General features: G+C 73.8%; 46 protein-coding genes and 2 tRNA genes (1 of these 48 running past the window's edge). 24 read left to right on the forward strand and 24 right to left on the reverse strand.

All coding sequences use genetic code 11. The features are described from left to right. Positions 1-423: 423 nt before the first annotated feature. The gene (locus tag D1350_RS23590; RefSeq protein ID WP_164545043.1) at positions 424-4,338 is read left to right on the forward strand and encodes a metallophosphoesterase; all 3,915 of its coding nucleotides are present in this window, start codon (positions 424-426) and stop codon (positions 4,336-4,338) included. Positions 4,339-4,473: 135 nt separating this feature from the next. Here the strand turns inward: D1350_RS23590 and D1350_RS05795 are convergent, their stop codons facing one another. Both D1350_RS05795 and D1350_RS05800 read right to left on the reverse strand, forming a co-directional pair. Continuing rightward, on the reverse strand, positions 4,474-5,337 hold the full coding sequence (locus D1350_RS05795) for an alpha/beta fold hydrolase (protein ID WP_125774876.1): 864 nt from the start codon (positions 5,335-5,337) through the stop codon (positions 4,474-4,476). An 88-nt stretch (positions 5,338-5,425) separates the two neighbouring features. Continuing rightward, positions 5,426-6,031, reverse strand: coding sequence for a PadR family transcriptional regulator (locus D1350_RS05800; RefSeq protein WP_206074438.1), 606 nt, complete (start codon positions 6,029-6,031; stop codon positions 5,426-5,428). A gap of 70 nt (positions 6,032-6,101) precedes the next feature. Between D1350_RS05800 and D1350_RS05805 the strand changes: the two genes are divergently transcribed. The 3 genes from D1350_RS05805 to trmB all read left to right on the forward strand — a co-directional run bounded on the left by D1350_RS05805 (position 6,102) and on the right by trmB (position 8,643). Beyond that, complete coding sequence (locus D1350_RS05805; RefSeq protein ID WP_125774878.1) at positions 6,102-7,292, forward strand: FAD-dependent oxidoreductase; 1,191 nt, start codon at positions 6,102-6,104, stop codon at positions 7,290-7,292. An 84-nt stretch (positions 7,293-7,376) separates the two neighbouring features. Then, complete coding sequence (locus D1350_RS05810) at positions 7,377-7,847, forward strand: hypothetical protein (protein WP_125774880.1); 471 nt, start codon at positions 7,377-7,379, stop codon at positions 7,845-7,847. Positions 7,848-7,887: 40 nt separating this feature from the next. Then, complete coding sequence (gene trmB, locus D1350_RS05815; protein ID WP_125774883.1) at positions 7,888-8,643, forward strand: tRNA (guanosine(46)-N7)-methyltransferase TrmB; 756 nt, start codon at positions 7,888-7,890, stop codon at positions 8,641-8,643. A gap of 81 nt (positions 8,644-8,724) precedes the next feature. Here the strand turns inward: trmB and D1350_RS05820 are convergent, their stop codons facing one another. From D1350_RS05820 to D1350_RS05835, 4 genes are read right to left on the reverse strand one after another with little or no spacing between them, the layout of a single operon-like run. Further along, complete coding sequence (locus D1350_RS05820) at positions 8,725-9,633, reverse strand: ABC transporter substrate-binding protein (protein ID WP_125774885.1); 909 nt, start codon at positions 9,631-9,633, stop codon at positions 8,725-8,727. 17 nt (positions 9,634-9,650) lie between these two features. Further along, positions 9,651-10,334 carry an ABC transporter permease gene (locus D1350_RS05825; protein WP_125774887.1) on the reverse strand — a complete coding sequence of 228 codons (684 nt, stop codon included), beginning with the start codon at positions 10,332-10,334 and terminating at the stop codon, positions 9,651-9,653. After that, positions 10,331-11,065, reverse strand: coding sequence for an ABC transporter permease (locus D1350_RS05830; RefSeq protein ID WP_125774889.1), 735 nt, complete (start codon positions 11,063-11,065; stop codon positions 10,331-10,333). Before D1350_RS05830 ends, D1350_RS05825 begins: the two co-directional genes overlap by 4 nt. Then, the gene (locus D1350_RS05835) at positions 11,062-11,877 is read right to left on the reverse strand and encodes an ABC transporter ATP-binding protein (protein ID WP_125774891.1); all 816 of its coding nucleotides are present in this window, start codon (positions 11,875-11,877) and stop codon (positions 11,062-11,064) included. Before D1350_RS05835 ends, D1350_RS05830 begins: the two co-directional genes overlap by 4 nt. Before the next feature lie 155 nt (positions 11,878-12,032). Between D1350_RS05835 and D1350_RS05840 the strand changes: the two genes are divergently transcribed. The 3 genes from D1350_RS05840 (at position 12,033) to D1350_RS05850 (ending at position 17,087) form a co-directional block, all read left to right on the forward strand. Then, entirely contained in the window at positions 12,033-14,435 is a 2,403-nt protein-coding gene (locus D1350_RS05840; RefSeq protein WP_125774893.1) for a Tex family protein, read from the forward strand. A 151-nt stretch (positions 14,436-14,586) separates the two neighbouring features. Next, the gene (locus D1350_RS05845) at positions 14,587-16,119 is read left to right on the forward strand and encodes a dihydrolipoyl dehydrogenase family protein (protein WP_125774895.1); all 1,533 of its coding nucleotides are present in this window, start codon (positions 14,587-14,589) and stop codon (positions 16,117-16,119) included. Between the two features lie 56 nt (positions 16,120-16,175). Continuing rightward, positions 16,176-17,087 carry an ATP-grasp domain-containing protein gene (locus D1350_RS05850; protein ID WP_125774897.1) on the forward strand — a complete coding sequence of 304 codons (912 nt, stop codon included), beginning with the start codon at positions 16,176-16,178 and terminating at the stop codon, positions 17,085-17,087. Between the two features lie 63 nt (positions 17,088-17,150). Here the strand turns inward: D1350_RS05850 and D1350_RS05855 are convergent. From D1350_RS05855 to D1350_RS23595, 3 genes are all read right to left on the reverse strand, one after another. Continuing rightward, positions 17,151-17,226 (reverse strand) — tRNA-His (locus tag D1350_RS05855). An 84-nt stretch (positions 17,227-17,310) separates the two neighbouring features. Continuing rightward, on the reverse strand, positions 17,311-17,946 hold the full coding sequence (orn, locus tag D1350_RS05860) for an oligoribonuclease (RefSeq protein ID WP_276313709.1): 636 nt from the start codon (positions 17,944-17,946) through the stop codon (positions 17,311-17,313). 157 nt (positions 17,947-18,103) lie between these two features. Beyond that, the gene (locus D1350_RS23595; RefSeq protein ID WP_164545044.1) at positions 18,104-18,250 is read right to left on the reverse strand and encodes a hypothetical protein; all 147 of its coding nucleotides are present in this window, start codon (positions 18,248-18,250) and stop codon (positions 18,104-18,106) included. Between the two features lie 366 nt (positions 18,251-18,616). On the opposite strand from D1350_RS23595, the gene D1350_RS05865 reads away from it, so the two are divergent. Together D1350_RS05865 and D1350_RS05870 are read left to right on the forward strand one after the other, a co-directional pair. Further along, positions 18,617-19,177 (forward strand): ArsR/SmtB family transcription factor, encoded by a 561-nt coding sequence (locus D1350_RS05865; protein ID WP_164545045.1) that lies wholly within the window; start codon positions 18,617-18,619, stop codon positions 19,175-19,177. Continuing rightward, entirely contained in the window at positions 19,174-20,412 is a 1,239-nt protein-coding gene (locus D1350_RS05870; protein ID WP_125774901.1) for an MFS transporter, read from the forward strand. The genes D1350_RS05865 and D1350_RS05870 overlap by 4 nt, the downstream gene beginning before the upstream one ends. 13 nt (positions 20,413-20,425) lie before the next feature. Here the strand turns inward: D1350_RS05870 and D1350_RS05875 are convergent, their stop codons facing one another. The 10 genes from D1350_RS05875 to D1350_RS05920 form a co-directional block, all read right to left on the reverse strand. Continuing rightward, on the reverse strand, positions 20,426-21,346 hold the full coding sequence (locus tag D1350_RS05875; protein WP_125774903.1) for an FHA domain-containing protein: 921 nt from the start codon (positions 21,344-21,346) through the stop codon (positions 20,426-20,428). After that, on the reverse strand, positions 21,343-22,632 hold the full coding sequence (locus D1350_RS05880) for a VWA domain-containing protein (RefSeq protein ID WP_125774905.1): 1,290 nt from the start codon (positions 22,630-22,632) through the stop codon (positions 21,343-21,345). The genes D1350_RS05875 and D1350_RS05880 overlap by 4 nt, the downstream gene beginning before the upstream one ends. A 50-nt stretch (positions 22,633-22,682) precedes the next feature. Next, on the reverse strand, positions 22,683-23,987 hold the full coding sequence (locus tag D1350_RS05885) for a protein phosphatase 2C domain-containing protein (protein ID WP_240643913.1): 1,305 nt from the start codon (positions 23,985-23,987) through the stop codon (positions 22,683-22,685). After that, entirely contained in the window at positions 23,984-26,293 is a 2,310-nt protein-coding gene (locus tag D1350_RS05890) for a serine/threonine-protein kinase (protein ID WP_125774909.1), read from the reverse strand. Before D1350_RS05890 ends, D1350_RS05885 begins: the two co-directional genes overlap by 4 nt. Then, entirely contained in the window at positions 26,290-27,453 is a 1,164-nt protein-coding gene (locus D1350_RS05895; RefSeq protein ID WP_240643914.1) for a hypothetical protein, read from the reverse strand. The genes D1350_RS05890 and D1350_RS05895 overlap by 4 nt, the downstream gene beginning before the upstream one ends. Continuing rightward, positions 27,450-28,484, reverse strand: coding sequence for a glutamate ABC transporter substrate-binding protein (locus D1350_RS05900; protein WP_125774911.1), 1,035 nt, complete (start codon positions 28,482-28,484; stop codon positions 27,450-27,452). Before D1350_RS05900 ends, D1350_RS05895 begins: the two co-directional genes overlap by 4 nt. Next, positions 28,481-29,908: a hypothetical protein gene (locus tag D1350_RS05905; protein WP_125774913.1), complete on the reverse strand. Its 1,428-nt coding sequence runs from the start codon at positions 29,906-29,908 to the stop codon at positions 28,481-28,483. The genes D1350_RS05900 and D1350_RS05905 overlap by 4 nt, the downstream gene beginning before the upstream one ends. Further along, on the reverse strand, positions 29,905-31,503 hold the full coding sequence (locus D1350_RS05910) for an AAA family ATPase (protein ID WP_125774915.1): 1,599 nt from the start codon (positions 31,501-31,503) through the stop codon (positions 29,905-29,907). The genes D1350_RS05905 and D1350_RS05910 overlap by 4 nt, the downstream gene beginning before the upstream one ends. Positions 31,504-31,627: 124 nt before the next feature. Continuing rightward, entirely contained in the window at positions 31,628-32,242 is a 615-nt protein-coding gene (locus tag D1350_RS05915) for a hypothetical protein (protein WP_206074439.1), read from the reverse strand. 16 nt (positions 32,243-32,258) lie between these two features. Further along, the gene (locus tag D1350_RS05920; RefSeq protein WP_125774917.1) at positions 32,259-33,476 is read right to left on the reverse strand and encodes a toxic anion resistance protein; all 1,218 of its coding nucleotides are present in this window, start codon (positions 33,474-33,476) and stop codon (positions 32,259-32,261) included. A 248-nt stretch (positions 33,477-33,724) separates the two neighbouring features. Between D1350_RS05920 and D1350_RS05925 the strand changes: the two genes are divergently transcribed. Beyond that, on the forward strand, positions 33,725-35,152 hold the full coding sequence (locus tag D1350_RS05925) for an ATP-binding protein (RefSeq protein WP_164545046.1): 1,428 nt from the start codon (positions 33,725-33,727) through the stop codon (positions 35,150-35,152). Here the strand turns inward: D1350_RS05925 and D1350_RS05930 are convergent, their stop codons facing one another. Then, positions 35,153-35,638: a GNAT family N-acetyltransferase gene (locus D1350_RS05930; protein WP_125774921.1), complete on the reverse strand. Its 486-nt coding sequence runs from the start codon at positions 35,636-35,638 to the stop codon at positions 35,153-35,155. Between the two features lie 78 nt (positions 35,639-35,716). Further along, positions 35,717-35,792, reverse strand: a tRNA-Arg gene (locus tag D1350_RS05935). A 177-nt stretch (positions 35,793-35,969) separates the two neighbouring features. Here D1350_RS05935 and D1350_RS05940 point away from each other — a divergent pair. The 10 genes from D1350_RS05940 (at position 35,970) to D1350_RS05985 (ending at position 52,539) form a co-directional block, all read left to right on the forward strand. Beyond that, positions 35,970-37,715: a GTPase gene (locus D1350_RS05940; protein ID WP_240643915.1), complete on the forward strand. Its 1,746-nt coding sequence runs from the start codon at positions 35,970-35,972 to the stop codon at positions 37,713-37,715. Next, positions 37,712-39,292, forward strand: a complete 1,581-nt coding sequence (locus D1350_RS05945) for a GTP-binding protein (RefSeq protein ID WP_125774923.1) — start codon at positions 37,712-37,714, stop codon at positions 39,290-39,292. The genes D1350_RS05940 and D1350_RS05945 overlap by 4 nt, the downstream gene beginning before the upstream one ends. Positions 39,293-39,346: 54 nt before the next feature. Next, the gene (locus D1350_RS05950; RefSeq protein ID WP_125774925.1) at positions 39,347-40,021 is read left to right on the forward strand and encodes a single-stranded DNA-binding protein; all 675 of its coding nucleotides are present in this window, start codon (positions 39,347-39,349) and stop codon (positions 40,019-40,021) included. A gap of 139 nt (positions 40,022-40,160) precedes the next feature. Continuing rightward, complete coding sequence (gene ettA, locus D1350_RS05955) at positions 40,161-41,843, forward strand: energy-dependent translational throttle protein EttA (RefSeq protein ID WP_125774927.1); 1,683 nt, start codon at positions 40,161-40,163, stop codon at positions 41,841-41,843. A gap of 177 nt (positions 41,844-42,020) precedes the next feature. Continuing rightward, on the forward strand, positions 42,021-43,025 hold the full coding sequence (locus D1350_RS05960) for a phosphotransferase family protein (protein WP_125774929.1): 1,005 nt from the start codon (positions 42,021-42,023) through the stop codon (positions 43,023-43,025). Between the two features lie 105 nt (positions 43,026-43,130). After that, on the forward strand, positions 43,131-45,626 hold the full coding sequence (treY, locus tag D1350_RS05965; protein WP_125774931.1) for a malto-oligosyltrehalose synthase: 2,496 nt from the start codon (positions 43,131-43,133) through the stop codon (positions 45,624-45,626). Further along, positions 45,619-47,463: a malto-oligosyltrehalose trehalohydrolase gene (treZ, locus tag D1350_RS05970; RefSeq protein WP_125774933.1), complete on the forward strand. Its 1,845-nt coding sequence runs from the start codon at positions 45,619-45,621 to the stop codon at positions 47,461-47,463. Before treY ends, treZ begins: the two co-directional genes overlap by 8 nt. Positions 47,464-47,532: 69 nt before the next feature. After that, the gene (locus D1350_RS05975) at positions 47,533-48,480 is read left to right on the forward strand and encodes a phosphotransferase (protein WP_125774935.1); all 948 of its coding nucleotides are present in this window, start codon (positions 47,533-47,535) and stop codon (positions 48,478-48,480) included. A 58-nt stretch (positions 48,481-48,538) separates the two neighbouring features. Continuing rightward, positions 48,539-50,671: a dynamin family protein gene (locus tag D1350_RS05980; protein WP_125774937.1), complete on the forward strand. Its 2,133-nt coding sequence runs from the start codon at positions 48,539-48,541 to the stop codon at positions 50,669-50,671. Next, positions 50,668-52,539, forward strand: a complete 1,872-nt coding sequence (locus D1350_RS05985) for a P-loop NTPase family protein (protein ID WP_125774939.1) — start codon at positions 50,668-50,670, stop codon at positions 52,537-52,539. Before D1350_RS05980 ends, D1350_RS05985 begins: the two co-directional genes overlap by 4 nt. A 92-nt stretch (positions 52,540-52,631) precedes the next feature. Here D1350_RS05985 and D1350_RS23600 read toward each other — a convergent pair whose 3' ends face one another. Beyond that, positions 52,632-53,117, reverse strand: coding sequence for a hypothetical protein (locus D1350_RS23600; protein WP_164545047.1), 486 nt, complete (start codon positions 53,115-53,117; stop codon positions 52,632-52,634). A gap of 121 nt (positions 53,118-53,238) precedes the next feature. Here D1350_RS23600 and D1350_RS05995 point away from each other — a divergent pair, with 121 nt between their 5' ends. Then, positions 53,239-53,727 (forward strand): acyl-CoA thioesterase, encoded by a 489-nt coding sequence (locus D1350_RS05995; protein WP_125774941.1) that lies wholly within the window; start codon positions 53,239-53,241, stop codon positions 53,725-53,727. Between the two features lie 16 nt (positions 53,728-53,743). Here the strand turns inward: D1350_RS05995 and D1350_RS06000 are convergent, their stop codons facing one another. Further along, positions 53,744-54,637 carry an acyl-CoA thioesterase gene (locus tag D1350_RS06000; protein ID WP_164545066.1) on the reverse strand — a complete coding sequence of 298 codons (894 nt, stop codon included), beginning with the start codon at positions 54,635-54,637 and terminating at the stop codon, positions 53,744-53,746. 197 nt (positions 54,638-54,834) lie between these two features. After that, on the reverse strand, positions 54,835-55,224 hold the full coding sequence (locus tag D1350_RS06005; protein ID WP_125774942.1) for a globin: 390 nt from the start codon (positions 55,222-55,224) through the stop codon (positions 54,835-54,837). Positions 55,225-55,349: 125 nt separating this feature from the next. On the opposite strand from D1350_RS06005, the gene D1350_RS06010 reads away from it, so the two are divergent. The 3 genes from D1350_RS06010 to malQ all read left to right on the forward strand — a co-directional run. Then, positions 55,350-55,586 (forward strand): PTS sugar transporter subunit IIB, encoded by a 237-nt coding sequence (locus tag D1350_RS06010; protein WP_125774944.1) that lies wholly within the window; start codon positions 55,350-55,352, stop codon positions 55,584-55,586. 89 nt (positions 55,587-55,675) lie between these two features. Then, positions 55,676-56,716, forward strand: a complete 1,041-nt coding sequence (locus D1350_RS06015) for a mechanosensitive ion channel family protein (RefSeq protein WP_240643916.1) — start codon at positions 55,676-55,678, stop codon at positions 56,714-56,716. A 123-nt stretch (positions 56,717-56,839) separates the two neighbouring features. Then, positions 56,840-57,671: the beginning of a 4-alpha-glucanotransferase gene (malQ, locus tag D1350_RS06020; protein ID WP_240643917.1), read on the forward strand. Its footprint extends 1,478 nt past the window's final position; 832 of the gene's 2,310 nt are visible here — the first part of the coding sequence; it begins with the start codon at positions 56,840-56,842; the stop codon falls past the right edge of the window.

Genomic DNA, 57,671 nt, shown 5'->3' on the forward strand with positions numbered 1-57,671 from the left:
AACCGCACCCGCAGCTGATCTGCGTCCGATGAAGACGACACGGTCCTCGCAACCCCCAAAAACTCTGGGTGTTGCGAGGACCGCTAGATAGCCCCAGTCACCGGGGGCCTTTCGCGTGCCCGGGGGTCTGACCGGCGCCCGCGACCCTCCGACGACCAGGTAACTGTTCCCCCTTTGACGCTGAGACGGGGAACAACGTCCTGGTCGTCGAAGGGTCGCGCTCGTTGCCCCGCCCCCCGGTCGGACGTGTCCGACAGTTCTCCTGATTGTCGCCTGGGGCACTCCCCATGTTCACCCGGTACGTGCACCGTGACCCGTCGGGTGCGCTTGCCGCGCCCTCCCTCGATGACGACAGGAAGGACGGGTGCGACCATGCGGTCGACCACAACCAGACGAGGCGGGCGTTCTCGCCGCCGAGAGCAGGTGGGGCTCGTCGCCGCGGTGACGCTCGCCGCGCTGCTCGGCGGCGGAGTCGCCGCCGCAGCCGCGTCCACGCCTGGACCGACGGCCTCGCCGGCCGCCACGGAGGCCGCCACGGAGGCCGCCGCCCAGGAGGCGAAGGCCAGGCCGACGCTCACGCCAGGCCCGACCACCCCGACGTCGGGCACCCCGGGTCTCGTGCCCGCGGACGGCGCCTTCCTGGAGGGCACCACCACCGTGGCGGCGACGCCGTTCACCGGCGGCGACGACGTGACGGCGCTGACCGTCGACGGTGCGCCCGTCGCGGGCGCGACCCCGACCGTGGGCTCCTCCCGGCTGACCTTCACGGTCGGCAGCAACTCGACCGAGGCCCGGTACGGCAGCTACGTGCTGGTCAACGGCGACTTCCGGGTCGACCTCGGCGACGCGGCCAGCCAGGTCGTCACGCTGGAGATCCCGAACGAGCACCTCGTCACCGGCGAGAACACCGTCGAGGTCGTCGTCGGAGCCATCACGACGAGCTGCGGCAGCAACCACGACGACTTCGTGCTGTCGGACTTCGGCCTGACGCTGCTCGGCGAGATCGCGGACGGTGAGGAGAACGAGTTCTCCTACGCGTTCGGCGACGGCAGCTGCGGCAGCAACACGTCCCTCCTGCTGCGGGCCGGGCTGAGCTTCTTCGTGCTCGGCGACCCGCAGGGCACCACGGGCCTCTCCGCCGACGTCGACACCACGACCCTCGCCAACGGCGAGCACGTGGTCGAGGCGCGGACGGCGTCGGGCGCGGCCACCACCCACACGGTGACCGTCAACAACGCCCCCGCCGGCGCACCCCGCGTCACGCCGGTGGACGGCGCGCTCGTGAACGGCACGCAGATCGTCACCGCCGCGGCTCCGGCCGACGGCGAGGGCGGCACCGCGTCCCTCACGATCGACGGCACCGAGCCGCCCACGCCCGCCACCCTGGGTGCCGCGGGCGCGACGTTCTCGTTCGACGTGGGCTCCAACTCGATCGACGACGCGTACCACAACTACCTCCTCGTCAACGGTGCGCGGGTCGAGCTCGGCGGCGACCACGTGAACGAGCGCGTGGACATCACGATCCCCGGCCGGCTCCTCGTCCCGGGCGACAACACGATCGCCGTCGTCACCGGTGACTACCAGAGCAGCTGCGGCGTCAACCGCGACGACTTCGCCATCTCGAACCTGGCTCTCGCCCTCGACGGCGCCACGGTGGCCGGCCACGGCGTGCAGCCGTCGTACTCCTTGGGCGACGGGAACTGCGGCAGCAGCAGCGCGCCGCGCGAGATCGAGCACACCTGGACGATCGACGCCCCGGCCGTGCACGTCCAGCCCGCCCTCGGCGCCGGGGACGCGACGCTCGCGTTCACCGTCGGCACCAACTCGATCGAGGCCCGGTACCACAGCTACCTCCTGGTCAACGGCGAGCAGATCTTCATCGACGACCGCAACTACGTCAGCGAGCGCGTCGAGATCACCGTCCCGAACGGGCTGCTCAGCCCGGGCTGGAACCGGGTCGACGTGGTGACGGGCACCTTCCCGGGCTCCTGCGGCCAGAACCGCGACGACTACTCGCTGTCGGCCGTGACGCTCACCCCCGCGCAGGGCACCGCCACGCAGGCGGCCGTGCTGAGCAGCTACGCCATGGGCGACGGCAACTGCGGCAGCAGCGTGAACCCGATGACCGAGGTGGATCTCGCCTTCTTCGTCGACGCCGAGGCCCGCGGCCTCCGCGCGGACGTGGACACGACGCGCCTTGCGGACGGCCGGCACGAGGTCGCGGCGACGTCGACCACGGGCGAGACCGCCACGCGCACCCTCTTCACCGACAACAGCGCCCCTGTGGTGGCGTCGTCGTCTCCCGCGGCGGGCGAGGTGCTCAGCTCGAGCGCGCCGCTCGCGGTCACCCTCGAGGACGCGTCCGGCGTGGTCTCCGGGCCGGACGTGACGCTCGACGGCGCCGCCGTGGCTCTCGGCGACCTGGTGGGTCCGGGCCTGACGGCCGGCGAGCACGTGCTCGCCGTGTCCGCCACGGACGGCCTGGGCAACGCGGCCACGCGGGAGGTCCGCTTCTCCAGCGCGGGCATCCCCGACGTGCCCGCCGACCTCGCCCCCGCGGTCGGCGCGACCGACCAGCAGGGCACCGTCACCCTCTCGGCCACCGTGGCCGAGCCCGACGGCGGGGACGTCACCGCGACGTTCTCGCAGGCTGAGATCCTCACCCCGAACCAGGCCTGGTCCGGCACCTCCGAGGACGTGCCGACCACGCTGGTCGTGCCGGGTGAGAAGAACCTGGGCCGCACCCAGGACCTGGCCCCCGGCGACGGGAAGTCGCTCGCGGCGCCCGCCGGACGGGACGTCACCTACCAGCGCTTCGACGTCCAGGTGAAGGGCGGCGTCGAGGCTCCGGTGCTGCGCTGGGAGGGGACGGTCGACCCCGAGCGTCTCGCCTCGCTGTACGCGTGGGACGTCGTGGCCGGCGCCTGGGACCTCGTAGGCCGGGCGCGCGGCGCCGTCGAGGGCGCCACGGTGCTCGAGGCGGCGGTGGACCCCGCGGCCCACGTGGACGGCCAGCAGGTGCACGTGCTGGTCACGGGCGAGGACCCCTTCGCCGACGACATCGAGCCCGGCGACCCGGACAGGTTCGCGGACCCCGAGGACTACGACTTCTCGATCGTCCACCTCACCGACACGCAGTACCTGTCGGAGGGCGCCGTGGAGCACGACACCGCCGAGGAGCGCGCCGTCTGGGCGTCCGCCTACTCCGGCATCGTGGACTGGGTCGCCCAGAACGCCGAGGACCGCAAGATCTCGTACGTGGCACACACCGGCGACATCACCGAGAACAACATCCGGCCGCCGGCCACGCCCGAGCTGGCGCAGCAGGCCGTGGGCGAGTTCGAGTTCTCGTCCGCGCAGCAGCGCGTGCTCGACGACGCGGGCGTGCCGAACGGCGTGGTCGCGGGCAACCACGACAACCAGTCAGGCCGGGACGGGACGCTGTACAACGAGTACTTCGGCCCCGACCGGTACGCGGCACTCTCGCAGGAGTGGGAGCACGCCGAGTACGGCGGCCCGTGGCGCGAGGGCGACAACGAGAACCACTACGACCTTTTCTCGGCCGGTGGCCTCGACTTCGTGGTGGTGGGCCTGTCCTACGGCGTGACGCGCGACGAGGCCGAGTGGGCCGACTCGATCCTCAAGCGGTTCTCGGACCGCAACGCCATCGTGCTCACGCACGACTACCTCGAGCCGTCCAGCGCGCCCGACGGTCGCGGCGCCGCGTACGGCGGGACGGACGGCCCGATGCTCTACAAGACGGTGGTGGAGGACAACCCGAACGTGTTCCTCATCCTCGCCGGGCACCGCCACGGCGTGGGTACCAACGTGAAGCCGCAGGTGGGCGATGTGGGCCACGGCGTGGTCGAGCTCCTCGCGGACTACCAGTTCTACACGGTGCCCGCGGGCCAGGTGGGCCTGGGCGAGCACTACGAGGACCCGGCGACCCGGCTGCGGCTCGGCGCGTCGTTCTTCCGGATGCTCCAGTTCGACGTGGACCGCGGCGAGATGATCGTGGACACCTACTCGCCCATGCTCGGTGAGTTCGGCGCCACCGAGTACGACGAGGACCAGAAGTACAACGGCCTCGAGGACAACATGGTGCTCCCCGTGGACCTCACGTCGCGCACCACGTCGTTCACCACGGACTCCGTGGTGGTCTACGACCCGGTGTCGGTGATCGGGTCCGCCACGGCGGCCTCCGGCTCGGCGGCCACCGTCCAGTGGGCCGGCCTCCAGCCCGGCACCACCTACGCGTGGATCGTCACCGCCCGCAGCACGGGCGGCGGGGTGACGACGGCGTCGCCGTCGTACTTCACGACGGCCCCGAAGAAGTAGCCACAGCCTCGGCGACCTGGTCGCCGAGGCGAGCGGCCGGCGTCGGGCCCCCTGTCCGACGCCGGCCCGCTCGTCGCCCCCGGGCTGAAGCCCCCGAGTTGTCAGAAGCTCTGGTGCGGGCCCGTCGCCCGCCGCTCAGAGCACCTCGCGCAGGCGGGCGGCGAAGGCGTCGGGCTTACCCGTCTGGCCGTACTCGCCGCCCAGGAAGCCGCCGTGGTCGCTGGGGAAGACGCTGGGCTCCGTGCCGAGCAGCGCGGCCACGGCGTCGGCCCCGCGGGCGGCCAGCTGGGCGCCGGACTCCTCGCCCCGCGCGACGACGACGCGCGTGGGGGCCGAGCGGAGGGCGTCGGCGTCCGGCACGTAGTCGGGGAGCGTCCTCAGGCTGACGCCGAGGAGCTGGTCGTCGCGCGACCCGTCGTCCTCGGTCGGCAGCCCGAACATGGCGGGGTCGGGCGTGTTCTGCTCCACCCAGCCCTCCGGGATCGGGCCCTCGTGGGTCACGATCGCGATGAACTGCGCCATCGCGGGGCCGAGGCCCTTGCTCAGGTAGGTCTGGTGGATGCCGAGCATCGCCGCGTGGGCCGCGTCGCCGTCGGGCAGCACGCGGGGGACGGGCGGCTCGTGGGCGACGAGGGTGCGCACGTCGCCCGGGTGGGCCTCGACCCACGCGAGGGCGTTCACGGCGCCGCCGCTCGACGCGAAGACGTCCACCGGGCCGGCGCCCAGCTCGGCGACGAGGCGGTGCAGGTCGTCGGCGTGGGTGTGGGGCGTGGCGGGGGCGGCGCCCGGCTCGAGGGTGCTCCGCTCGATCCCGCGCGGGTCGTACGTGACGACCGTGCGGTCGGTGAAGTGCCCGGCCATCGTGGCGAAGCCTTCCGCGCCCATCGGCGAGCCGATGAGCACCAGGGGAGTCTCGTCGCCCGCCGACTCCGCCGGCCGCACGTCGTAGGTCAGCACGGCGCCCGGAACGTCGAGCGTGGCGGTCTTCTTCTCGGACATCGTGAGCTCCTCGGGCTGTACCGGCCGGGCACTGCTGTGCCCCTGGGAGAAGAGACGACGGCCGCACGGGGAACTCATCGGTCGGCGGTCAGTCCGGCGGTCGCGACGCCAGAATCTCCTTGGTGTCCCAGGTCAGGGAGCCCGTGCGGAGGTCGGCGACCACCTGCCGGACCCATCCCAGCTCAGCCTGTGTGACGGTGACGAAGTGCTCGTGCTCGAGCATGAGCACCCGGGGCAGGCTCAGCTCCTGGGCGTACGCCGCCTCGTGCGCGGCCTGCTCCAGGGCAACCTCGAGCGCGGCGGCGCGCTCTTCGAGCCGGACCCGGACCAGGTCGGGCGCCGTGATGGCGAGCACCGCGAGTACTGCCCGGAACTCCGGGAACTCGCGCGCGGGCGTGGCGAGGGCGGCGTCCATCCAGCGCCGCAGCGCGTCGCGGCCGGTCGCCGTGAGGGCGTAGACGATCCGGGCCGGTGCCGTGTCGGCCGCCCGCTTCTCATGGACCTCGATGAGCCCGTCCCGGACCAGGCGCTCGATCGCCTGGTAGACGCTGTTGCTGCGCGCCACGTTGACGACGTCGTCCTTGCGCCGCGTCTTGATGAGCCGCTGCATCCGGTACGCGTGCATGGGCTCCTCGGCCAGCAGCGCCAGCAGGACCATGGCGAGGGGGGAACGCGGCCGGGAGTCGAGGGTCACGGCGTCCAGCCTATCGACGAGACCTCGCCGAGGCTTGCCAGATTATGGTTAGCCATTTTATGGTATTTACATGAGAGCGATCATCATCGGAGCGGGCATCACCGGGCCCGTGACCGCCATGGCCCTGCAGAAGGCGGGCATCGACGCGACGGTCTTCGAGGCGTACCACCGCACCGCGGACGGCGTCGGCGCCTACCTCAACCTCGCCCCCAACGGGCTCGCCGCCCTGAGGATCCTGGGGATCGACCCCCGGGAGCTCGGCGGCTTCGACACCCCCGCTCTGGAGCTCCGCGGGTCCTCCGGCAGGGTCCTCGCGCGGCTGCCGATGGGGCGCGACGGCGCCGTGAGCCAGACCGTGCGCCGCTCGGACCTCTACGTCCGACTCCGCGACGAGGCGGCGCGGCGGGGCGTCCCGCTCGAGTTCGGCAAGCGGCTCGTCGACGCGACCACGCGGCCCGACGGCGTCGTGGTCGCCTCGTTCGCGGACGGCACCACAGCGGAAGGAGACGTCCTCGTCGGCGCGGACGGCCTGCACTCCCGGACGCGGGCCATCCTCGACCCGGACTGCCCGCCGCCCCGCTACACGGGCCTCCTGAACACCGGGGGCTACGCGTCGGGCGTCGAGGTCGACACGCCCACGGGGATGTTCACCATGGTCTTCGGCCGGCGGGCCTTCTTCGCCTACGCCCACCGCGGCCCGGGCGACGTCTGGTGGTTCGCCAACGTGCCGCGATCCCGCGCGGCGAGCCCGGAGGAGCTCGCGGTCTGGACGCCTGAGCGCTGGCGGTCGGAGCTCGTGAGGCTGTTCGCCGACGACGACAGCCCGGCGCTCGACCTGATCGCTGCTTCGCCCGAGATCATCCCGCCGTGGAACACCCTCGACCTGCCGTCCGTGCCGGTCTGGCGGCGGGGGCCGGTCGGGCTGATCGGGGACGCGGCCCACGCCATCTCGCCCACCTCCGGGCAGGGGGCCTCCCTGGCGATCGAGGACGGCGTGCTGCTGGCGCGGTTCCTCCGCGACCACGACGACCCGGCTACCGGCTTCGCGGGCTTCGAGGCCGCGCGCCGACGCCGGGTGGAGAGACTCATCGCGCAGGCGAAGCGCACGTCCAACCAGAAGATCCCGAACCCGCTCACCCGGGCCCTGCGCGACCACGTGATCCTCCCGCTGGTCGGCAGGGCGGCGGCGCGGACCACGCACGACTGGGTGACCGACCACCGGATCGACTGGGACGAGCCGGCCTCCCGGCCGGCTACCTGAGGTGCGCGGTCACCCTTCGGCCCGCGCGGCATTTCACCCCATATGAGCGAGCGGGCGATCGCGGGCCCATGGGACGCTCGACCCATGAATCGCAGTGTTGCGCGCCCTGCGCGTCGGATCGTCGTCGTCCTCGCCGCAGCCGCGGTCGCCGCCGCCCTCGGCGCCTGCAGCCCCCAGGACCTGGTGGACGGGGCGGTCGAGAACGCCGTCGAGCAGCAGACCGGCGCGGACGTGGACGTCGAGACGGACGGCAGCCTCCCGGCGGACTTCCCTGCCGACGTGGTCCCGCTCGTCGACGGGAAGATCTCGCACGGCGTCGGCAACGACACGGACGGCGGCAAGGTGTGGATCGTCGCGATGGAGTACGACGGCACCGCCGACGAGGCCACCACCGCCGCGCGCGACGCGCTCACGGCGGCCGGATTCGCCGAGCCCGAGGGCATGACCGGGATGGGGCTGCTCGAGAAGGACGACTACCAGGTCCTCGTGGTCTCGGCGGGCCAGGGCGGTGTGACGGCGCTCAGCTACACCGTCACCCTGCGCCCGGCGGGGTAGGTCTCGCAGGGCACGGGTGCCGCGCCCGTACCCTTGAAGCGTGAGCCAGACCGCGCCCCCCGACCTGTCCCGCTTCCGCAAGCAGCCCGTCTCGTTCGTGCGTCGAAGCGGCAGGCTCACGGACAAGCAGCAGCGTGCCTGGGACGCCCGGGGGGACGCGTACGTGATCGACGTGCCGCGGGCCGTCGCCCGCACCTCGGTGGAGCTGACGTGGTCGCTCGACGTCCCGCAAGCCTTCGGCCGGACGGCGCCGCTCGTCCTGGAGATCGGTTCAGGGCTGGGGGAGTGCGTCGCGGCCGCCGCGTCGTCGGACCCCGCCCGTGACTTCCTCGCCGTCGAGGTCTACGAGCCGGGCCTGGCGCAGACCGTCGTCCGCGCGGAGCGCGCGGGCCTCGAGCTCGGTCAGGAAGGGCTCCCGAACCTGCGCCTGGTCCAGGCGAACGCCGCGGAGCTCCTGGACACCGCGCTGCCCGCAGGGTCGCTGGACGAGCTGTGGGTGTTCTTCCCGGACCCGTGGCACAAGTCGCGCCACCACAAGCGCCGCCTGGTCAACGGGTCGTTCGCCGAGCTGGCCGCCCGCGCGGTGCGGCCGGGCGGGACGTGGCGGCTGGCGACGGACTGGGCCGAGTACGCGGAGCAGATGATCGCGGTCGTGGAGGCGTCCGGCCACTTCCGCAACGCGCACGGCGCCGGCCGCACCGCCCCGCGGTTCCCGGGGCGGGTCCTGACGAGCTTCGAGCGCAAGGCGCACGCCGCCGGACGGGCCATCACGGACCTGGAGTACGTCCGGGTCTGACCCGACGGTCCGCCGCCCCTCCGCCGAGGTAGTGCCTTGGTCGGACGAAGGCACTACCTCGGCGGGCTGGAGAGCGGCCGGTCAGACCAGGCCGTTCTCCTCCAGCCAGTCGGTCGCGATGGTCGCGGCCGGGAGCTGCTCCTCGACGCTGCGCGAGTTGAGGCCGACGAGCTCCTCGGCCGTCATCGTGGTGCTGATCTCGTCGATGATCGCGGCGGCCTCCTCGTCCACGTCGTCGCTGGCGAGCGGCACCACGTGGGACGCCAGGAACAGGCCCTTGGTGTCCTCGAGCGCGACGAGCCCGTTCTTCTGGATCGACGGGTCGGCGGTGTAGATGATGGCCATCTGGATGTCACCGTCCTCGAGCGCCTTGACGGTGAGCGGGCCACCGCTGTCCTCGATGGGCGTGTAGCCCACCTCGATGCCGTAGGTGTCGGCCAGGCCGCGGGGACCGTTGGGCCGGGTCTCGCCCTCGGAGTTGCCGCCGAGGGTGAGCGGCTCGGTGACCTCGGCGAGGTCGTCGATCGTGGTCAGCCCCCACTGGTCGGCGAACTCGCTCGTCACCACGTAGGCGTCCTGGTCGGTCGCCGGTGACTGCTCGAGCACGCGCAGGCCCTCGGGGGTCGACTCGCCGAGCTCGGCGTAGACGTCGTCGGCCAGGCGCGCCGACGTGTCGGGGACCCAGTACTGCAGGAGGGGCCCCGTGTACTCGGGGAACAGGTCGATGCTCCCTGACTCGATCTCCGGGAGGTAGGCCTCGCGCTGTCCGATGCGGAACTCGCGCTCGACCGTGTAGCCGCCCGCCTCGAGGGCCTGTGCGTAGATCTCGGCGATGATCTCGTTGGAGTAGTAGTCCTGGGAGCCGATGACGATGGTCTCGCCGGCGTCGCCGGCCGGCTCCTCGGCCAGAGGGTCCTCGGACGAGCACCCCGCGAGGAGCGCGACTCCGAGCAGGGTGGTGACGCCCGTGCGGAGGGTGTGGCGGTTCATCCGTGTCCTTTCGTTCGTCACGCGGGTGCGCGACGTGCGTGCGTGGGCGCCGCGGCCCGTGCGGCGGCACGCTGGATCGAGGCCAGGACGGCCTCGAGCACGAGGGTCAGCGCGATGACGAGCAGCGCACCGGCCAGCATCTGGGGGTAGTCGCGGGTCTTGAGCCCGGCGAAGAGGTAGCGCCCGAGCCCGGTGTCCGACACGTAGGCGGCGAGGGTGGCCGTGGCGACGACCTGCAGCGTGGCGGCGCGGACGCCGCCGAGCAGCACCGGCATCGCCAGCGGCAGCTCGACCTGGCGGACCACCTGCGCCTCGCTCATCCCGGACGCGCGGGCGGCGTCGACGACGTCGGGCGCCACCGCCTCCACGCCGGCGTAGGCGCCGGCGAGGAGCGACGGGATCGCGAGGACGACCAGCGCGGCGAGCGGCGCCTGCAGCCCGATGCCCATCATCAGGCCGAGGATCGTCAGCAGGCCCAGCGTGGGGACGGCGCGAGCCGCACCCGCGACCGCCACGACGACGCCGCGTCCCCGGCGCGTGTGCCCCACGAGGACCCCGACGGGGATCGCGACGGCCGCGGAGACCGCGACGACGGCCACCGTGATGGCGAGGTGCTGGGCGAGGCGGGCCGCGATCCCGCTGGGACCGGACCAGTGGACCGGGTCGGCGAGCCACGCGAGGGCTTCGGCGAAGAGGTTCATCGCGCCGCCTCCGCGGTGGCGGGGATGCCTGTGGCACCACGGCCCGCCGTCGGCCGGGGGCCGCCGGGCCGGGGCAGGATGCCCAGCGAGGGGGCCACGCCGACCCGCGTCCAGGGCGTGAGCGCCCGGCCCGCGAGCAGGCAGGCGGCGTCGAGCACGAGCGCGAGGGCGACGGTCGTGACGATGCCCGTGACGACCTCCGCGGTGATGCCGCGCTGGAACCCGTCGGTGAACAGGGAGCCGAGGCTCGGGATGCCAACGAGGGCACCGATCGTCGCCAGGCCGACGGTGCTCACCGTGACCACCCGGACCCCGGAGACGAGCACCGGCACGGCGAGGGGCAGCTCCACCCGCCAGAACAGCGCGCGCGGGGAGTGGCCGAGGGAGACGGCCGCCTGGCGCACGGGATCGCTGATCGACGAGAACGCGTCGGCGGCGGTGCGGACGAGGAGCGCCGTGCCGTAGACGGTCAGGGCGACGACCAGCGTCGCGGGCGACCGCAGCGGGATCCCCAGGACCACCGGGACGACGATCAGCAGCGGGAGGGCGGGGACGGCGTAGAGGACGCTCGCTGCGCTCAGGAGGGCACCGCCTGCGCGGGGGGAGCGCTGGGCCATCCGCCCGAGGGGCACGGCCAGCACGATGCTGAGGAGGATGGCGGGGGCCGAGACCGCCAGGTGCCGCACGGTCAGGTCGACGACCTGCGGCCAGGCCGAGCTGAGCCAGGTCATGGCGAGAGCACTCCCGCCGGGCGGCCGTTCGCGTCGACGACGAGACGCCGGCCGTCCACCTCCACCGTGGTGAGCAGCCTCTCGGGGCGGTCGGCCCCGACGAAGTCCCGGACGAAGTCGTCGGCGGGGTGGGTCAGGATCTGGCTGGGGGTGCCGGCCTGGGCGACGCGCCCGCCCTCGCGCAGCACCACCACCTCGTCGCCGACGCGGAACGCCTCGTCGATGTCGTGCGTGACCAGCACGATCGTCTTGCCCAGCTCGGCCTGGAGCCGGAGCAGCTCGTCCTGCAGCTCGCGCCGCACGATCGGGTCGACGGCGCCGAACGGCTCGTCCATCAGCAGGATGTTCGGGTCGGCCGCCAGGGCGCGTGCGACGCCGACCCGCTGCTGCTGCCCGCCCGAGAGCTGGGACGGATAGCGAGGGCCGAGCGAGGGGTCGAGGCCTACGCGCTCGAGGAGCTCCGTGGCCGCCGTGCGGGCGGCCCGCCGTGGGGTGCCGGAGAGGACGGGGACCGTCGCGATGTTGTCGAGCACCGTGCGGTGCGGGAGCAGGCCTCCGGCCTGGAGGACGTAGCCGATCGACCGCCGCAGCACGACCGGGTCCAGGGTGCGCACGTCCTCGTCGTCGATCAGGACGGAGCCGGACGAGGGGTCGACCATCCGGTTGACCATCCGCAGGAGCGTGGTCTTGCCGGACCCGGACGAGCCGACGAGGGCCACGGTCTTGTGCGACGGCACATGGTGGCTGAAGTCGTCCACCGCGACGGTGCCGTCGGGATAGACCTTCCGGACGGCGCGGAACTCGATCGGCATGCCGACCACGTTATAACTCCGAACGCCAGTTCGGGTGGTTCGATTCGGGCGTTTCGCTCCTGCCGAACACGGGAGCCGCTCGCCGCCGATGCGACAACCCCGCGAGCGGGCTGGCAGGATGCGTCGGGACTCGCAGGAAGGTGAGGTAACGGACAGTGCTGAGCATCAACCGGCGCATCGCAGACGAGCTGGGCGTGAGGGAGTCGCAGGTGGCTTCCGCGGTCGGCCTGCTGGACGAGGGCGCGACGGTGCCCTTCATCGCGCGCTACCGCAAGGAGGTGACGGGCACGCTCGACGACATCCAGCTCCGCGCGCTGGAGGAGCGGCTGCGTTACCTGCGGGAGCTCGAGGAGCGGCGGGCGGCGATCCTGGCGTCGATCGAGGAGCAGGGCAAGCTCGACGACGCCTTGCGCACCCAGATCCTCACCGCCGACACCAAGGCCCGGCTCGAGGACATCTACCTCCCCTTCAAGCCGAAGCGGCGCACCAAGGCGCAGATCGCCCGCGAGAACGGGCTCGAGCCGCTCGCGCTGGCGCTGCTGACCGACCCGTCGCTCGACCCGGCCGACGCGGCCGCACCCTACGTGACCGGCGAGGTCGCCGACACCGCGGCGGCGCTCGACGGCGCCCGTGCCATCCTGATCGAGCGCATGGGGGAGGACGCCGACCTCATCGGCACCCTGCGCGACCGGCTCTGGACCACCGGGCGCATGGTGTCCAAGGTCCGTGAGGGCAAGGAGGAGGCCGGCGCCAAGTTCGCCGACTACTTCGACTTCTCGCAGGCGCTGGCGGGCCTCCCGTCGCACCGCGTCCTCGCCATGTTCCGCGGCGAGAAGGAGGACGTGCTCGACCTGACGATCGAGCCGGAGGAGCCCACCGAGCCCGGCGTCCCGTCCAGCTTCGAGGGCGAGATCGCGCGCCGGTTCGGCGTCGCGGCGCAGGGTCGCCCGGCGGACCGCTGGCTCGTGGACACCGTCCGCTGGGCCTGGCGGACGCGCATCCTGGTCCACCTCGGCATCGACGCCCGCCTGCGGCTGCGCTCCGAGGCCGAGGACGAGGCGGTGCGCATCTTCGCGGCGAACCTCCGTGACCTGCTGCTGGCCGCCCCGGCAGGCACCCGCGCCACGATGGGCCTTGACCCGGGCCTGCGCACGGGCGTGAAGGTCGCGGTCGTGGACGCCACGGGCAAGGTCGTGGCCACCGACACGATCTACCCGCACGTGCCCGCGAACCGCTGGGACGAGTCGCTCGCGAAGCTGGGCGCGCTCTGCGCCAAGCACAACGTCGACCTGATCGCCATCGGCAACGGGACGGCCTCGCGCGAGACGGAACGCCTCGCGGCCGAGCTCATCAAGAAGGCGCCACAGCTGGGCCTCACCAAGGCCGTGGTGTCGGAGGCCGGGGCGTCGGTGTACTCGGCGTCGGCGTACGCGTCGGCCGAGCTCCCCGACCTCGACGTGTCGATCCGCGGTGCCGTGTCGATCGCGCGCCGGCTCCAGGACCCGTTGGCAGAGCTCGTGAAGATCGACCCCAGGTCGATCGGCGTGGGCCAGTACCAGCACGACATCACCGAGACCAAGCTGTCGCGCTCGCTGAGCGCGGTGGTCGAGGACTGCGTGAACGGTGTGGGCGTGGACCTCAACACGGCGTCCGTGCCGCTGCTCGCCCGCGTCTCCGGCATCACCACGGGCCTGGCGGAGAACATCGTCGCCTACCGCGACGCGAACGGCGCCTTCCCCTCCCGCGCGGCCCTGAAGAAGGTGCCCCGCCTGGGCCCGAAGGCGTTCGAGCAGTGCGCCGGCTTCCTCCGGGTCACGGGCGGCGACGAGCCGCTCGACGCGTCGTCGGTGCACCCCGAGGCCTACCCTCTCGCGCGCCGGATCGTCTCGGCGGCCGGGGCGGACGTCCGGTCGCTCATGGGTAACGCGGGCGCCCTGCGCACGCTGAAGCCGACGGAGTTCGTGGACTCCACGTTCGGTCTGCCGACCGTCACGGACATCTTCGCCGAGCTGGAGAAGCCGGGCCGTGACCCGCGTCCCGCGTTCACCACGGCCTCCTTCGCGGACGGCGTGGAGACCCTGTCCGACCTGGTCCCCGGCATGATCCTCGAGGGCCAGGTCACCAACGTTGCCGCGTTCGGCGCGTTCGTCGACGTCGGCGTGCACCAGGACGGCCTGGTCCACGTGTCGGCGATGTCGAAGTCGTTCGTGAACGACCCGCGCGAGGTCGTGAAGTCCGGCGACATCGTGAAGGTGAAGGTCCTCGACGTGGACCTGCCCCGCAAGCGGATCGCGCTGACGCTCCGCCTCGACGACGAGGTGTCGGTGGTCCCGGCCGGCGGCACGGGCACGGGCTCGGGCTCGGGTGCGGGCGGCTCTGGCGGCTCCGGCGGCGGGCGCGGCGACGGCGGTCGCGGACGCCGCGACGGCTCCGGCCCGCGAGGCGGTCGCGACGGGCGCCCGGGTGGTTCCGGTGGCTCGGGTGGCCGCGGCGGCCGCGAGGCAGCGCCGGCGAACACGGCGATGGCGGAGGCCCTGCGCCGCGCGGGCCTGGCCTGACCCGGAGGTCCGCTTCGAGAACGCCATCAGGTGCCGCCTCCCCCGCGGAAGCAGCACCTGATGGCGTTCTCGAAGCGGACAGCCCGCGGTGCCCGACGACGTGCGCGGCCTGGGCGTGGTGAACCAGGCCGCGGCGCGGCAGGATGGCGGGATGGACCCTGTTGAGGAGCTCTTCGACGTCGTCGTGATCGGTGGCGGCCCCGTGGGGGAGAACGCCGCCGACCGCGCCTCCCGTACCGGCCTGACGGTCGCGCTCGTCGAGGCCGAGCTGGTGGGGGGCGAGTGCTCCTACTGGGCCTGCATGCCCTCCAAGGTGCTGCTGCGCCCGGGGGCGGTCCGGGCGCTGGCGCGCGACGTGCCGGGCCTCGCCGACCCGGGTGCGCCCGACCCGGCGGCGGTCCTGGCCTGGCGCGACGAGGTGACGCACGACTGGGACGACGCGGGCCAGGTCGAGTGGGTCGAGGGCGCGGGCCTCACGCTCGTCCGGGGTCACGCGCGGCTCACCGGGGAGCGCCTCGTGGAGGTCTCGCTGCCCGACGGCGACGCGGCGCCCGGGTCGGGCGAGTCGCCCTCCGCGGGGGCTGGGCAGGGCACGCGGCTGCTGCGCGCCCGCCACGCCGTCGTCGCAGCGACGGGGAGCATCCCTGTGCTCCCCGACGTGCCGGGCATCGTCGGGGCCGAGCCGTGGTCCAGCCGGGAGGCGACCGGCGTCAAGGACGTCCCGGAGTCGCTCGTGGTGCTCGGCGGGGGCGTCGTGGCGACCGAGATGGCCACCGCCTTCGCCGACCTCGGCTCCCGGGTGACGATCCTGGCGCGGGGCGGGCTGCTCGGCGCGGCCGAGCCGTTCGCCGGAGAGGCTGTCGCGGCGTCCCTGCGCGAGGCGGGCGTCGACGTGCGCCTCGGCGTCGAGGCGAGGTCGGTGGAGCGGACCGCTGACGGGATCGTCACGGTGACGCACTCGGGGACAGACGGCGGGTCCGACGACACCGTGACCGCGGCCGAGCTCCTCGTCGCCACCGGCCGGGTTCCCCGGACCGGCGACCTCGGGATCGACAGTGTCGGGCTCGAGCCCGACGGCCCGCTGGACGTCGACGAGTCGATGCAGGTGCGCGGCGTGCCGGGCGGCTGGCTCTACGCCTGCGGCGACGTGACCGGACGCGCGCCCACCACCCACCAGGGCAAGTACCAGGCGCGCGTGGCGGGAGACGTGATCGCGGCACGGTACGGGAGCGGCGGCGGGGAGGAGGCGCCGACGCGGGGAGAGGAGGCCCCCGGCGTCGGGCAGGAGGCTTCTCGCTGGACGCGGTACGCGGCGACCGCCGACCACGTCGCGCGTACTCAGGTGGTGTTCACGCGGCCGCAGGTCGCGTGGGTCGGGTTCACCGAGCGCGAGGCGCGCGAGGCCGGGCTCCCCGTACGGGCGGTGTCGTACGACCTGTCCTGGGTGGCCGGTGCCACCGTGGCCGGCCAGGGGTACGCCGGCCAGGCCCAGGTGCTCGTCGACACCGAGCGGCGTGTCCTGGTGGGGGCCACGTTCGTGGGGCCCGACGCGGGCGAGATGCTCCACGCGGCCACGATCGCGATCGTGGGGGAGGTGCCGCTCGACCGGCTGTGGCACGCCGTACCCGCGTACCCGACGGTGAGCGAGGTCTGGCTGCGCTTCCTCGAGTCGTACGGGCTCTGACGGACGTCACCCTGGTCCTGGACGGGCTTGTCGCCACCCGCCGATAGTCTGCTCCCGTGACTTCGAACGCCCGCGTTGCCCTGGCCACCTGCTCCGTGCTGCCCGATCTCGATGCCGACGACCGTCCTCTCGTCGACGCTCTCGTCGCCCGTGGCGTGGACGCGGCGGCCGTCGTGTGGGACGACCCGTCGGTGGACTGGTCGGCCTTCGACCTCGTCGTGGTGCGCTCCACCTGGGACTACTCTGCCCGCCGCGACCAGTTCCTGGCGTGGGCCGACTCCGTGCCGCACCTGCTCAACAGCGCCGACGTGATCCGCTGGAACACGGACAAGCGGTACCTGCGGGTGCTGGAGGAGGCCGGCGTGCCGGTCATCCCCACCATCTGGCTGGACCCGGAGCGCCACCTGTCGAAGCGTGCCATCCACACGCGCATGCCCGCGTTCGGCGACTTCGTGGTCAAGCCCGTGGTCAGCGCGGGGGCGAAGGACACCGGTCGCTACCAGCCGATCTCGGCCGAGTCGCGCGCGCTGGCGATCATGCACGCGAACGAGCTGCTGATCAGCGGCCGCTGGGCCATGATCCAGCCCTACGTCACGAGCGTGGACACCGCGGGCGAGACCTGCCTGGTCTTCGTGGACGGCGAGCACACGCACGCCGTGCGCAAGAACGCGCTCCTCACCGGGCCGTCGCGCCCCACGCAGGGGCTGTACCAGGAGGAGGTCATGACGCCGTTCGAGGCGTCCGAGGCCCAGGTGGAGGTCGCCCGCCGTGCGCTCGACGCCGCCGCGAAGGAGCTCGGCACGAGCGAGCCGCTGCTCTACGCCCGCGTGGACCTCGTGACCCGCGACGACGGCACCCCGATGGTGATCGAGCTCGAGCTCACCGAGCCGTCGCTCTGGATGCAGTTCTCGGGTGACGCCAAGGCGGCGGAGCGGCTGGCGGACGCGATCGTGGCGCGTCTGGCGTGAGTCGTCCGCGTGCCGCGACCGGCACGCGAAAGGCCCCCTCGCTGCTGCGAGGGGGCCTTTCCATGGGGTGAGTAACGGGACTTGAACCCGCGACCCCCTGGACCACAACCAGGTGCTCTACCAGCTGAGCTATACCCACCATGCCGTACTCAGTTCGGGCCGAGAATCTGATGACCTCGACCGTCGAAAAGTGTACATGGTCCGAGCCCTCGTGCAGACCCGGTTACGAAGCGGTGGACCGCTTCGTGACGGACGTCTCGATCACGCTCGCGGCGACGGCCCGCGCGGTGGCGGTGTCGGGGCCGGGCTGGGGCACGAAGAGGGCCTCGCGGTAGTAGCGCAGCTCGTCGATGCTCTCCAGGATGTCGGCGAGCGCGCGGTGGCCGCCGCCCTTCTTCGGCGAGGCGAAGTAGACGCGCGGGTACCAGCGGCGGGCGAGCTCCTTGATCGAGGAGACGTCGATGATCCGGTAGTGCAGGTAGCCGACCAGGTCCGGCATGTCGCGGTCCAGGAACGACTTGTCGGTGCCCACGGAGTTGCCCGCCAGCGGGGCCTTGCCGGGCTCGGAGACCCACTCGCGCACATACTCCAGCACGCGCTTCTCCGCCTCGGCGAGGGTGACCCCGCCGGCCAGCTCCTCGAGGAGGCCGGAGGTGGTGTGCATGGTGCGGACGAAGTCGTTCATCTGCTCCAGCGCAGCGGCAGGCGGGGCGACCAGGACGTCCACGCCGTCGCCCAGCACGTTGAGCTCGGAGTCGGTGACGACGGCGGCGACCTCGACCAGCGCGTCGGCGCGCGTGTCCAGGCCGGTCATCTCGCAGTCGATCCACACGATGCGGTCGTTCGGTTGTGCACTCACGGGCACACTCTAGGCCGACGGGCACGGGTCCGGCGTCGGGACGCCGTCGTCCGGGCGCGCCGGGCCGGGATGCGAGAAGGCCCCTCCTCGTCGCGGTGGCGACGGGGGAGGGGCCTGTCGGGTGAGGCCTGCCGGGGGTGCCGGGGCACCGGGAGGCTCAGGCGGTCCGGGCGGGCTTGCGGGTGCTGACCGCACCGCGCCGACGACGGTCGAGGCGTCGCTGGGCGCTCGCCGAGCGCTCGGCGTCGCGGACCTGCTCGCGCTGCTCGATCCGGACGGAGTCGAAGATGGCCTGGAGATACATGGTGTGCGTGTCCTTCTGGTCGATCCGCAGGGTGCGCGGGTCTGGTGGTTCGGCCCGGGTCGGGCCAGGTGCGGCGGAGTGTTTCCGTCGTGTTACATCGTCCTCGGTTCCGGGGATGTCCACAACGTGATATGCGGCACGGTCTGTCCGGTATGGGACGGGATGGCGCGCCGCAATGCCCGGCTTTCTGCGGGATTGGGGCGGCGCGGGCACCACTCGGGCAGGTTACGAGTGTGTTGCGCACGACATTTTCTCCAGCGGGTTCCCCTGGGCTGGGTCGAGACCCGGGCGGCCTCGACGCCTCGATCAAGACCTCTTGCTAAAGAGTTCTTGCGCAAGGTGTCTTTAGCGTTCTACTGTGGCGCTATGTCCGAACATGTCGCGAGCAGCCCGGAGAACATCCGCGCACTCACCCATCCCACGCGGCTCAAGCTGCTGAACCTCTTCGGCCCGGAGCGGGAGCTGACGGCGACCGAGTGCGCCGAGCGCATCGGGGAGTCCGTGGCGAGCTGCTCGTTCCACCTCCGCCAGCTGGAGAAGTACGGGTTCGTGGAGCGGGCCGAGCCGCGCGGCAAGGAGCGCCCGTGGCGCTCGGCGGGCGGCTTCAGCGTGCGCCCCGACTTTGCCGTCCCGGAGTCCGTGGACGCGGCCAAGGCGTTCGCCACCGTGTACCTCGCCGAGCAGTTCTCGCGGATCCAGCGCTGGGTCGCGGCGGTGGACGCGGTCGACGCGGACGACGTCCTCGCGACGACCCAGACCAGCCAGGCGTTCTGGGCCACCCGCGAGGAGCTGGACGAGGTGTCGCGCGACCTGGAGCGGTTGTCCGAGCGGTTCGCCGGGCGGAGCGACCCTGCTCTGCGGCCTGAGGGCGCGCTGCGCGCACAGTTCTTCGGCGCCACCTACTTCGAGCTCGAGGAGCAGGCATGAGCACCGGCCCGGCGCCGGACGCCGCGGTCGCGGCCACCGGAGCCGCCGTCGACCCGAAGGCTGCCCTGCGGACCCCGGTCTTCCGGACCGTCACCGTCGGCTGGGCGCTGTCCAACTTCGCCGACTCGGTGCTGACGCTGATCCTCGCGGTCTGGGTCACCGACCTGACGGGCAACGTCGCCCTGGGCGGCGCCACGTTCGCCCTGCTCGGCATCCCCGCGCTCGCCTCGCCGTTCCTCGGCCAGCTCGCCGACCGGTTCTCCCGCCGCCGGCTCATCTCCCTCGCCTACGCCGGTGGCGCGGCCTGCCTGGTGCCCCTGCTGTGGGTGCACGACGCAAGCCAGGTCTGGGTCGTCTACGTGGTGACGGTCCTGTACTCGTCGGTCGCCTACGTGACCGGGGCCTGCCAGTCCGGCCTGCTGCGCGACCTGATGCCCGACGTCGCCCTGGGCCATGCCAACGGGCGGCTCTCGATGATCGACCAGACCTTCCGGATCGCCATGCCGTTCGCCGGGGCGGGCGTCTACGCGGTCGCAGGCCCGGTCCCGCTCGTCGTGACCACCATGGCGGCGTTCGGCGGCGCGGCCGTCATCTTCGCGCTCGTGCGCCTGACGGAGTCAGCGCACGAGCCCGCCCCGGAGGCCGAGACGTACCTCGCCCGGCTCACGGCCGGGTTCCGGCACCTGTTCGGCACGCAGCCCCTCGCCGGCCTCACGGTGGCGACGCTCGGGGCCATGGCGGCGAGCGGGCTGATCAACAGTGTCGCCTTCGCCCTCCTGGACGGAGTCGGCGTCCCCGCCGCGTGGCTCGGCCCCGTCACCGTGGTGCAAGGGCTCGCGGGCTTTGTCGCGGGGCTGCTCACGCCCCGCCTGATGGACCGGTTCGGCCGGGTGCCGGTGCTCGCGGGCGGGCTCGTGGTGGCCGGGCTCGGCATGGCGCTGATGATGCTCGAGGTGCTCGTGCTGACGGTCCTGGCCATGGCGCCGCTCGGGTTCGGCATCACGATGACCGTCATCGCCTATGTGACGGAACGCCAGATCAGCACGCCGGCCCGGTTGCAGGGCCGGGCGGCGGCGGCGAGCCACCTGCTCAACAACTTCCCCGCGGTCATCTTCACGCTCCTCGGGGCGGCACTGCTCGCCGTGGTCGACTACCGGGTCCTCCTCGCGGTGAACGCCGTGGCGCTCATCGCGTGCGGCGTCTTCGCGGCCCGCCTGACCCGCCGCCCCGGGTGAGGCGGCGGGGCGGTCAGGCCTCGCCCGGCAGGGCCTTGCGGATCACGAGCCGGGTCCAGCCGCCCACGAAGACGCGGTCGCCGTCCGCCACCTCGCGGCGCTGGCCCGGCGTGATCGGGTCCTCGGGCAGCGGCTCGCCCGCCGCCGCGACGTAGGTCCCGTTCGCCGACTGGAGGTCCTCCACCCACCAGCGCTGCCCGTCCGACGAGAGCTGGCAGTGCCGCCGGGACACGCCCGCGTCGGTGCCGCAGTCGATGTCCGGGTGGATGCCCCGGCTCTTCGACGGCCGGCCCACGAGCAGGCTGCGCTGCCGCAGCGTCACCAGGCCGGGCAGGCCGGGGGACGGCATCGGGTCCTCGGGCTTCTCGTGCGCGTACCAGTCGGGGTCCACCCAGACCTCCGCCACCCAGGTGTCGGGGCCGGGCACTGCGGGCGCCGACAGTCCCGGGCCGTCAGGGGCCGACGCCGCCGGCTCGCCCCCCGCGGCCGGCCCGCCCCCCTGGCCGGAGCCCGGCAGGGGCGGCGGGCTGACGACCGCCTGACCGCTCTCCGGGGCCACCTGGGCCGGGTCGGCGGGGGCGCCGGGCGCGTGCACCGGACCGGAGGCGGCACCGGACCCGGCGCCGGGACGGCCGAGGTCTCCCAGGTCCAGGGCGGACGGCGGGGGCGTGGGCACGGCCGGCGTGCCGGTGGTGAAGTCGTACCCGCAGTTCTCGCAGAACAGCGACCCGGAGGGGGACAGCTCGTCGCACTGCGGGCACGTCACGGGGCTGCTGCCGCCCGAGGAGGACGACGCCGGCGTCGGCCCCCCGGCCGGGGCGGCCGCGGGCGCTGACGGGGTCGCCGACGCCGCAGCCGCGGCGATCGGTGCGCCGCAGACGTCGCAGTAGTCCGTGGAGGTGCTGGTGTGCCCCTCGGGGCAGACGACGCTCATGACTTCCGGACCCGCGTGGTCTTGGTCGACGCGGTGTCGAGGGCCATCTCGTCGAGCTTGGCGGTATTGCGCTTCAGCCGGACGGTGCCCTGCTCCTCGTTCTCGACCTCCACGATCTTGCGCAGTCGCGAGGTGGCCTCGTCGTTGCCCGTCTCCGCGGCGAGCTGCACGGCGCGGCCGAGCTTGACCGTGGCCGTGGCCTCGTCGCCCGCGGCCTTCGCGGCGAGACCCTCCTGGATGACCGACGCCAGCTCCGCCTGCCCGGTGTAGTGCGCCACCTCGGGGCTGATGCGCGTGGTGAGCGCGTCGTCGTCGGACCACTTGGCCTTCACCAGGCCGGACGAGACCACCTCGCCGCCGACCGCGAGCTGGACACGGGCGGCGAGCTGCTCCGAGCCCACCGGACGGGACGCGACGCGGACGGCCACGTGGTAGTCGCGCGACTCGTCGCCCCACGCGCCCGTGGGGTAGGCGCCGGTGAGCGCGTTGAGCTCGCTGCGCCGCGCCGTGAGGTCTTCCACGGTGGGCGCGACCTGGCGCACGAACAGGACCTGCGCACCCTGGGGCGCCCAGACGCGGAGCTCGGCCGCCGCGACGCCGCGCGACATCGCCTTCTGGACCAGGGCGGCGAAGTCGTCGGCGATGTCCTCGGGCTGCGCGATGAGGTCCACGGTGCCGAGCAGGGCGGTGGAGATCTTCCGTAGCTCCTCCACGACCCAGCGGTCGCCGACGCCGCGGGCGTCGCACTGGAAGTGGCCCGTGACCTGCTGGATCACCCGGTCCAGGTTCACCGACGCCTCGGACTCGTTCTTGCCGTCCGTGAGCAGGATCGCGTGCTTCTGCGCTGCGGGGACCGTGCTGAACAGCTCGTCGGCCATGCGCAGCCACGTCGAGATGGCCGTGCCGCCGCCGGGCGCCATGCGGGCGATCGCGCGCTTGGCCTCCTCACGGGCGCCCGGCTCCATGGCCACCATCGAGACGCGTGCGTTGGGGTACGGGAAGATCCGCTCCGCGACGTGCGAGCCGCCGACCACCGCGAACCAGGTGCCGTCGGCGATCTGGTCCACGGCCACCGCGGCCGCGTGCTTGGCGGACTCCATGTTCCGGCCCTGCATCGAGCCCGACGTGTCGACGATGATGATCTCGGCCGTCGAGCCGTCGCTCGTGGAGCCGACGCCCCCGGCGGTCCCCGCGCCCGAGCAGGTGACGGTCACGATCGCGTGCACGTCCGTGGCGCCGTCGGACAGGAACTCGTTCTGGAAGACCTCGGCGGTGAAATCGGCCACTGTGGGCTCCTTCGGGTTCAGGTGACTTGAAGGCTATCGAAGTCGGACGGTCAGGGGGCGGCGGGAGCGGGCTGTGCGGCGGAGCCGCGGTCGCGCCCGGTGGGCACGAGCCGCGCGAGCGCGGCGGTGATGTTGTCGCGGCCACCCTGCTCGTTGGCCCAGCGCACGAGCGCGCCCGACATGGCGAGCGGCTCGCCCGCGTGCTCCTCCTGGACCCGGTGCACCAGGTCCAGCACGTCGCCGGCGGGCGAGCAGTAGTTCCACAGGCCGTCGGAGCAGACGAGGAGCCAGCCCGGCCCCCGGGCCACGGTCGCGGCGCAGTGCGCGTCGGCGTCCGGTGCGTCCGGCCCGAGCCAGCGCGTGATGGCGTGCGCCTGCGGCGCGTTCTCGGCCTGCTCGCGGGGGATGCCCGCGGCGATCATCTCCTGCGCCCACGAGTCGTCGACGCTCAGCTGCTCCGCCTCGCCGGAGTCGGGCAGCCAGTAGACGCGCGAGTCGCCGATCCAGCCCGCCACTACGAGGTCGCCGTCCACGACGGCTGTGGCGAACGTGCACGACGGCGGCTCGCGGACCGGGTCCTCGGGGGAGCGGCCCGCCGCGATCGAGGCCGCGGCCTCCACGACGGCTGCGCTCGCCGCGCGGGACGACGCCACGAGCGCGTCGGTCCAGCCCGCGATGCGGGCCGACGTGCCGCCCGTCACCGGCGCGCCCGACGCCGGGGTGCCCCCCGGGCCGTACGTCGCCAGCACGTCGCGGGCTGCCCGCGACGCGGCCAGCGACGCGACGTCGGAGTCCGGGGCGCTCGACACGCCGTCGCACACCACGAGCGCCGCGAAGCGGTCCGGGCTCGTCCCGGGCGCGGGCCCGGTGGCGAGCGCCATCGCGTCCTCGTTGCGGGCGTGCCGGATGCCCCGGTCGCACACGCCGGCCACCCAGGACGCGGGGTGCTCCTCGAAGTGGTCGCGCTCGGACTGCGCGGGCGTGCCGCAGGCCTCGCAGTAGCCGTCGGCCGCGACGCGCCCCCCGCAGGCGGCGCACGGCCGGGCCGCGGGGACCACCCCGGAGTCGGGGTCGGGGTCCAGCACGGTGGCCGACGGCGGCGGCGCGGCCTCCTGCACCTCGCCCGGGCGGGCCGTCAGGCCCGGGTGCGGGGGCCCGCCGGGAGCGGGGGCGCCGTCGGCGGTGACGCCGCTGCCGTTGCCTGCGTCGGGTGCCGGGGGCGTGAGGCTCGTGCCGCAGCCCTCGCAGAACCGCGCTCCCGGTGCTGCGACCTCGCCGCACTCGGGACACGTGACGACCGCGGCCGTGTCGGTACTCATCTCGCTGCCTGTCTCCTTGCTGGTGGGATCGCTCATCGCAGGGTCCAGCGCCGGACGGCGTTGGCCCGGTCGACGAGCGTCACGCGCTCCGCCCGGTCCTCGCTGAGGTGCGCCAGGTGGCGCAGGGCCTGCTCCAGGCCGTCACGCAGGGTGGGCTCGGTGGCCTCCGCCCCGCCGACGCGCAGCCCTGGCTGAGCGCCCTCGCGGATCACCAGGTCGAGCGCGGAGGTGAGGGCGTCGACGGTGACGAGCGTGCGCTGACGGTCGGGCACGGGCGCGCCGTCGAGGCCCGAGACGCCGTCGGCCAGCGCGGGGAGCCCGCCGTCGGAGCCGACGAGCAGCCGCGCCCGCTGGAGCCGCGCGTCGCCGTAGGAGCTCCGCGTGGGACCCACGAGGTCGAGGGCGCGCAGCGCGCCGTCGCGGTCGCCCGCGGCGGAGCGGATCCGCGCGAGACCGAACGCGGCCGGCCCGATGTAGTTGGCGTCCGAGCGGGCGCACACCATGTAGAGCTGCTCGGCGATGCCGGGCTCGCCCGAGAGCTCGCAGGCCGTGGCCAGCGCCAGCTTGGGCGCGAGCTCGCCGGGGACCTGCCCGTAGACGGCGTTGAAGGAGGCTCGCGCCCCCGTCGGGTCGCCCGTGGCCATGAGGTTCAGGCCCTGCATCCAGGCCGCCCGCCACTCCCACGGGTCCTCCTCGAGGACCGCAGCCACCACCTCGGCCACCTGGTCCGTCCGGCCGGCCTCGATCGCGGCGCGTGCCGTGGCGAGCCGCACCTCGACGGTCTGCTCCGGGGCCCGCTCCAGGGCGGCGATCCGCGCCTCCGGGTCGGCCACGTTGACGCCGACGAGCCAGCTCGACATCGGGTCGCCCGGGTCCACCTTGAGGGTGGGGAGCTGGTCCCAGGAGAGCGGGTGGTCCGCCTCGTCGGTGAGCGGGGCGTCGAACAGCACGGACGTGGCGGACGCGGTGGCGGCGTGGCCGGCCCCCTTGTCGGTGGCCACGACCTCGCGCAGGACGCCGAGCAGCTGGCCGCGGGCCTCGTCCACCGTGGCGAACCGGTCGGCCGGCTCGGGGGCGCACGCCTTGGCGAGCCAGCGGTAGAACGAGTCGTACTTCTGGAAGACGGGGGTCTCGGAGACGGGCGGGAGCGACGCCGCGTACACGGTGGTGTTCCCGCGGAAGTCCAGCACGAGGGACGCGAGCGTGCGCCCGAGCGTGAAGAGGTCGGACGCCACGGACGGGCCGAGCTCGGGCACCTCCGGCGCCTGGTAGCCCACCGTGCCGAAGATGGCCGACGTCATGTCGTCCGCGCGCCGCACGCCACCCAGGTCGATCAGCTTCACGCCGTCGCCCTGCGCGATGATGTTGTCCGGCTTGAAGTCGCAGTAGAGCAGGTCGTGGTCGTGGAGGTAGGAGAAGGCGGGCAGCACCTCCAGGAGGTACGCGATCGCCTGGTCCACCGGGAACGGGTCGTTCACGCCGTTGTTGGCCTCGCGACGCTCCCCGAGCATCTGCTTGAGGGAGCGCCCGCCCACGTACTCCATGACCGTGTAGCCCGCACCCTCGTGCAGGGCGAAGTTGTAGATCTCGACGATGAGCGGGTGCTCCACCTCGGCGAGGAACTGGCGCTCGGCCACCGCGGCCTCGTACGCGTCCTTGTCGCCCGAGTTCAGCAGGCCCTTGAGCACCACCCAGCGGCCGTTCACGTTGCGGTCGCGCGCCAGGTAGATCCAGCCGAGGCCACCGTGGGCCAGGCAGCCCACCACCTCGTACTGCCCGCCCACCAGGTCGCCCGGGTGCAGCGTGGGCGTGAAGTCGTAGCGGGTGCCGCAGTGCCCGCAGAACCCCGCGGACCTTCCGGGGACGCCCTCGCGCGTGCGGCCCACCGGCTCGCCGCAGGAGGGGCAGTACCGCTTGTTCTCCGCCAGCTCGGGGACCGCCATGACGGCCTGCAGCGGGTCGGTCACCGGCGCCGGGGGCACCGTCGTGAGGCCCGCGCCGAGGCGGTGGCCGCGCAGCCGGGTGGAGCCCGTGCCGATGCGGCGCGTCGCGCGCGTGCCGCCCGCCGTGGTGCGGGCGGAGCCGATCGCCACGCTCGCCAGGCGCGCGGAGCTCGTCCGTCCCGTCGCGGCCTCGCCCATGGGAGCGATCGCCGACGTGCCGAGGCCGGCGGTGCCCAGTCCTGAGGTGCCGAGCGCGGCGGTGCCGCTCACGGAGGTCGCTGAGCTGCCGGCGGCGGACGCCGCGCTCCCGCTGCCGCCCGCAGGCGACCCGCAGACGTTGCAGTAGCCGTCCTCGATAGTGCCGGTGCAGCCCGGCTCGACGCAGGTCTCGGTCGTCATCGGTGTCCTTCCGGGAGGTCGCGCACGAGGACCTCCAGCTGGTCGACGAAGTGGCGGGCGAGCGCCAGGTCGCACGGTGTGGTCTCGAGGGCGTCGCGGGCCTCGGCGGTCCCGGCGACCACCGTCGCGGAGGCTGCGCGGCCGTTGCGGCCGGCGCGGGTCAGGAGCCCTTTCACGCGGAACCGCAGCTCGGCCCGCTCGCGGAGGGGGCCGGTGTACGCCTCCTCGCAGGCGTCGAGCGCGCGCTCCACGGCGCCGAGGCGCTCCACGTAGGTGGCGAGCGCGTCCCGGTCGGACGGCACCTCGCCCAGGCGGTTGACGTCGGGCACGGCGAGGCGGGGCGGCGCGGCGATCTCGCGGCGGCAGCGCTCGGCGACCTCCGCGAGGACCGGCGCCCGTGCCGCGAGGGTCTCCCGCAGCGCGACGGCACGCTCCCGGTCCCGGACGAGCGACCGGCGTCGGGCACCGGCGACGATCAGGTCCCGTTCGGTGCGGGCGATCTCCGCCTCGAGCTCCGCGAGCGGACCGGCGACGTCGGCGCCGCGGGAGGCGTCCGCGCGCACCTTGCCGAGCCGTTCGCGCAGGCGCGCGACGCGGGCCACGTCGTCGCCGCGCGCCGCGTCCTCGGCGCGCGCGATGCCCGCCGCGACCGTGCGGAGGCGCGTGGCGAGGTCGGCCGCGTGCGGGTCGTAGGAGAGGCGGGTGGCGAGCTGGCCGGCCAGGGCGTCGCAGAGCCGGGCAGCCTCGACCAGCGAGAGCAGCGACGTGGCGGGGTCACCGCCGAGGCGGCCCCAGACGAGCTGCGAGATGCGTTCCCGCTCCACGATGCTCGCGCGGCCCGAGTCCCAGACCCGGACCAGCTCGTCCGTGCGCGTGCGCACGGCCTGCCACAGGGTCAGGGCGAGGACCACGTCGGCGGTGAAGGCCGACGGGTCCGCAGACCGCCGCGCGGCGGCGTCGAGCCGGTCCAGCTCCGCCCGGCGCGCGTCGAGCCACGCCTCGAGGTCGGTGAGGTAGGTGAGCAGCGCGCGGGGCTCGGCGGCGACGCCGAGACCCCCGGGCGCCTGGGGGGCGTGGACGGCCGACCCGGCGCCCGCGGGGGCGCCCGCGCCGGCGCCCACGGAAGCGCCCGGCGAACCTGCCGAGGCGCTCTGGGTCACGGCGTGCGTCCGTACACCGGCGCCGGCGGGGCAGGTGCGGTGCCGAGCACGCCGAGCCACCTGCTGTAGCTCGCGGCCCACGTCCCGTCGGCCTTGGTCCGCTCCAGGACGCCGTTCACGAACCGCACGAGGTCCACCTGGTCGGCCGGGATCCCGACGCCGTAGGGCTCGTCGCTGATCGCCGCGCCCACCACCTTGGCGTACGGGTCCTGGGCGGCGAAACCGGCCAGGACCGTGTCGTCGCCCGTGATCGCGTCGACCTCGCCCTGCTGGAACAGGACCAGGCAGCCGGTGTGCGTCGCGGCCGGCACGGCCTCGATGCCCTCCCACTGGGACAGGCGCTCCAGCGTGGTGGTGCCCTCGGGCGCGCACACGCGCCCGCCCTCGAGGTCGGCCACGCCGGTCGCGGTCGAGTCGCGCGGGACGAGGACCTTCTGCCCGGAGTGGAAGTACTCCGCGGAGAAGGCGATGTTCTCCCAGCGGTCGCAGTTGATGGTGAACGCGCGGACCACCAGGTCCACCTCGTGGTCCTCCAGCACGGAGATGCGCTGGCCTGAGGTGATCACGCGGAACTGGATCCGGTCCGGGTCGCCGAAGATGGCGCGCGAGACCTCCCGGGCGATGTCCACGTCGAAGCCCTCGATCTTGCCGGTGAGCGGGTTGCGCGCCGCCATGAGGAGGGTGTCTGCGGACACGCCCACCTTGAGCACGCCGCGGTCCCGGATCGCCGCCATGGTGCTGCCCGCCGGGAGCGCGCCCGGACCGGGCAGCGCGCCCTCGGGGGCGTAGGAGGCGACCGGTTCGGTCCCGTCGTCGCACGCCTCGACCGCTGCGGGAAGGCTGCCCGAGGTGGTCCCCGAGGCGGCGCCGGTCCCGGCCTCGGTCTTGGCCGCTGCCTCCGCCTGGGCCTGGGCCTGCAGACGGATGGCGGCCACGCCCGCCGGCACGTCGGACGACGGCGCGCACGCGGCCGTCCCGGCCAGCAGCACGGTAGCGAGCGCGAGCGACAGCGTGCGCCGGATGCCCCTCATCGGTACTCCTTCATTCGCACGTTGAGGCCGGACGCCGCGAGCACCGCGGCGATCAGGCCGGCCAGGAGGGCGACCCATGCCGCCGTCGCCGACGTCCCGGACGCCGACCCGAGCCGCTGGTCGACCTCCTGCCCGGACGCGGTGATGTCGTCACGGACCTGTTCGGCGAACGCGTCGAACGCGGCAGCGGCGGTGCCCTCGCCGGACGCGGTGGCCGCGGCGACCGCGTCCTCCCACTCGCCGCCGTCGTCGAGCGCCCGGATCTCCTGGTGCTCGGCCACCCACTGGCCGAGGAGCGTGGACGAGCTGCCGGCGAGCTGGCCGTCGGCCGTGGCCTGGTCCAGGATCTCGGCCGCCGACAGCGGGCAGACGGCCAGGGCCTCGGCGAACGCCTCGTCCGCCAGCTGCTCGGGGGTGAGCGCCGAGGTGTCGGTGCAGGCCACGAAGCGGTTCTCGTACGCCTGCCCGGAACCGCGCTTGATCAGCGTGAAGCTCTCCATCGACTTCGCGTCCGTCGCCTGGGCGAGGGCCTGCGACGACGTCACGACAGCGCCGTAGGGCCCGTCGTTGACCCCGCGGGCCACGCCGTTGCCGCCGACGACCGCCGCGGTCACCACCACGGCGCCGACGAGCGCCACGGCGGTGCCGAGCACCAGGCGCACGTTGAGCACGCGGTGGGTGCGGCGGGCGAGCCACACCTGGACGCCGACGAGCCCGACGAGGCCGAGCCAGACGAGCGCGAGCAGCGCCTGGGTGAACGCGACCGACGACTGCCCGTCCTCGACACGCTGCGCCGTCTGGCCCGCCACCTCGTCGAGCGTGGGCAGCGTGCCCGAGCGGAGCGTCGCGGACGCCTGGTCCAGGTACGCGGCGCCGACGGGGAACCCCTGCCGGTTGTTGGCGCGGGCCGACTCGACGAGGCCCGCGTACTCCTGGATGGCCCCGCTGACGCTCTGCAGCCCGGTGTCCTCGGGTGCCCCGGCCGCGAGGCGGGGGACCGCCTGCGCCGCGGACGTCATCGCGTCCTCGTACCGGGCGCGCGCCTCGGCCGGCTCGAGGCCGCCCACGAGGAACGCGTTGGTGGCCGTCGCGTCGGCGGACACCAGGTCGTTGCGCAGCTCCTGCGTGCCCACCAGCTGGGCCGCGTCGGTGCGCACGTCGTCCAGCGCGCCCGACTGGCCGATCCCCGCGACGAAGCCCAGCGCCCCCAGACCGATGCTCGCCACGACAGCGACCACCGTCGCCAGGGCGAGCCGGCCGGGGGTGTCGCTCAGGCGGCGCGCGAGCCGGGAGCGGCCCGCCGGCGCTGGGCGTCCCGGCGCACCAGCACCCGCGGCGGGCGTGGCTGCGCCCGGTGCGGCTGCGTACGGATCAGCCGCGGCGGCACCCGGTGCCGCACCCTGCGGCGACGTGGTGACTGTCATGCGGGCTCCTCGTCCTCGGTGATGCTGTCCTGCTCGGTCCCGGGCTCCGTGACGGCCCGCACACTACCGGCCGCCCCCGAGACGGGCTCGATGTCGACGACGTCCTGCAGGTCCTCCGGCAGGAGGTGGCGCAGCTCGTCCACGGTGGGCGCGGCGACGTCGCGGAGCCGCCACGCGTGGCGGGCCACGGCGGCGTCGAGCATGTTGCGTGCCCAGCGCCCGTTGCCGAAGCCCTCGCCGCGTGGTTCGTGCCCGACGAGCTCGGCGAAGCGCTCGAGCGTCTGGGGCAGCGGCTCGAAGTCGGCCTTGCGGGCGAGGAGCGCGAAGATGTCGCGCAGCTCGTGGTCGGTGTAGTCGTCGAACACGATCGTCCTGGCGAACCGCGACTCCAGGCCGGGGTTGGTCGCGATGAACCGCGCCATCGGCAGCGGGTAGCCCGCCACGACGACTACGAGGTCCTCGCGGTGGTCCTCCATGTCCTTGACCAGGGTGTCGACGGCCTCCTTGCCGTACTGGTCCTCGGCCAGGGCGTACGCCTCGTCGATGAACAGCACGCCGCCGAGGGCGCTCTGCACCACCTCGGTGGTCTTGGCCGCGGTCTGGCCCAGGTAGCCGGCCACCAGCTCCGAGCGGTCCACCTCGACGAGGTGGCCCTTCTCCAGGAGCCCCAGCGCCCGGTAGATGCCCGACACGAGCCGGGCCACCGTCGTCTTCCCCGTCCCCGGGTTCCCGACGAACACCAGGTGCCGGGTCATGGACGGCTTCGTCAGGCCCGCCTCGGTGCGCAGGCGCTCCACGCGGAGCAGCTCGGTCTGGCGCCGGATCTCGCTCTTCACGCGGGCCAGCCCGATCAGGCCGTCCAGCTCGGCGAGCAGCTCCTCCAGGGACTTCGGCGGCACCTCGGGCTCGGGGGCCGACGACGGTCGCTCGCCTTCCGTGGCGGTCTCGCCTCCGGCGTGGGGCGTGCCGGGCGTGTGGGGCGTGCCGGGGATCGCCGGCCCGAGCGCTGTGCCCGCGGGGGCGTGGCCGGGGCGGCCCAGCGCGTCGAGGATGGAGTCGACCGACGGGACGCCGGGCGGGAGCGTGGCCCCCGTGAGGCGGCCGAGGTCCAGGTCTGCGGGGCGGAGGCTGCCGCGGGCGGGCGACAGGCCGGACGCGGGGGCGCCGGGGGCCGGCGTCGTGCCGGAGGCTGCCGACCGGTGCACGGCCTTGGTGCCCTCCGCCGCGGCGATCGCGCTGATGCTGGGATCGCCGAGGGCCGCGGCGGCGTCGACCACCCCGGCCAGGGACTCGGCGTAGGCCGCCGCGTGCGGGGAGCCGTCCGCGAGCAGCCGGGCGAGCAGGTCGGTCGGCGCCGAGCGCCACCGCCGTGCGCTGATCGCCGCCTCGAAGAACGGCTGGAGCGACGCGGCGGCGTTGTTGCCGTGCGGCCGGCCGGTTGCTTCTAGCCACGCCTGCGGGGCGCGCGGGGACGACTCGGCGACGGCAGCCGCCAGTCGTTCGCCCTCGGCGCGCGCGGCGTCCTGCCCCACCCCGGCGGTCTCGGCCAGGCCGGCGTGCGCGTCGAGCGCCGCGGCGAGGCCGGCGGCGCTCATCGTGCACCCTCGGGTGCGCGCTCGTCCTCGGGCGGGCCCTCGGATGCGCGCGAGACTGCTTCCAGAGCCGCGTATGAGGCCACAGACGATCGTCGAAGCGGTCTGGCGCGCACACCTCGTAGCGTCACGGCGTCGGCTCCGGCGGCTTGAGGGCCGGGCTGCCGTCGTCGTCCCCGTCGCCCTCGGAGCCCGGGCCGGAGCCTGTCCCCGAGCCCGGCTGCGGCGGCGTCGGCAGGGCGGGCAGGGAGAGCCCGGAGCTGCCGAACTTCTCCTGGAGGAACATGCCGTGCGCCACGAGCGCCACCGCGTCCTGGCGGGAGACCGCGTCGGAGATCTGCCCCAGCACGTTCGTGAGCAGGTCGAGCTGGTCGCAGAGGACGTACAGCGCGGGCTTGGCGCCGTTGACGGGCCGCGTGTTCGCGAACTCCCGCGGCAGGCGCGCGTAGTTGTTGACGGCCTCCGGCAGGTAGCTCGTGGCCGTCGCCACGACCGTGTGCGCCTGCTGCGAGCCGGCGCCGAGCCGGTCGAGCCGGGGCGCCATCTCGTGGACCACCGCGGACACGCGGCGCACCCGGGCCGTGATCACGGACGGGACGCTCGCCGCCACCCGCGCCTCGACCGCTTCGACGGCCGTCAGCAGGTCCTCTGTGGTCGGAGGAGCCGGGACGCCCGGCTCCGGGGTCGAACGGCTCGGCTCCGTGCCGGACAACCGTCCGAAGAACTCATCCAGCCACCCCATGCGCGAGCGGTCCCCCTCAGAGCTTGTTCAGGTCGAGGGAGCCGCTCGCGACACCCTCCGTGCTCGAGCGGCGGGCCCGCTCCAGGTACTCCTGCGACTTGGCGGTCTCCGTCTGGAGCACTCCGATGGTCTGCGACATGGAGTCGAGGGCGCGCGTCTTGAAGTCGCTGATCGAGTCCATGGTCGCGTAGATGTTCTGGAACGCGGACTGCAGCTGCGGCAGGCCGATCGTCGCGCTGGCCGCCTGCTCCTGGATGCTCGCCGACTGGTCGGCCAGCATCTTCGACGTCGCGGCGATCATGTTCGACGTGGTCGTGTTGAGCGCGCCGATCTGGTCGAGGACCAGCTTCTGGTTCGCCAGCGCCTGGGCCACGATGACCGCGGTCCGCAGCGCCGAGACGGTCGTGGTGGTGGCGCGGTCCACGCCCTTCACCAGCTCCAGGTTGTTCTTGATGATGATGTCGATCGCCAGGTAGCCCTGGATGGAGACCGCGAGCTGGGTCAGCAGGTCCTGGTGCTTCTGGCGCACGTAGAACAGGACGTCCTCGGACAGGGCCTTGGCCTTGTCGGGGTCCGCGACCTGGATCTCGGCGATCTTGGCGCTGAGCTGCGCGTCGAGCCGCTCGGCCACGTAGATGTACTGGTTCAGCCGCGCCATGGTGTCCCAGAGGTTCTGCTTCTCCAGGTTCAGCGCGGCGTTGTCCTTGCGCAGCTCGTCCTGCCCGTTGTACAGCGCCTGGATGATGGCGTTGAGCTGCGTCTGGGCGGACTCGTAGCGGCGGAAGTAGTCCTGGATCTTGTCGCCGAACGGGATGATGCCGAGGAGCTTCTTGCCGACGTTCGCCTCGGACGGGTCGAGGTCCTCGACCGTGCGGCGCAGCTCGAGCAGCGTCTGGCCCACCTTGGAGCCGTCGGCCAGCCCGCCCTCCTTGAGCGCCTTGACCGGCGTCTGCAGCAGGCGGTTCGACGAGTCGGCGGCCTGGCGGATGTCCTGGTCGCCCATGGTCCGCACGTCGTCGGCCCGGGCGGCGAACTCGGGGGAGCGCGTGTCGCTCGAGAGCAGCCCGTCGAGGTAGGTGGCGACCTTCTTGTCCAGGGCGGGTGCGACGGCGGCGTCCACCTTGGGCGCCATCGCCGGCGCCTTGGTCGCCGCGACGGGCGCGACCGGGTCGGGGGCCGTGAGTACCAGCGTCGGGGCTGGTGGCTCGAGCGGGGCGGGTGCTGCCTCGGTCATCGATGATCCTCCGGTCAGGCGGCCGATCCGTGCCGCGAGTATAGCCGCGGCGGGCCGTCCCGAGTGGGGGAGAACTCCCCTGGTGCGGCCCGCCGGAGCCGGGTCCTGGCAGGTCAACGCACGGGGGCGGGAAGTGGTGCCCGGGTGGGCGGATGAAAGGTCGCGGGAGCGGGCGGAATACTCCCGTCGGTGATACTTTTACGCGTAAAACTATTCCGTATAGAACTTATCTTATCTGGAGGTGTGCGGTGTTCGTCGGTAGAGACCGAGAGCTCAGGGCTCTTGAGCACGAGCTGGAGACCGTCCGGAGCGGACGGCGCCTCGACCGGGGCGTTGCCGTCATGCTCCGGGGCCGACGGCGCATCGGCAAGTCGCGGCTCGCCGCGGAGTTCGCGCGGCGCAGCGGCCTGCCGTACGTCCACTTCCAGGCGTCTCGACGTACCTCGCTCACAGAGGAGATCGAGTCGCTCGCAAGGGCGACCTCACGCTCAACACTTCCTTCCGCGCAGATCGCCGAGCGGTTGCGCGCGAGCACTCTCACGGAGGCGCTGGAGAACCTCGCCACAGTCCTGCCTGACGATCAGCCGTCGATCGTGATCCTGGACGAGCTTCCTTGGCTCCTCGAGGCCGCGACGGGTGGTTCCGGCGAGCTGCAGCGCGTCTGGGACCTCCACCTTTCTCGGAAGCCAGTTCTTCTGCTCCTGCTGGGGAGCGACCTGGGGATGATGGAGCAGCTGACGCGTCCGGACCAGCCGTTCTTCGGACGTGCAACCGAGATGGTTCTGCATGCACTCACACCACGGGACGTCTCGAGGATGACCGAGACGTCAGGGATGGATGCCTTCGACGCCTACCTCGTCACCGGTGGTCAGCCCCTCGTGGCGCAGGAGTGGAAACCCGGTACCCGGCTCGACACGTTCCTGCAGGAGAGCTTCGGCCGAGCGACGAGCGCACTTCTGGTCAACGGCGCTCAGGTGCTCTCGTCGGAGTTCGGGAACAACTCGTTGGAACGGCAGGTGCTCACAGCTACGGGTGGGCGAGGCGAACGCACGTTCACCTCGATCAGCAGCTCGCCCGTCATACCAGAGTCCACGACACCAGCCACCGTGACCCGAATGCTCACGACCCTGATGGACCGTCGGATCCTCGCCGCAGACGAACCGCTGTCGGCACGCCGCAGCGCGAAGGACCGGCGCTATCGGATCGCGGACCCTGCGCTGCAGTTCTGGCTCGCCTTCGTGGAGGCATCGCTCCCCGAGGTTGACGCCGGCCGTCCGGAGGTGGCGCTCCACCGCGTTCGGACGGGCTACGGGTCCTGGCGCGGTCGGGCGATCGAGCCGGTGGTCCGCGATGCCGTCTTCCGTCTCGCGCGCGAGACGATGCCCGAGGTCCGCGTGGTCGGTGGGTGGTGGCCCCGGACGAACGTCCCCGAGATCGACCTTGTGGGGGCGGACGCCCGCCCCGCGAGGTCTGTCGAGCTCGTCGGCACGATCAAGTGGCGGGGTGACCGGCCGATCTCCTCGGGAGAGGTCCGCACGTTGTTCCATGATGCGACCTCGGTGCCCGGCGTCGGACCGGGGACCCGGTCTGTGGGTGTCTGCCCGGCCGGGGCGGTGCCCGACGTGAGCCTCGACAAGGTATGGACCGCCGACGATCTGCTCGCGGCGTGGCCGTGATCATCCTGACGGGGTCGGGAGCAGGTCCAGGTGCATGTCGTAGTTCGGGACGTTCTGGCCGCCCACCCAGTTGGAGTCGTTCAGCCGGTCGACGACGAAGCCGAACCTCTCGAACGCCGGCCGCGCCGCGCGGCTCGCGTGGGTCTCGATCCGGGTCAGTCCCATCGCCTCGGCCTCGGCGATCACCGTCGTCACGAGCCGCCGCGCGACCCCGATGCCGCCGTGGTCGGGGTGCACGAACAGCATGTCGAGGACCCCGTCAGCCCTGATGTCGCTGAACCCCACGACCAGGGCGTCGTCGTGCGCGCAGAACGTGTGAGCGGCTCTCCGGCGTCGTGCCCAGATCTCGAGGTCGAGGTCGTCAGGTGCCCACGCGAGGACGGCCTCTTCCGAGTAGTACGGCAGCGCCGTGCGACGGACCGCGGCGCGGAACACGTCCAGGGTTCGCTCAGCGTCGCTCGGCTGGTACCGGCGGACGTCAATCATGGGTTGGCTTCCTGATGGCGGACCGGCGGACCCCGAGGTGGAGGAGTACGGCGAGGTCACGGCGTGCCCCCGCGCCACTGGTGCCCCGAGCAGGACTCGAACCTGCAACCTACGGATTAGAAGGCCGTTGCTCTATCCATTGAGCTATCGAGGCGTTGCGGCACCATCGTAACGATCAACAGGCCTGGTGTGGGTGGCCGGTCCGATCTGGCCGCCGAAGGGACGGTTCGGCGTCCGCCCCGGGCCAAAAATCCCCGCTCCCGCAACATCCGACCCCATCTTTCGCTGTGTCCCGGTTGGCATAACCATCCGGACCTATCAGGATGAAGCCGTGAACCTGGGAACCCGCACCGCAGCCCTCGGCCGTCGTGGCGGCGTGGATCCCGACGTCGCCGACCAGCTGGGCTTCACCGTCCACGACGTGGTACGCGACCTGCGCCGGGACGTCGCCGCGGCAGCGTTGCCGCTACCGATCGAGGGTTCGGAGGAGGCGGAGGCCTCCCGCAGGCGGCTCCTCGCCCAGCTCGACGAGCACCTGCTGCCCCGCCTGGCCGAGCTGTCGAGCCCCGCCATGGTGGTGGTCGCGGGCTCCACGGGCGCCGGCAAGTCCACGCTGTTCAACTCGATGCTCGGCGAGGAGGTGTCCGACGCGGGCGTGCTCCGGCCCACCACCCGGGAGCCGGTCCTCGCGGTCCACCCGCACGACGCCGAGGTGCTGAAGCCCGGCCCGGTGACCGACCTGGCCCGCGTCGTGCACCACACCAAGGTCCCGCGCGGCACGGCCCTGCTCGACGCGCCCGACCTCGACTCCTTCCTCTCCGCGAACCGCACGACGGCCCACCAGCTGCTCGAGGCGGCCGACCTGTGGCTCTTCGTGACCACGGCGGCCCGCTACGGCGACGCGCTGCCGTGGCAGGCGCTGGGCCGCGCCAAGGAGCGCGGGGCGAGCGTCGCCATGGTGCTGAACCGGGTGCCCCGGGAGACGCTGACGACGGTGCGCGGGGACCTGTCGGCGCGCCTTCGGGAGCACGGCATGACGGACGTGCCGCTGTTCGTGGTCCCGGACGTGGGCCCGCACGAGGGGATGCTGGAGCCCGCGCTCGTGGCGCCGGTGCTCCGCTGGCTCACGCTCCTCGCGGGCCCGGACCGGTCGCGCACGGTCATCCTGCGCACGCTCAAGGGCGCGCTGGGCGCCCTGCCCGACTGGGTCACCAGCCTCGCCGACGCCGTCGAGGACCAGGGCGACGCCGCCCGCAGGCTCCGGCACACGGTCGACATGGTGGTGCCCGACGCCGCGGCGTCCGCCCGCCGCACGGTCACGGCGGGAACCGCGGGCGGCACGTCCATCGCGGCGCGCTGGTCGGAGCTCGTGGGCACCGCGGCCCTGGAGCGCGTCGCGGTCAAGGACGGCGTGGCCCGCAGCACGCGCCGGGCCGGCCGCGTTCGTGAGCAGGCGCTCGCCGGTCTCCGGACCGAGGTGGAGGCGGCCGCACAGCGCGCGCTGGTCGCCGCCTCCGCACGCGCCGAGGAGCGCCTGGTCGCGGCGCTCGCCGGTCCCGGCGCGCCGGCCGGCGGGGCATCGGTGCTGCCGCCCGGCAGGGAGCGCGGCGCGCGGCGTGACGTCTGGGCAGAGAGCTCGGTCGGCGAGTGGGCGCGGCTGGCCGACGACGTCGCGGCCGGGCTGGGCACACCGCCCGCCGCCGCCCGGGCGAGCGCGGCCGAGGGCGACCCTGCCTCGGAAGGCGACCGCGACGACGTCGTCCACCAGGTTCCCGACCTCTCCGAGGCGCCCCGGGCGGAAGGCGCGCGCAAGGCGTTCGGGCCGTCGGGGCTCGCCGCGCTGCTGCTCGCGGCGGCGGTCGGCAACTCGGACGCGGAGCGCCTCCTGGACCGCGTCCTGGGTGACACCGCGTCCGAGGCGGTGGCCGTCCTGAGGGATGATCTGGCGGAGAGGGCCGCCGCTGCAGTTGCGGAAGAGGCCCGTTCTGTCCAGAGTGCCCTTGAGGTCCCCGCCCTCGCCGACGACGCGGCCGCACCGCTGCGTGTTCGGCTCGCCGAGCTGAGGAGGCTGACATGACCAGCCAGGACGCCATCCTTCGCGCACGCACCGAGGACCTGGCCAGAGCCCTGCAGATCGCCGGCTCCCGCCTCGACGACGGCGTGTTCGGACGGGTGGCGACGGCTGTCGCGAGCGTGCGCGAGCGGCTGGTGCTTGGTGTGGACCACACGGTGGTGGCGCTCGCGGGCGGCACCGGCTCCGGGAAGTCGAGCCTGTTCAACAAGGTCTCCCGGCTGACCTTCGCGGACGTCGGCGTCAAGCGGCCGACGACGGCGAAGGTGACCGCCTGCGCGTGGAGCGACGGGGCGACGGAGCTCCTGGACTGGCTCGGCGTGGAGCGCGAGCGGCGGATCACCCGGGCGGGCGAGCTCGACGCCGTCGGGGAGGAGTCGCTGGCCGGGCTGGTGCTCCTGGACCTGCCCGACCACGACTCGGTGGCGCCGGGGCACCGGGAGATCGTGGACCGGATCCTGCCGCTGGTCGACCTGCTCGTGTGGGTCGTCGACCCGCAGAAGTACGCGGACGACTCGCTGCACTCGGGCTACCTGCGCGAGTCGGTGGGCCTCGAGGCCTCGATGGTCGTGGCGTTCAACCAGGTCGACACCGTCCCGGCGGGCCAGCGCGAGACCCTCCTGGGCGACGTGCACCGCCTGCTGCGCGACGACGGGCTCGAGGGCGTGCCCGTGCTGCCGGTGTCGGCACGGACGGGCGCTGGGCTGGACGACCTGCGCGAGCTGCTCGAGCGCGTGGTGGCGCGGCGGTCCGTCGCGGCGGGGCGTGCCGCGGGCGAGATCGACGCTGCGGCGCGGCTGCTGCTCGGCGAGACGCCGGCCGAGGTGCCGTGGCACACCGACGCGGCGGTCGATCGGGAGGTCGACGCGCTCGCGGAGGCCGCCGGCCTGGACGCGGTGGCGCGGCAGGTCGGGTCCGCCGTGCGGAACGGCTACGGCCGGCCGGAGTTCCCGAGCCCCGACCCGGACGCCATCGCGCTGTCGCGGTCGCGGTGGCTCACCACCGCGGGAGAGGCGCTGAAGCCGGGATGGCAGCGGTCGCTCGCGGAGTCGGTGGCCAGCGCCGAGACCATCGGCGGGCACGTCGCCGCGGCCCTGCGGGCGGTCGCGCTCGACACGCGCGGTCCGGCGTCGGCCCCGCTGACCAAGCGCCTCGCGATCGGGGTGGCCGGGCTGGCCGTCATCTTCGGGGTGCTCACGGTGCTGGCCGCTACGGAGGTCCTGCCGGTCGGCGAGTCGCTGACGACGGTTCTCGGCGTCGTCGCCGTCATCGCGGCGGTGGTCGCGCTCGTGCTGTTCGTGGTGCGGCTGCAGGTGCGCCGCACGCTCGCGAGGCGGCGGGAGCAGGCGGTCCTGGCCACGGGCCACGCGGCCGTGGCGCGGGTGCTCGCCAAGACGCTCGGGGAACCGACGCAGCGTCTGCTCGACGAGCACCGCCAGGTGCGTGAGCTGGCACAGGCTGCACGTGACGACAACCCCTCCGCACCGTTGGAGCTGCGTCCGAGGCCGACCACAGGGGCCCATATGGCGTCTCCGTCCCCAGGTACCGTCTCGCTGCCTGCGGAGCGCGTACTCCGTCCCTGACGCTGGGACCGGACGGCCGGCCGCAAGCGCCGGCCCCGGACCCAGGGGGTAACGATGAGCGACGTGATGGTGACCGTGAACGGCTACGTCGGCACCAAGCCGGTCGTGTACCGGTCGGCGGCCACGGGGGCCGAGTGGACCTCGTTCCGCGTCGGGAGTACGCGGCGGGTGATCAACCGCGCCACCGGAGAGTGGGCCGACGGCCCGACGATCTGGTTCACGGTCAAGGCCTGGCGGGAGGCCGGGCGCAACGTGGCCGGGTCGATCGACAAGGGCGACCCCGTGCTGGTGCACGGGCGGCTCGCGGTCGAGCAGTGGGAGGGTCCCGACAACCAGCAGCGCAGCACGCTCGTGGTGCTCGCCACCTCCGTGGGCCCCGACGTCACGCGCGGCACGGCGCGCTTCACGCGCATCGTCACCACGCAGGCCCAGGCCCCGGACGGCGCGCTGCCCGACGACGGCGCGGCCGCCCGGGGCGTTCCCGTCACCCTGGTCGGTGGCCCGGCGGGCGCAGGCCCGGCGGGCGGTGGGCTCACGGGCGGGCAGGCCGCGTCGGCGGACCCGTGGCGCGTGGGCGGCGGCGAGCCGGCCGACCTCGGCGACGAGGCGGGTGGTCGCCCGGACGAGGAGCTCGAGGCCGCTCTCGCCGCCGACGGTGACGAGGGCGACAGCGAGGAGGGCGGCGACGTGACCGACGGCGCAGGGCGCGCCGGGCGGCGGACCGCGTAGGCTGGGGGACCGACGACGCCCGCCGCGCCGCGGCGGCCGCCGGCACCGCGTCACCTCGTGACCGCGGTGCACGGAATCCGTGCCGCGGGCGCGGCGGGCGATACCGACCTCCTCCCCAGTGAACGGTGGATCACAGGCAGTGGCTGAGTTCATCTACTCCATGTACAAGGCGCGCAAGGCGCACGGCGACAAGGTCATCCTCGACGACGTGTCGCTCAACTTCTTGCCCGGCGCCAAGATCGGCGTCGTCGGCCCCAACGGCGCCGGCAAGTCGACGATCCTGAAGATCATGGCGGGCCTGGACCAGCCGTCGAACGGCGAGGCCCGCCTGTCCCCGGGCTATTCGGTGGGCATCCTCCTGCAGGAGCCGCCGCTGAACGAGGAGAAGACCGTCCTCGGCAACGTCGAGGAAGGCGTGGCGGAGATCAAGGGGAAGCTTGACCGCTTCAACGAGATCTCTGCGCTGATGGCGGAGCCGGACGCCGACTTCGACACGCTCCTGGCCGAGATGGGCACCCTGCAGGAGGCCATCGACGCGGCTGACGCCTGGGACCTCGACACGCAGCTCGAGCAGGCCATGGATGCGCTGCGCTGCCCGCCGCCGGAGGCCGACGTCAGCGTCCTCTCCGGTGGTGAGCGCCGCCGGGTCGCGCTGTGCAAGCTCCTGCTGCAGAAGCCGGACCTGCTGCTCCTCGACGAGCCCACCAACCACCTGGACGCCGAGTCGGTGCTCTGGCTGGAGCAGCACCTGTCGGCGTACGCCGGTGCCATCCTCGCCGTCACTCACGACCGGTACTTCCTGGACCACGTCGCCGAGTGGATCTGCGAGGTCGACCGCGGCCGCCTCTACCCCTACGAGGGCAACTACTCGACCTACCTCGAGAAGAAGGGCGAGCGCCTCAACGTCCAGGGCAAGAAGGACGCGAAGCTCGCCAAGCGCCTCAAGGAGGAGCTCGAGTGGGTGCGGTCCAACGCCAAGGGCCGCCAGGTGAAGTCGAAGGCGCGCCTGGCCCGCTACGAGGAGATGGCCGCCGAGGCGGAGCGCACCAGGAAGCTCGACTTCGAGGAGATCCAGATCCCGGCCGGGCCGCGCCTGGGCTCGCTGGTGCTGGACGCCAGCAACCTGCAGAAGGGCTTCGGCGACCGCCGGCTCATCGACGGGCTCACGTTCACGCTGCCGCGCAACGGCATCGTGGGCGTCATCGGCCCCAACGGCGTCGGCAAGACCACGCTCTTCAAGACGATCGTGGGGCTCGAGCCGCTCGACGGCGGCGAGCTCAAGGTCGGCGAGACCGTGTCGATCTCCTACGTGGACCAGTCGCGCGGCGGCATCGACCCCAAGAAGACGCTGTGGGAGGTCGTGTCCGACGGGCTCGACTTCATCAAGGTCGGCAACGTCGAGATCCCGTCGCGCGCGTACGTCGCGTCGTTCGGGTTCAAGGGCCCGGACCAGCAGAAGCCCGCGGGCGTGCTGTCCGGTGGTGAGCGCAACCGCCTCAACCTGGCGCTGACGCTCAAGCAGGGCGGCAACCTCCTGCTCCTCGACGAGCCCACCAACGACCTCGACGTCGAGACCCTCGGCTCCCTGGAGAACGCGCTGCTCGAGTTCCCCGGCTGCGCCGTGGTGGTCTCCCACGACCGGTGGTTCCTGGACCGCGTCGCGACGCACATCCTCGCGTACGAGGGCACCGAGGAGAACCCGGCGAACTGGTACTGGTTCGAGGGCAACTTCGCCTCCTACGAGGAGAACAAGGTCGAGCGTCTCGGCGCCGACGCGGCCCGTCCGCACCGCGTGACGTACCGCAAGCTGACGCGCGACTGACCCTCCCGCAGGTCTCCTCCCGCGGGCTGCCCCCGCTGTGGGTACACGTATGGCCGTGATTCCGACCGGAACCACGGCCATACGTGTACCCACAGGGAACCGACGGCGGGGACCTGCGGCGAGCGGTGCGGCGAAACCGGGTGCGCACGCAGGTTCCCACGTGCCAGCATGCGGGCCATGACCCGCGCGCGCCCCACCTGGCCCGACCTGCCTGAGCACGTCCGGGCGGCGGTCGAGCTGCGGCTCGGCTCCCGCGTGGCGGGCTGGACCAGCCACGACGGCGGCTACTCGCCGGGCCTCGCCTCGACGCTGCACACACCTGACGGGCCCGTGTTCGTCAAGGCGGTCGCCGTCGGGTACGAGGTGGCGGCGCGGCTCTACCGCGACGAGGCCGCGCGTGCGGTCGCCCTGCCCGACGGCGTCCCGGCGCCCCGGTTCCGCTGGCACCTGGAGGTCCCGGGGGCCTCCCCGAGCGACGCCGCATGGGTCGCCGTCGCCTTCGATGCCGTCGACGGCAGGCCTCCCCGCACCGAGCCGTGGGACCCCGCGGACTTGGCGGAGCTGCAGCGACTCGCCCACCGGATCGCCGAGCACGAGATCCCGGCCGGCGGCGTCCTCCCGGAGTTCACGGCGGAGTGGGACGACGCCGCGCTCCTCGCCGACGAGCGACCGGCAGGCCTTGCCACGTACGACCCGTGGCTCGCGGCGAACCTCGACCGCATCGCCGAGGCGGGCACCCCCGCGCACCAGGCGGAGGCGTTCGCCGGCCCGCACCTGGTCCACGGCGACCTCCGTGGCGACAACGCCCTCCTGCTCGGACCCCGCGCGCAGGTGGGCCCTGGAAAAGGCGCGGCGGTGCACCCGGCCGAGGGACCGGCGTCGGGCAGCGTGGCCGTTGACTGGCCCTACGCCGTGCGCGGCGCCGCCTTCCTCGACCAGACCGCGATGCTGCCCGCCGTGCAGATCGAGGGCGGGCCCTCTCCCGAGGAGGTGCTGGCCCGCCACCCGCTGCCCGCGGGGACCGACCCGGACGCCCTGACCTGCTGGGTGGCGGTCCTCACGGCCTACTTCGTGGCGAGGTCGCTCCAGCCGCCGCCGCCCGGCATCCCGCACCTGCGCGCGTTCCAGCGGGCGCAGGCGGAGGTCTGCGTCCCGTGGCTGCGGCAGCGGCTGGGCCGGTGACGCCCGGCCCGGCGGCTGGGCCGGTGACGCGGCCCGCGGCGCCGTCGAGCGAGCGCAGCACGCCGCGCCCTGCGGGGGAGCCGGGTCCGTGTGAGCCTGGGGGCCATGCACCCGCACCTGCCCGGCCCGGGCCGCCGCACCCCGGTGAGCACCTACCGGCTCCAGCTCGGCCCGGACCAGGGGTTCGCCGACGTCGAGAAGGCGCTGCCGTACCTGGAGTCGCTCGGCGTCACGGACCTCTACCTCTCGCCCGTGCTCCAGGCCGCGCCGGGATCCGCGCACGGGTACGACGTGGTGGACCACACGCGGATCAGCGAGGAGCTGGGCGGCCGTGCGGGCCTGGAGGCGCTCGCGGCGGCGGCGCACGCGCGCGGGATGGGCGTCGTCGTCGACGTGGTGCCCAACCACATGGCCGTGCCCACCCCTGCCTGGCACAACCGGGCGCTGTGGTCGGTGCTGCGCCACGGTCCGGCGTCGCCGTTCGCGCGGTGGTTCGACGTGGACCCGGACGACCCGGAGGGCCTGCTGATGCCGGTGCTCGGGTCGCGTATCGGCACCGTGCTGGCCGCGGGGGAGCTCGTCCTGGACCGGGCGGTGATCCCCACGGAACCGGAGTCGGGCGAGCAGGCCGTGCTCCGGTACCACGACCACGTCTTCCCCGTCCGGCCGGAGACGGAGCACCTGCCGCTCGCCGAGCTCGTGGGCCGTCAGCACTACCGCCTCGCGTACTGGCGGGTGGCCGACGAGGAGCTGAACTACCGCCGGTTCTTCGACGTGGGCACGCTGGCCGCGGTCCGCGTCGAGGACCCGGACGTCTTCGACGCGACGCACGCGCTGCTGCTCGACCTGTTCCACGACGGTGCGATCGACGGGTTCCGGATCGACCACCCCGACGGCCTCGCCGACCCGCGCGGCTACCTGCGGCGGCTCCGCGACGCGACCGGCGGCGCGTGGGTGGTGGCCGAGAAGATCCTCGAGGGCGCCGAGGACCTGCCCGACGACTGGCCCGTGGCCGGCACCACCGGGTACGACACGGCGTGGCGGCTGCACGCGCTCCAGGTCGACCCTGACGGCGCGGCCCCGCTCGCCGCGCTCATGGCGGAGACCACGGCGGAGCACACGGACCTGCCGACCGTGATCGAGCAGGCCAAGCGCCAGATCGTCGAGACGTCGCTGCAGGCGGAGGTGCACCGGCTGACGTCCCTCCTCACGGACATCTGCCACGACGACGTGCGGCTCCGCGACCACACGTACCGGTCGATCCAGGACTGCGTGGTCGAGCTGCTCGTCGCGTTCCCGCGCTACCGCGCCTACGTGGTCCCGGGCGAGCCCGCACCGCCCGCCGCGGAGCGCGTCCTGCGTGAGGCTGCCGACGTCGCCCGCACCCGGCTCGACCCCGACCGGCACGACACGCTCGACGTCGTGATCGACCTGCTGCTCGGCCGCGAGGTCGGCAGCGCGGGCCGCCAGGGCGAGGACCGGCGGGCCGAGCTCGTGGTCCGGTTCCCGCAGGTGTGCGGCGCCGTGATGGCCAAGGGCGTCGAGGACACCGCGTACTACCGCTGGACCCACCTCGTCAGCCTCTGCGAGGTGGGCAGCGCGCCGCAGCGCTTCGGCATCGGGCCGGACGAGCTGCACGCGTTCGCGCAGCAGACGGTGACGTCGTGGCCCGCCACCCTCACAGCGGGGTCCACCCACGACACCAAGCGCGGCGAGGACGTGCGCTCGCGGATCGGCGCGCTGGCCGCGCACGCCGACGCGTGGACGGGCCTCGTCCGCCGGCTGCGGGCCGCGACGGCCGAGGAGCGGCCCGCGGACCTCGACGGGCGCACCGAGAACCTCCTGTGGCAGACCCTCGCGGGCACCTGGACGCCGGAGGGTCCCGTCGAGGCAGACCGGCTCACCGGCTACCTGGTCAAGGCCTCGCGCGAGCAGAAGGCCTGGACCACGTGGACGGCGCCCGACACCGCGCGCGAGGAGGGCATGGCCCGCTACGCGACGACGCTGCTCGAGCACCCCGAGGTGCGGGAGGCCTTCGCGGCGTGGGTGGAGCGGGTGACGCCGACCGTCCGCCGCTCGGTGCTCGCGACCAAGCTGCTCCAGCTCACCGTCCCGGGCGTGGCCGACGTCTACCAGGGCACGGAGGTGACCGGCACGTCCCTCGTCGACCCGGACAACCGGCGCCCCGTGGACCTCGCCGCGCTCGCCCGGACGCTCTCGGCGCTCGACGCCGGCCGGGCGCCCGCGGACCTCGCGGAGGAGAAGCTCGCCGTGACGTCGGCGGCGCTGCGGGTGCGGCGAGAGCTGCCGGACGCGTTCGCGGGCCCTGACGCCGGGTACGCGCCCCTCCCGGTCACGACCGGCCGGGCGGTGGCGTTCGCGCGCACGGAGGCGGGCGTGCCACGCGTGGTCGTGGTCGCCACCCGGTTGTCCGACGGCGGCGCCTCCGGCCGCGTCGCCACCGACGCCACGGTGGTGCTGCCCGAGGGCCGCTGGCGCGGGCGGCTCGCCCCCGGCGTGCACGACGGCGGTGCCGTTGGCCTGGGCGAGCTGCTCGGCCCCTGGCCGGTCGCGCTCCTGGTGGCGGACCACGATGGCTGAGCCCGTGCGGGTCTGGGCGCCGTCGGCCCGGGAGGTGGGGCTGGTGCTCCCGCCGTCCGGCCGGACCGGGGCCGCGGGCTGGACCGGTGCCCGCGGCCGGACCGGCGCCCCCGGCACGACCGGGCCCCGGGCCGCCATGGTCGCCGAGGAGGGCGGCTGGTGGCGCAGCGCCGACCCGCTGGCGCCCGGCACGGACTACGCGTTCTCCCTCGACGGCGGCCCGGCACGGCCGGACCCGCGCAGCCCGTGGCAGCCGGCCGGTGTGCACGGCCCGTCCCGGACCTTCGACGCGGCCGCGCACCCGTGGTCCGACGGCGGCCGGCCCGGCCGGTCGGTGCTCGGCGCCGTGGTGTACGAGCTGCACGTCGGGACGTTCACGCCCCAGGGCACGCTCGACGCCGCGACAGCCTGCCTCGACCATCTCGTCGACCTCGGCGTCGACCTGGTCGAGCTCATGCCCGTCGCCGCGTTCCCGGGCCGCCACGGCTGGGGGTACGACGGCGTCGCGCTCTGGGCCGTGCACGAGCCGTACGGGGGCCCGGCGGCGCTGCAGCGGTTCGTGGACGCGGCGCACGCCCGAGGGCTCGGGGTGTGTCTCGACGTGGTCTACAACCACCTGGGACCGTCGGGGAACTACCTGGGGGAGTTCGGCCCGTACTTCACCGAGCGGCACCGGACCCCGTGGGGCGCGGCCGTGAACCTCGACGACGAGGGCTCCGCCGAGGTGCGCGCCTTCGTGGTCGGCAACGCCCTGCGCTGGTTCCGCGACTTCCACGTCGACGCGCTCCGGCTCGACGCCGTGCACGCGCTCGTCGACGACTCCGAGCGGCACGTGCTCGCCGAGCTCTCCGACGCCGTGGCGGCGCTCGAGCGCGAGGTGGGCCGCCCGTTGTCGCTGGTGGCGGAGTCGGACCTCAACGACGCACGGATGGTCACGCCCACGGACGCGACCTTCGACGGCAGGCCCGGCCTGGGCATGACGGCGCAGTGGGACGACGATGTGCACCACGCCCTGCACGCCCTCCTCACGGCCGAGCGGCAGGGCTACTACGTGGACTTCGGCACGCCGGAGACGCTCGCCAAGGCCGTGACGGAGGTGTTCGTGCACGACGGCGGCCTGTCCACCTTTCGCGGCAAGCCCTGGGGCGCGCCGGTGCCCGAGGACGTGGACGGCCACCGCTTCGTGGTCTTCTCCCAGGATCACGACCAGGTGGGCAACCGCGCCCTGGGCGACCGGCCGTCGCGCGTGCTGCCCGGCGGCCTGCTCGCCGCGAGCGCCGCCCTGGTTCTGCTCGGCCCGGGCACGCCGATGCTGTTCATGGGGGAGGAGTGGGGCGCCACCACGCCGTTCTGCTACTTCACGGACCACGAGGAGCCCGAGCTGGCGGAGGCCGTGCGGACGGGACGGGCGCAGGAGTTCGATACGCACGGGTGGGCCGAGCTGTACGGCCACGAGGTCGAGGTGCCCGACCCGCAGTCCGCGGAGACGTTCGCCGCCTCGCGGCTGGACTGGGCTGAGCGCGACCGGCCGGAGCACGCGAGGCTCCTGGGCTTCTACCGGGACCTGGTGCGGCTGCGGCGCACGGCGGGGGAGGTGGCGTCGGGCGACCGGCGGCGCACCACCGTGCGGACGGGCGACGGCTGGGTGGTGATGACGCGCGGCGGCGCCCGGGCCGTGCACGTGGTCGTGTCGCTGTCCGACGGCGCCACGGTGCCGCTCGCCGCGGCGCGGCAGGAGCCGGAGGTGCTGCTCACCTGGGATCCCGTGAGGTGGGACCCGGAGGGCGGGACGGTGGCCCTGCCCGGCCCCGGCGTGTCGGTGCTGCGGACCGGCTGACCGGCTGACCGGCTGCGCCCGAGTCGGGCGGTTTGCCCCGCACATCGCGGATCCGACATCATGCCGGGCATGAACGCACAGCCACGGCCCGGTTGGCTGGACATGCCGCTCGCCGTGCGCGCGCGGATCACGGAGCAGCTCGGTGCCCGGGTGACGGCCTGGACCAACCGCGACTCCGGCATGATGGCCGGCTACGCCATCCAGGTCCAGACCGTTGACGGACACCTGTTCATCAAGGCCGCCAGCGGCGAGGACCCGCTGACCCAGCAGATGTACCGGCGGGAGGCGATGGTGGCGCAGGTGCTCCCCGAGGGCGCCCCCGCGCCGGAGTTCCGGTGGGTGGTCGACGAGGACTTCGGCCCGTACGGCCCGTGGGTCATCATCGGGTACGGCATGCGGCCGGTACGGATGGCGAGCGAGCCCTGGGGCCTGGAGGACATCGCCGGGGCGGTACGTGTCGCGCGGATCGCGGCCGACCTCGAGTCGCCGGGAGGCCCGCACCTGCCCCCGGTCTCGACGCTGATGCCGCTCGACGCCTGGGTCGACCTCGCGGACCGGATGCCTGCCGGCCTCTCGGAGTACACCACGTGGCTGACGGGGCGGATGGACTACCTGGCGGAGCTCGCGCTGGGCGCGCCGGAGGCGATGCAGGGCACCAGGCTGGTGCACGGCACGCTCCGCCGCCCCACGGTCCTCCTTCCCGCCTTCCCTGGCACGGAAGGCATGGGCGTGGACTGGATCCGCGCCGGCACGGGGGCGCCCTTCGTCGACCTCGTCACGCTGCTCCGCTTCGTGCACGCCGAGGGTGGCCCGTCGCCGGACCTGCTGCTGACGATCCACCCGCTGCCGCCCGGCACGGACGACGACGCGGTGAACGCGTACCTCTCGGCGCTCGCGGGCTACCTCGTCCGCGACTCCCTCGAGCCGGCGCCGCCCACCATCCCGTTCCTGCGCTCCATGCAGCGCGAGCAGGCGCACGTGGTGATCGAGTGGCTCCGCCGCCGGCTGGGGCACTGATCGCCATCGTGGGAGGTCACCCGGGCGGCGGCCCGCCGCCTGCGGCAGACTGAGCCGCATGACCGCGAGGCCCGACGACGTCCCGCCGCCCCCTCCGCCCGCGCACGTCGACGAGGGCAACGCTCTCGTGGACGCGCTGGAGCTGCTGCGCGCCCGGCTGGCGGCGCTGCGCCTGCCGCTGGAGTCCACGGGGGCGGACGCCGCCCGCGCGGACCAGGCCCGCTCCCTCCACCAGCTCGACGACTACCTCCTCCCGCGGCTGCGCTCGCGCCGAGCGCCGCTGCTCGTGGTGGTGGGTGGGTCCACCGGCGCCGGCAAGTCGACCCTCGTGAACTCGGTGCTGGGCGAGCGCGTGAGCCTGCCGGGCGTGCTGCGGCCCACCACGCGGGCTCCCGTCCTCGTGCACCATCCGCTGGACGAGCGGTGGTTCTCGACGGACCGGGTGCTGCCGGGGCTGGCCCGCACGTCGGGGTCGCTGGGGGCAGGGCGCGCGCCCGCAGCGCCGGTCGTGCCGGGGCCCGCGCCGTCGTCGGGCCGCACGGGAGGCGACCTGCCGCCCACCCGGACCCTGCGCCTGACGGCGAGCGAGGCCCTGCCGCGCGGCCTGGCGCTGCTGGACGCTCCCGACATCGACTCGGTCGAGACCGCGAACCGCGAGCTGGCCGGGCAGCTGCTCGGCGCGGCCGACCTGTGGCTGTTCGTCACCACCGCCGCCCGCTACGCGGACGCGGTGCCTTGGGACCTCCTCAAGCAGGCGTCGGCGCGCAAGGCGCAGGTGGCGATGGTGCTCGACCGTGTGGACCCGGGCGCCGAGGCCACCGCCGACGACCTGCGCAGCATGATGGCCGAGCACGGCCTCGGCGACGCCCCGCTGTTCGTGGTGCCCGAGGCGGAGCTCACGGACGGCTTCCTGCCCGAGACCGCCGTGGCCGGGATCTCCCGGTGGCTCACGGGCCTGGGCGGCGACGCGGGCGCGCGCGAGCGGGTCATCGTGGCCACGCGCGACGGCGTGGTCCACGACCTCGTGCGCCGGTCGGACCACCTGGCCGAAGCCGCCGACGCCCAGGAGGCCGCCGACGCCCGCCTGCGCCTCGTCGTGGAGCGCGCCTACGCGGACGCGGTGGCGCACGTCCAGGCCGCGACGTCCGACGGTGCGCTCCTGCGCGGCGAGGTCCTGGCCCGGTGGCAGGACTTCGTGGGCACCGGCGAGTTCTACCGGGCCGTCGAGGAGGGCATCGGGCGGTTCCGCGACGCGATGAGCGCGTTCTTCCGGGGCAAACCGCGGCAGGTGCCCCAGGTCGAGCAGGCGATCGCCCATGGCCTGGAGTCCGTCGTGCTCGACGCCGCCGAGGAGGCCGCCGAGCGCTCCTTCCAGGCGTGGCGCGGCGACGCGGCGGGGGCGCCGCTCCTCGAAGGGCTCGGGCTGTCGCGCGTGCCCGCGTCGTTGCGCGCCGAGGTGGGCGAGCAGATCCGCGGCTGGCAGGGGGACATCCTCCAGCTCGTCAGCGAGCAGGGGTCGGCCAAGCGGGGCACGGCGCGGGCGCTGTCGTTCGGCGTGAACGGCCTGGGCGTGGCGCTCATGGTGTTCGTGTTCGCCTCGACGGGCGGGCTCACGGGCGTGGAGGTCGGCATCGCGGGCGGCACGGCGGTCCTCGCCCAGCGGCTGCTCGAGGCGGTGTTCGGGGAGGACGCCGTCCGCCGCCTCGCCCTCCAGGCCCGCGAGCGTCTCCGCGCCCGCGTGCAGGCGGTCATGGACGGGCAGGCCGCGCGGTTCACGGCCCAGCTCGACGCGCTGGGTACCGATGCCGCGGGCGGCTCCGCCCTGCGGGCCGCGGCACGCGAGGTGGAGGCGGCCGCGGAGCTGGAGCGTGCGGCACGCGCCCCGGTGGCCGACGTCGAGGCGCCCGTGGGCGCACCGGCCCACCCCTTGCGCGGGGCTGGGCCGGGCGGGCCGTCGGTGGCGCCCCGGAAGGGAGGCGCCGGGGCCGGCGGGGCGGTCGCCTCGGCGGAGCGGAAGCCAGGGTTCTGGAAGCGGCTCTTCGGGCTCGGCGAGGAGCCGTCGGCGGCCGAGCGTGCGCCGGCGCCTGTCCCGGAGCCGACCCCCGCCCCGGCCTCGGAGCCGGCCCCGGAGCCGGTCCGGCCGAGCGCAGGTTCCCTGGCGGACACCGATCGTCCGGAGGGTGAGCGGTGAGCCGGCTCGACCTCGGCGAGCGCACCTCCGCCCTGGAGACCGCCGCCGACGAGGGCGAGGGCCGCCTCGACCCGGCCCTGCTGGGCGACGCGCGCGCCGTGGTGACCCGCGCCCGCGAGCGCGGCGGGCTGTCGGCGGAGCACACCGTCGTGGCGCTCGCCGGGGCGACGGGCTCGGGCAAGTCGTCGGTGTTCAACGCCGTCGTCGGCAAGGAGGTCGCGGTGCCGGGGATCCGGCGCCCGACGACGTCGCACGCACTCGCCGCCGTGTGGGGCGACGGCGCCGACCCGCTGCTCGACTGGCTGGACGTCCCGCGACGGCACCTCATGGCCGCGGGCGAGGTGGAGGAGGCAGAGGGCTCCGGCCACCGCTCCGCCGAGGTAGTGCCTTCGTCCGACGAGCTGACTATCTCGGCTGGGTCCGGGCCGGGAGGTAGTGCCTCCGTCGGACGAGGTGACTACCTCGGCGAGGAGCACCGGGAGCACCGAGGGCTGCGCGGGCTGTTCCGTCGTCGGACCCCGGCGGGGGACGTGACCGGGCTGGTGCTGCTGGACCTGCCCGACCACGACTCCGTCGTGACCGACCACCGGGTGCGCGCCGAGCGGCTCGTCGAGCGCGCGGACCTGCTCGTCTGGGTGGTGGACCCGCAGAAGTATGCGGACGCCGCCCTGCACGAGGGCTTCCTGCGGCCGCTGGCCGGCCGGAGCGACGTGGTGGTCGTGGCGCTCAACCAGGCGGATCGGCTCACCGCGGCGGAGCTGCAGGCGATGCTGGCGGACCTGCGGAGGCTCGTCGCGGAGGACGGGCTCGCGGGCGCGCGGGTGCTGGCCGTGTCGGCGAAGTCAGGGCAGGGGATCGAGGACCTGCACGAGCTGCTCGCCGAGGCGGCCGCCCGGCGGGAGGCCGCGACGGCCCGGCTTGCGGCGGACGAGAAGGCGGTCGCCTCGCGGGTCGTGGCCGCGTGCGGGCCGCCCGCCCCCGCCAAGGCGGGCGAGCGCGCCCGTACGGCGCTGGTCGCGGCGCTGGAGGACGCCGCCGGGGTGCCGACGGTCGTGGGCGCGGTGCGCGCGTCGGCCCGCCGGGACGCGCACGCGGCGACCGGCTGGCCGGTCACGCGGTGGGTCGGCGGGCTGCGGCGCGACCCGCTGCGGCGGCTGGGCCTGCGGTCGGGAGACCGGGGCCGACGAGCCCCCGCCGACCGGCCCGACCTGGTGCGGACGTCACTGCCGTCGGCGCGCCCGGCGGTACGGTCCACGGCGTCGTCGGCCGTGCGGCGCTACGTCCAGGAGGTGACCGACGGCGTCGCCGAGTCCTGGGTGCTCGCCGCCCGCGCGCGGGCGCAGACCGGCATCGACGAGCTGCCCGACGCCCTCGACCAGGCCGTGGCGACCACGCGGCTCGCGTCCGAACGCCGCCCGCTGTGGTGGCGCGCCGTCAACGCGCTGCAGTGGTTCCTGCTGGCCGTGGTCGTGGCCGGGCTCGTGTGGCTGGCCGTGCTGTTCGCGTTCTCGTACCTGCAGCTCCCGGCCCCGCCCACACCCGTCTGGACCGTGCCCCTGTGGACCACCGGCGAGGACGTGGTGCTCCCCGGGGCCTCACCGGGCGAGGGACAAGGGGCCGGCGTGGACCCGTTCCGGATCCCGTGGCCCACTCTCATGGTGCTCGGCGGGGTGCTGCTCGGCATCCTGCTCGCGCTGGTGAGCCGCGTGGGCGCCGCCGTCGGGGCCCGCCGACGGGCCGCTGCTGCCCGCCGACGGCTTCGCGAGTCCGTGGCCGACGTGGCCGACCGCCTCGTGCGGCAGCCCGTCGGCGAGGAGCTCGCGGCGCTCGGCCGCTGCCGCACGGCGGCGGCGACAGCGGCGTCGTAGGGACGCCCGGCCGCGTCACGCCGCGTCACGACCAGGCGATCCTGCCGCGAAAGTGCCTCGAGAAGCGGCTTGATCGCCTGGTCGCGCCCGCGTCAGGAGGCCGGCTCGAGGCCGAGCAGACCCTCGAGCGTCGTCGCCTCCTCGCCGCCCAGGGGCGTGGCCGACTGCACCGCGGTCGCCAGGTCCTCCGGGGTCGTGGCCGCGGCGGCCTGCTCCCACAGGGGGAGGGCCTGCTCCGACGCCGCGGCGAGCGCCTCGGCGAGGGGCTGCACGTCGTCGGGCCAGGTCGTGGCCCGCAGTCCTTCGATCTCCGCACGCAGCGCTCCGGCGGTGGCGCCCGCCAGGCCCGCCTGCTCCTCGAGCGACCGGCCCTCGCTGATCGCCGTCTCCAGCGCCACGCGCACCTCGTCGTACGGCTTGACCATCTCGGCGTAACGCTGGGCGGCTTCCTCCTTGGTCAGGGCCGCAGCGGAGGCGGTGGCGGCCGATCCTGGCGCGCTTCCCTCCGACGTGCCCACGAGCGAGCACCCCGACAGGGCCAGCGTGATCAGAACCCCACCCGCGACGATGCGGTGCATTGCATTCTCCTGACGTCCGGAACCGGATGAACCAGTCGCGGAATGTAGCACAGGGGGACGAGCCGGGCTCCCCTGCCTGAACGTTTAAGTACGGTCACGCATCGTGGGCGAGGATGGGCCCATGCGTCTGCACATTCCCGTGTCTCTCCGCTGGTCCGACCTCGACGCGTATCAGCACGTCAACAACGTCGAGATGTTCGGCCTGCTCCAGGAGGCGCGGATCACCGCGTTCTGGAAGCACGACGACGCCGAGGAGCCGTGGCCCACGGCGGTGATCGAGACCGGTCCCGGTGCGCCGAGCCACACGTTCGTGGCGCACCAGGAGATCGAGTACCTCCGGCCGCTCGCTTACACGCGCACGCCCGTGCGGGTCGAGCTGTGGATCGGCAAGATCGGCGGCGCGAGCCTCGACGTCTGCTACGAGCTGCACGACGGCGCCCCGCGGTTCGAGCGCCTCGCGCCCACCACGGGGGACGAGCCCTACGTGCGTGCCGTCACGACGATCGTCCTCGTGGACGCCGGGACGGGGAAGCCGCGGCGCATCTCCGCCGAGGAACGCACGGCGTGGGAGGGCATCGTCGAGGAGCCCCTGAAGTTCCGCCGCCGCTGACCCGGACGGGCCGGGCTCAGTCCTGCGGCAGCCGGATCATGCCCTCCTGGGCGATCGACGCCACGAGCGTGCCGTCCTCGCGGTACACCCGCGCGTGGCCGAGCGCCCGCCCGCCCTGGGCCGACGCCGCGCCCTGCACGTAGAGCAGCCACTCGTCGACGCGCACGTCGCGGTGCCACCACATCGCGTGGTCGAGGCTCGCCATCGGCACGGTGTCGCCCACGTCCATCCAGGACTTGCCGGCGGTACGAAGGACAGGCTCGAGCATGACCTGGTCGCAGGCGAACGCGAGGAGCGCGCGCTGCAGCAGCTGGTCCTCGCCCGCGATCGGGCGGCGCGCGCGCATCCACACCATCTGGGTGTGGGCCGGCGGGCGGCCCTCGCGCACCGCGGCGTCGGGCCCCATGTAGAGCGAGCCGCCCACGTGGCGGAGCTCGAACGCGGAGCCCTCGGCCCAGAACTTCGCGGCGGGGTGGTCGATCCCGGCGAGCTCCTCGAAGGCCGAGCGGACCTCGGTGGGGCCCGGGACGCCGTCGGGCATCGGGGAGGTGTGCTCGAAGCCCGGCTGGTCGTCCTGGAACGACGCGATCATCGACAGGATCGGCTTGCCGTGCTGGAAGGCGTGCGAACGCCGCGCGCTGAACGACCGGCCGTCACGGAGGCGCTCCACCGCGAAGTCGATCGCTACGTCCAGCGAGCCCTCGCGCAGGAAGTAGCCGTGCAGGGAGTGGATCTGGCGCCCGTCGGGCACGGTGCGGCCGGCGGAGATGATCGCCTGGGCCAGCACCTGCCCGCCGTACACCCGCCGGGCGATGCCCGGCACGCTGTCGCCGCGGAACGCGTCGTCCTCGCCCCGGGGGCCCCAGCCCTCCAGGTGGCGCAGGTCGAGCACCTCCAGCAGGCGGTCCAGGGCGTCGGACGACGGCGGGGCCGACGCCGGAGCGAGGGTCTGGGCGTCCGCCTCACGCGGGGCCTGGGTCAGGTTGTCGGCAGGTCGGTCCACGGGTCCCGGTGCTCCCTAGTCCTCGAAGTTGTGCGGAATGTTCCTGCGTCCCCCTGCGGGCGAGTGCCTCGTTCCTCGGCCCTCACCCTTCGGGGTACTCCGGATCACTCCTCGAAGGTGTTGATCATGGAGAACGCCGCACGCTCCAGGTAGTCCCACAGCTGCGACTCGTGGACCGGCGCGAGGCCCAGCGTGTCCACGGCGGTCCGCATGTGGGCGAGCCATCGGTCGCGGGCCTCCGGGTTCACCTTGAACGGCGCGTGCCGCATGCGCAGGCGAGGGTGCCCCCGCTGCTCGGAATAGGTGGTGGGACCGCCCCAGTACTGCTCGAGGAAGAGCGTGAAGCGCTCCTTGGCGGGGCCGAGATCCTCCTCGGGGTACATGGGACGCAGCACGGGATCGTCCGCGACGCCCTCGTAGAAGACGTCCACGAGCCGCACGAAGGTCTCGTGGCCCCCGATCGCGTCGTAGAAGGAAGGAGCGCTGTCTGTCACCCGGACATCTTCCCATCCGCCCGGGGCCGGGTGGCCAACCGTCGCGTGGCGACGTCCGTCACCCCTTGCGCCCACCGATACGCTGGTGGGAGACCTGCAACGAAGCATCGGTTTGGAGAGAGCACATGACGAAGGCGAACCAGATCCTCGAGGCTCTCGGCGGCACATCGAACGTCGTCGACCTGGAGCCGTGCATCACCAGGCTGCGCGTCGAGGTGAGCGACCCGGGCCTGGTGGACGAGCCCGGGCTCAAGTCGTCGGGGGCGTTCGGGGTGGTGCGTTCGGGCCGCGTGGTCCAGGTGATCGTGGGCCCGGAGGCGGACAACCTCGCGGCAGAGCTGGACGTGCTGCGCGCCTCCTGAGACGTCCTGACCAGGATCTCTTGCGCGTTTCGTGAAGACGCGCAGGAGCGGTCGGGTGCGCCCGGCCGCCGCCGGTAGCGTGTGGCTCCGTGACGTCTTCCTTTGCCATGCAGCTGTTCGAGAGCGCCGAAGAGTTCTGGGAGTGGTTCGGCGACAAGCCGCTGCGCATCATCCTCATCCTGGTCATCGGTCTGATCGCCCTCGGCCTGGTCAACCGGACCATCTCCCACCTCACCGAGCGGATCGCCGAGGGCGTCACTCGGGCGCGCTCCACCGGGCAGGGTCGTGCGCCGGGTGCGCCCGGCTCGCCGCAGGTGGTCGTGGACGCGCCGGCCGGGACCCTGCCGGTCGGGACGACCACCGCGGCCCGGCCCAAGCGCCGCCGCCGCACGAGCCAGGAGCTCATGGCCGACGCGTTCTCCTTCGCGAATCCCGTGGCGATCCAGCGCCGTGCGCAGCGCGCCCGGACGGTGGGCTCGGTGCTGCGGTCCACGGCCGACATCACGATCCTCAGCCTGATGGCGCTGATGATCCTCGCCACGCTGGGAGTGAACGTCGCGGCGCTGCTCGGCGTCGCGGGCATTCTCGGCGTGGCTGTCGGCTTCGGGGCGCAGTCCCTGGTCAAGGACTTCATCTCCGGCATCTTCCTGCTCGTCGAGGACCAGTTCGGCGTGGGCGACAACGTCGACCTGGGCAATGGCGTGAACGGCACCGTCCAGGAGCTCGGCCTGCGCCTCACCCAGGTCCGCGCCTTCGACGGCACCCTCTGGTACGTCCGCAACGGCGAGATCCTGCGCGTCGGCAACCGCACCCAGGAGTGGAGCCGCGCCCTGGCGTCGGTCCAGGTCCCGGTCGGCGCCGACGTCGACACCGTCCGCACCGCGCTGGGCCGCGCCGCCGACAAGGTGCAGCACGACCCGAACCTGGCCGATCACCTGCTGGAGGCGCCGTCGGTCCGCGGCGTCGACGCCGTCGACGCCGCGTCGCTCACCTTCACCCTGCACGTGCAGACACGCCCCGCGAAGCAGTGGGAGGTGGAGCGGGCGCTGCGCCTCGCCGCACACCACGAGCTGCGCGGAGCGGGCATCATCGCGAGCTCCGCACCCGTCGAGGTGCCGGGGGTCCAGTAGGGCCGGGAGGGGTCCGGTACGGCGGTGCCCACGACGGCGTGGCGGCCCCCGGACGGCGTGGCGCGGCGCACCGGCGAGCCGTCCTCCGCCGTCCGGAGACGGTGGGATGGCAGGATCGTTCCCGTGAGCGACGAGACGACGACACCCGAGGGGCAGGTCCTGCCGACGGGCACGGCCGGTGATGCCGTGCCGGGTGAGCTCCTCGAGCTCGCGGCGGCGCACAACATCCTGACCGAGTACACCGACCAGGACGGCGTGCTGCAGCAGGTGCGGGCGTCCACCCTGGTGGCGGTGCTGGGCGCGCTGGGCGTGACGGCGACGTCGTCGGAGGGGGTCGCCGCGAGCCTGGAGAGAGCCCGGGACGCCGAGTGGCGGGCGGTGCTGCCCGACTGCCTGGTGGTGCGGCAGGGCGACGAGACGCAGGTGCCCGTCCACGTGCCACGCGACTCGGGGGTCCATGCCTGGGTGGAGCTGGAGCTGGCGGACCACGCGTCGCTGCCCGCCAGCGCCACGCCGTGGCGGGTCACGCCCACCGGGCCGTCGTTCGGTCATGCCGAGCGGGAGCGTCGCGACCTGGCCCCGGCGGACGGCGAGGCGGAGTCGCGGACGATCGGCACCCGCACGCTGGAGCGCACGGTGTTCACGGTCCCGGCAGATCTGCCGCTGGGCTGGCACACGATGCACGCTCGCTGCGACGCCTTCGCCGTGAGCACCACCCTGGTGGTGACCCCGGAGCGGCTCGAGCTGCCGGCCGGGCTGGCAGAGCGGCAGGCGTGGGGCTTCCTCGTGCAGCTCTACTCCGTGCGTTCCCGCGACTCGTGGGGGCTGGGCGACCTGGCCGACCTGGCCGACCTCGCGTGGCTCACCGCGCACAACGCGGGCGCGGACTTCGTGGGGATCAACCCGCTGCACGCCACCGAGCCCACGGTGCCCGTCACGCCGTCGCCGTACCTGC

The organism is Antribacter gilvus (assembly GCF_003946865.1).
GTDB classification, from domain to species: Bacteria; Actinomycetota; Actinomycetes; order Actinomycetales; family Cellulomonadaceae; genus Antribacter; species Antribacter gilvus.

Bases quoted from the DNA above. Each gene is read 5' to 3' on its own strand.
- D1350_RS05865 (WP_164545045.1), top strand. From the start codon at position 18,617: ATGTCCGAACATGTCGCGAGCAGCCCGGAGAACATCCGCGCACTCACC.
- D1350_RS05980 (WP_125774937.1), top strand. From the start codon at position 48,539: ATGACCGCGAGGCCCGACGACGTCCCGCCGCCCCCTCCGCCCGCGCAC.
- D1350_RS05890 (WP_125774909.1), bottom strand. From the start codon at position 26,293: ATGACGACCGAGACCTGCGTCGAGCCGGGCTGCACCGGCACTATCGAG.
- D1350_RS05930 (WP_125774921.1), bottom strand. From the start codon at position 35,638: ATGATTGACGTCCGCCGGTACCAGCCGAGCGACGCTGAGCGAACCCTG.
- D1350_RS06010 (WP_125774944.1), top strand. From the start codon at position 55,350: ATGACGAAGGCGAACCAGATCCTCGAGGCTCTCGGCGGCACATCGAAC.
- D1350_RS05845 (WP_125774895.1), top strand. From the start codon at position 14,587: ATGGACCCTGTTGAGGAGCTCTTCGACGTCGTCGTGATCGGTGGCGGC.
- treZ (WP_125774933.1), top strand. From the start codon at position 45,619: ATGGCTGAGCCCGTGCGGGTCTGGGCGCCGTCGGCCCGGGAGGTGGGG.
- D1350_RS05900 (WP_125774911.1), bottom strand. From the start codon at position 28,484: ATGAGGGGCATCCGGCGCACGCTGTCGCTCGCGCTCGCTACCGTGCTG.
- D1350_RS05975 (WP_125774935.1), top strand. From the start codon at position 47,533: ATGAACGCACAGCCACGGCCCGGTTGGCTGGACATGCCGCTCGCCGTG.
- D1350_RS05885 (WP_240643913.1), bottom strand. From the start codon at position 23,987: ATGAGCGATCCCACCAGCAAGGAGACAGGCAGCGAGATGAGTACCGAC.
- D1350_RS05810 (WP_125774880.1), top strand. From the start codon at position 7,377: ATGAATCGCAGTGTTGCGCGCCCTGCGCGTCGGATCGTCGTCGTCCTC.
- D1350_RS23595 (WP_164545044.1), bottom strand. From the start codon at position 18,250: ATGTATCTCCAGGCCATCTTCGACTCCGTCCGGATCGAGCAGCGCGAG.
- D1350_RS05795 (WP_125774876.1), bottom strand. From the start codon at position 5,337: ATGTCCGAGAAGAAGACCGCCACGCTCGACGTTCCGGGCGCCGTGCTG.
- D1350_RS05825 (WP_125774887.1), bottom strand. From the start codon at position 10,334: ATGAACCTCTTCGCCGAAGCCCTCGCGTGGCTCGCCGACCCGGTCCAC.
- D1350_RS05920 (WP_125774917.1), bottom strand. From the start codon at position 33,476: ATGACCGAGGCAGCACCCGCCCCGCTCGAGCCACCAGCCCCGACGCTG.
- D1350_RS05995 (WP_125774941.1), top strand. From the start codon at position 53,239: ATGCGTCTGCACATTCCCGTGTCTCTCCGCTGGTCCGACCTCGACGCG.
- D1350_RS05945 (WP_125774923.1), top strand. From the start codon at position 37,712: ATGACCAGCCAGGACGCCATCCTTCGCGCACGCACCGAGGACCTGGCC.
- D1350_RS23600 (WP_164545047.1), bottom strand. From the start codon at position 53,117: ATGCACCGCATCGTCGCGGGTGGGGTTCTGATCACGCTGGCCCTGTCG.
- D1350_RS05875 (WP_125774903.1), bottom strand. From the start codon at position 21,346: ATGAGCGTCGTCTGCCCCGAGGGGCACACCAGCACCTCCACGGACTAC.
- D1350_RS05870 (WP_125774901.1), top strand. From the start codon at position 19,174: ATGAGCACCGGCCCGGCGCCGGACGCCGCGGTCGCGGCCACCGGAGCC.
- D1350_RS05960 (WP_125774929.1), top strand. From the start codon at position 42,021: ATGACCCGCGCGCGCCCCACCTGGCCCGACCTGCCTGAGCACGTCCGG.
- D1350_RS05910 (WP_125774915.1), bottom strand. From the start codon at position 31,503: ATGAGCGCCGCCGGCCTCGCCGCGGCGCTCGACGCGCACGCCGGCCTG.
- D1350_RS05805 (WP_125774878.1), top strand. From the start codon at position 6,102: ATGAGAGCGATCATCATCGGAGCGGGCATCACCGGGCCCGTGACCGCC.
- D1350_RS05830 (WP_125774889.1), bottom strand. From the start codon at position 11,065: ATGACCTGGCTCAGCTCGGCCTGGCCGCAGGTCGTCGACCTGACCGTG.
- D1350_RS05950 (WP_125774925.1), top strand. From the start codon at position 39,347: ATGAGCGACGTGATGGTGACCGTGAACGGCTACGTCGGCACCAAGCCG.
- D1350_RS05820 (WP_125774885.1), bottom strand. From the start codon at position 9,633: ATGAACCGCCACACCCTCCGCACGGGCGTCACCACCCTGCTCGGAGTC.
- treY (WP_125774931.1), top strand. From the start codon at position 43,131: ATGCACCCGCACCTGCCCGGCCCGGGCCGCCGCACCCCGGTGAGCACC.
- D1350_RS05835 (WP_125774891.1), bottom strand. From the start codon at position 11,877: ATGCCGATCGAGTTCCGCGCCGTCCGGAAGGTCTATCCCGACGGCACC.
- D1350_RS05905 (WP_125774913.1), bottom strand. From the start codon at position 29,908: ATGACAGTCACCACGTCGCCGCAGGGTGCGGCACCGGGTGCCGCCGCG.
- D1350_RS05915 (WP_206074439.1), bottom strand. From the start codon at position 32,242: ATGGGGTGGCTGGATGAGTTCTTCGGACGGTTGTCCGGCACGGAGCCG.